Raw genomic sequence first — 54,883 nt, forward strand, 5'->3', positions numbered from 1 at the left:
GCCCTGATCGCTGCAAGGCGGCACCCACAGGTATCTCACGATCCTGTAGGTGCCGTCGGGTGGTAACCACTTTATGCCTCTCGCAATTGATCATTCTCAGGTTCTCTACTCATGGAGAACACGAGAACATGACTATTGGTTCAACACACAACCATCCTGCCGATCTGGCCATCGACCCATTACTGCCCACGCAGCCGTGGGCCGCGCGTTTCCCTAACCCCCCGGATCTCGACTACCGCCGTCTTATCGAACAAGAGGCCGGTTGCCGCACGTGCCACACACTCCATTCACCGCACTTGCATGTCGGCGCCTGAGTTACTGGGTTGCTTCAGCCCAGTTCAATGGCGGCTTTACCCTCGAGTACTACCCCCACTATCAGGTTGGGAAATAACGGCGTACGGGCCATTTTGTAGGGGGAGTCCTACTGCCATTATGTGACTTTCCTCTGGTCCCATAGGACTCTCCTGACTGTCGCTCCCTGACCCAACATCGCTTTACTGGCGTCCTTCCAAAACAACCACAAAAAGGAAGCCGCCATGTCTGAATCCTGTTCCCCCGTCAGCCCCGTACGTATCGCTGTCATCCAGTACGACCCTCAGGTCGGTCTTGAGCACTGTGAGAGTAACGTGAGCAGAGGCCTGGCATTGGCCCGGCGCGCAGCACGCGAAGGTGCGAACCTGATCGTACTGCCTGAACTGGCCAACACGGGCTACACCTTCAACTCCCGTGCCGAAGCCTATTCCCATGCGCAGGTGCTGCAGGACGGCCCTTGCCTGAAAACCTGGGCGGACTTCGCCAGGCAATACCAGGTATACCTGGCTGCGGGGTTTGCCGAACGCGACGGGCTGAAGCTCTACGACAGTGCTGTCCTGTTTGGCCCCGAAGGCCTGCTTGGGCATTACCGCAAAGCGCACCTGTGGAACCAGGAAAAGCTCTGGTTCACCCCCGGTGACCTGGGGTTCCCGGTATTCGAGACGCCTATCGGCCGTATCGGCCTGCTGATCTGCTGGGACATCTGGTTCCCGGAAGTACCACGGGTGATGGCCGCGCAAGGTGCCGACATCATCTGCAGCCTCAACAACTGGGTATGGACCCCGCCGCCGTTGTTCGATGATGCAGGGCGCTGCATGGCCTCGTACCTGACCATGACGGCAGCGCATGTCAACAACGTTTATATCGCCGCCGCGAACCGTGTCGGCAGCGAGCGGGGCGGGCGCTTCCTGGGCTGCTCGCTGATCGCCGGTACCAATGGCTGGCCGATCGGCGAGGTGGGCAGTGCAGAAGCCGAGGAGATCATCTATGCCGATGTCGATTTGAGCAGTGCACGCTCGGCACCGATCTGGAACAGCCTCAACGACCTGCCAAGAGACCGGCGCACCGACCTCTACGATGCCACCCTTGGCTATCGCTTGCATGCACCTATGCCACGTTGAGGAGTTGCGAATGAACACGCTCTTCTTCTCACGACAGCAGTATTGGCTTGCGTTGATTTTCGGCTGCCTGCTGGTGTTTCTCGCTGCAAGCCTTGGCCATGGCCAATGGCTGGATTATGCACAGAGGGTGGCGACGCTCGATGAGCCGCTCAGCCGCTTGCGCTGGATTGTTGGTGATATCAGTGAAGTGGCTTTCTACAAGCACGAACTGCCCGCGCTGGGCTTGCTGCTGGGGGCGTGCCTGGCGCACTGGGCGCAGCTGCGAGGGTACCGGTGGCAGGGCTTTGCCATCTGCTATGGCAGCGGATTATGGCCATGGGTGTTTACCAGCTCGTTTTTGGGTTTGCTGCTTAGCCATGTGTTGTGGGGATGGACCTTGGCCAGTGGCACCTGGCAACCCACCTTCGTTGCCTTCGTGTCATTGCCGGCAGCCATGGTCTTGCTTTTTGGTGCGGGCTGGCGGGTGACGATCACAGGGGCGCTACTGGGGGCACTACTGGTAACACCGGCCAGCCTGCTGATGGTCAATTACCTGTGTTATCCCCTGCAGTTACCAGTGGTAGTGGGCAATGTGAGTGGCATGGCAGCGGCAAGCGTGGTGGCCTTCATCCTGTGCAAGCGCTTTCCTTCATGGGTACGCCAATGCGGTGAACCCACCGTCGTGGCGCCGGTTGTCAATCAGCCTGACTACGGTGTGGTCTGGACTTTGCGACGCGTTCTGGCCGACTTCAGCGAAGCCCCATTCTTTGGTAATGAGCTGGCCAGCCTCGGGCTATTGCTGGGTGTGTTGCTGGCATACCTGTTGAGCCCGGCTGCACTGTCCTACGGTTCTATGCTGGTGATGCAGATAGTGGCCGGGCAGGCCCTGGCATCCCTGGTCGGGGTTGTACTCTGGCGTGGACAGTGGAAAGTCCGTGGGTGGTACCCTACCTACATTCCGATTGTGTCGATCGTCCCGGCCGCGGTGTTGACACATGGCGGCAGTTGGCAAGTGGTGGTGGCCAGTGCAGTGCTGGGTGCCCTGGTGGCTCCGCCGCTGGCAGTGGCGATCACTCAGCGGTTGCCGGCCTATGTGCATGGCTACATCGGCAATGTGGTGTCGATGGCCATCTGCACGCTTGGCATCGTGCCGGTAGTCGGGTTGATTGTGGGGGGAGAAGCATGAGTGAACATTCGAGCCTGCCCAGGCTGTCGATCGCTACTCTGGGCGGCACGGTCAGTATGCAGGCCTGTGCTGTCGGGGATGGTGTAACGCCAAGCCTGGATTGTGAGCGGCAACTGCTTCAGGTTCCACAATTGCGCGAGATGGCGCAGTTGAACGTTGCTTCATTGTGCCTGCTCCCCAGTGCATCGCTGGGCTTCGCGACGTTGCTGCAGGTGCTGGCATGGGCCCGTGGCGAGGTGGAGCGCGGAGCTCAGGCCTTGGTATTGAGCCAAGGGACCGACAGCCTTGAGGAAACGGCCTATTTCCTGGATCTGCTCTGGCCATTCGATGTGCCGTTGGTGATGACCGGTGCCATGCGCTCGGCGAGTCAGCCGGGCAATGATGGGCCGGCCAACTTGTTGGCTGCGGCTCAGGTTGCATTGGCACAAGACAGCCGTGGGCGAGGTGTGCTTGTGGTCATGAATGATCAGGTCCACTGCGCGGCAAGGGTTCGCAAGACGGCCAGCCTGGCGATGGCGGCATTCGAGTCGCCCGGATGTGGCCCGTTGGGCGACGTTGTGGAGGGTGTTGTGTTGTATCGCCATCCGCCCGGGCGACGGAAAGTGTTGCCGTTACCGTATCGCACCGACCAGCGCGTTGCCCTGCTGGAAGCCTGCCTGGACGCGGACACGGCGCTGCTGCGGGCTGTGGCCACATTGGGTTATGAGGGGTTGGTCATCGCCGGTTTCGGTGCTGGGCATGTTTCCGCCAGTTGGTCCGAAGTGCTGGAACACCTGGCGCCCACCTTGCCGGTCATGGTTGCTACGCGCACAGGTAGGGGGCCTACAGCCCGGGCAACCTACGGGTTTGCTGGTGCAGAGATCGACCTGCAGAAAAAAGGCGTCTACATGGCTGGGCAACTCTGCCCGCGCAAATGCCGCATCTTGCTGTGGCTGCTGATAGGCACCGACCGGCAACATGAGCTGCAGGACTGGTTGCAGCCCTGAACCATCTGCCCGCGCGGGTGTTCGCGCGGGCAGCCCTTCCGGCGTTGCTGTGCTAGGGTGCACACACTTTTGCTTCCCAGGATTCTTACCCATGCTCCCCGTACTCAGCGAAAAAGAACTCGACCGCCTCGAAGACCTGCTGATCACCTATGGCAATGACTACTCGGTGCTGAACCTGGCCGAGCTCAATGGCTTTTTCGTCGCGCTGGCCAGTTCGCCGATCACTGTCCTCCCGGAGCAATGGCTGCCCGCGGTGGCGGGTGGCAAGGTACCGAAGTTCAAGAAGCCCGCGCATGAGGAGGCCTACACGGCATTGATGCTGCGTTATGCCAGCCAGGTGGCAGAAGAACTCAGCAATGGTGTCGACCAGTTCGAGCCGCTGTTCGAGGAAAGCGAGGGCGAACAGGGCACTGTGATCGTGATGGAGGAGTGGTGTTTCGGCTACATGCGCGGTACCCAGATTGCCGGTTGGGGCGAGTTGCCACCGGAGCAGGACCTGCTGCTCAAGGCCATTTCGCTACATGGGCTGGAAGATAATTTCGAGCTGCTGGACCAGATGAGCGAAGAGGATATCCAGGCCTGTGTACCGCAGGTGGTCGAGGCTGCGCGTGGGCTGTACCGACATTTCAAAAAGCTGCACTGATCGGATCGTTGGCTAGCGCTCACCTGCAGGCGCCAGCGCAAGTGTTTGGAAACCATTATTCCGCCCTGCGAAATTATGGTTTCCCCTGCGCACTGATTCTGCTGCCAGCCGATCCAGTGCAGCATGTGCTCCATCAGCCCCGTCCCGGCGCTGACCAGGAGCCAAGCCCATGTCGAACCCGATCAAGCTCTACAACTTCCCCAAGTCTGGCCATGCCCATCGCATCGAGTTGATGCTCTCGCTACTGAACCTGCCCACCGAGCTGGTGTTCGTCGACCTGGCCAAAGGTGCGCACAAGCAGCCGGACTTCCTCGCCCTCAACCCGTTCGGCCAGGTTCCAGTCATCGATGACAACGGCACCGTGATTGCCGACTCCAACGCCATCCTCGTCTACCTGGCCAAAAAGTATGACAACGGTGCCTGGCTGCCCGAAGAACCTGCCGCCGCCGCCCGGGTGCAACGCTGGCTATCAGTCGCTGCCGGCCCGCTGGCCTTTGGCCCGGCCGCCGCCCGCCTGGTCACGGTGTTCGGGGCTTCGTTCAATACCGACGAAGTGATTTCCCGCGCCCACACCTTGCTCAAGGTGATCGATGCCGAGTTGGCCAACACGCCATTCCTGACGGGTAGCACACCCACCATCGCGGACATTGCCAACTACTCGTACATCGCTCACGCCCCCGAAGGCAATGTGTCGCTGGAGCCCTATGCCAATGTGCGCAACTGGCTGGCGCGGATCGAGGCTCTGCCGCGTTTCGTCCCCATGCCGCGCACCGTGATCGGGCTGCAAACCCACGCCTGAAACCCCGCCATCGCGAGGAACGCCGCCATGCAACAATCTCCTGATCACCGCCCCTCGCCCTGGCATGCGGGTGAAAAGACCCTGCAGGAAAAGGTCGGTGTAGCAGAACGCATGGAGGCGTTCGGGCAAAAGGTCATTCGTGACCACATGCCCGACCAGCACCGGACGTTCTATCACCAGTTACCGTTCATGGTCGCCGCCAGTGTGGATGCCCAGGGTCGGCCTTGGGCCACGCTGCTGGAAGGGCCGGAAGGGTTCGTAAGCTCGCCTGACCCTCGTATGCTGACGATCCACACCACGTTGCCAGCAGATGACCCCGCCACCCCCGGGTTGGCAGCCGGGCAGGCGGTCGGCCTGCTGGGGATCGAACTGCACACCCGTCGGCGCAATCGCATCAACGGGCAGATCCGCCACGCTGCCCAAGGGCAACTGCAAGTGGCCGTAGAGCAGGCGTTTGGCAACTGCCCGCAGTACATCCAGTTGCGTGACTACACCCGCGTCACCGAACCCGCCCTCGGGCGCATCGATGCGACAACACTGGATACCTCGACCGTCAGCATGATCCAGGCGGCCGATACCTTCTTCGTCGCCAGCTATGTCGAGCATGCTGACGGCCAGCGCTCGGTAGATGTCTCTCACCGTGGTGGCCGGCCAGGGTTCATCAAGGTCGAAGGCAATCGGCTGACGATTCCCGACTATGCTGGCAATCTGCATTTCAACACCTTGGGTAATCTGGTGGTCAACCCGCGGGCCGGCTTGCTGTTCATCGACTTCAAAAATGGCAATGTGTTGCAACTGTACGGGCGTGCCGAGGTGCTGCTGGACAGCCCGGCCATCCAGGCCTTTGAAGGCGCTGAGCGGTTATGGACACTGCAGGTCGAGCAGGTGGTGTGGCGTCCGGCAGCCGTTGCCCTGCGCTGGGCTTTCAAGGAGTACGCGCCGACCAGTCTGATGACCAGTACCTGGGCCGAGGCCGATGCGCGCCTGGAGCAGCGGCAACAACAGCGCCAATGGCTGGCCTGGCGGGTGCTGCGGGTGGAGCAGGAAAGCCGCGACATCCGCTCGTTCTATCTCGAACCACCGGCAGGCTGCCGTGTGGCCTTTGCCCCTGGCCAGCATCTGCCTGTGCAAGTGCCGCGTGATGGCGAGCCGGCGCTGATCCGCACCTACAGCCTTTCAAGTGCCCCCGACGATGGATTCTTGCGCATCAGCGTCAAAGCCCAGGGCCCGGCTTCGCGGTATCTGCATGAGCGCGTTGTGGCCGGCGATGTGTTGAATGTGCGGCCGCCGATGGGCAGCTTCACGCTTGACCAGCAAAGCACGCGCCCGTTGGTGCTGATCGGCGCGGGCGTGGGCATCACGCCGTTGCTGGCCATGCTGCGCCAGCAGTTGAGGACAGGGCAGGCCCGGCGCATTCATCTGTTCCATGGCGCACGCAGCCTGGCCGACTTGCCGTTCCAGCAGGAACTGGCGGCCTTGCGGCAACAGGCTGGCGATCTACTGCAGGTTCACCGCGCCCTGAGCCAGCCTGAAGGGCACGCGCAGGTCGGTCGTGATTACGAGTTTGCCGGCCGGTTGGGTATCGAACAGGTCAAGGCCACGCTGGCGTTGGACGACTACGATTTCTACCTGTGTGGGCCGGGCAGCTTCACCCAGCAGCTTTACGAAGGGCTGCGTGGGGTGCATGTGCCGGATGCGCGGATTCACGCCGAAGCGTTTGGCCCGTCGACGCTGCGGCGGCACACCGACGCAGACCAGCCAATCTTGCAACAGCCGCCTGCCGCCGACGAACCGGTGCCGGTGTATTTTGCTGCGTCGGCCAAGGAGGCTCGCTGGGTTCCCGGTAGCGGCACCTTGCTGGAACTGGCCGAGGCGCGTGGGCTGGCACCGGAGTTCAGTTGCCGGGGTGGTTCGTGTGGTACCTGCAAGACCCGGCTGGTGAGCGGCCAGGTGCATTATCCGAATCCGCCGGCAGAGTTGCCGGAGGCAGGGTCGGTGCTGATCTGTTGTGCTGTGCCAGCGAAGGGGGAGGAGGGGATGCAGGCGTTGGTGCTGGATGTCTGATTGAAGCCAGTCGTAGGAGCGGGCTTGCCCGCGAAGAGGCCGGCACAGCTAACACCACGCATCCAGATGAACGATAATCCGCACGCCCCATTACCCTCAGGAGCCCGCATGGACCAGATCCACCTGATGAAGGTATTCGTCGCCGTCGGCGAGCTGGAAAGCTTCGCCGCGGCTGCCCGCCGTCTGGACATTTCTGCGGCCGCCGTCACCCGCGCCGTCAGCGCCCTGGAAGAGCAGCTCGGGGTCAAACTGTTGCTGCGTACAACCCGCAGCGTGCGTCTGACCGAGGCCGGCGGCCGCTATCTGGAAGACACCCGGCACATTCTCGCCAGTATTCACGAGGCCAATGAAGCCGCTGCCGGCATCAACGCGACGCCCAGGGGCGACCTGGCGGTGACCGCGCCGATTTTGTTCGGCAAGAAGTTCGTCATGCCGTGCATCGTCCGTTACCTGCAGCAGTACCCGGAAGTCGACGTTTCCGCGTTTTTTCTCGACCGCGTGGTGAACATGGTCGAGGAGGGCATGGACGTGGCCGTGCGCATCGGGCCGTTGCCCGACTCCGGGTTGAAGGCGTTGCGGGTGGGCAGGGTGCGGCGCATGTTGTGTGCCTCGCCCGACTACCTGGCGCGCCATGGTGTGCCGAAGCACCCGTCGGACCTGGCCGGGCATGCGATAATCGGCACCACCAACCTGTCGCCGCGTGCGGGTTGGCGCTTCGGAGTGACCGACGAGCCGACCTTGGTGCGCATGAAGCCGCGGCTGACGGTCACCAGCAATGACGGGGCAATCGCAGCTGCCAGCGGCGGGCTGGGGATTGCCCGGCTGCTGTCGTACCAGGTGGCAGACGAACTGGCCAGCGGGCAGTTGCAGGTGCTGCTGGCCGAGTACGAAGAGGCGCCCTGGCCCATTCATGTGCTGCACCGCGAAAGCAAGTACGGGTCGGCCAAGGTCAGGGCCTTTATCGACATGCTGGCGCAAGGATTGCGCGATCAGCAGCTGGATTAACGTCGTACAGCGGGTCGAAAAGGATGCCAGACAATGTTCGCTATCGTGGCGGCCCTTTTTCAGGCAACCTGCTCACAACGCCCGATACTGCATCCTGAACCCCAGGTTCATTGCCTCCCCCTGGTGCAGCAACCGCAATCCTGGTCGCCCTGGCAGGTGGTGCGCATTGATGGGGTGGCTAACCGGCTCAAAGCAGAAAAAGCCTTGCCCTTGCGGGCAAAACAGCAAGAAGTGTTCAGCCCCGCTGGCACTGCACGCCAGTCGATAACCCGCGCTGGGTTGTTCGATCACACATTCCCCTGGCCAGCCACTGAAGGCGTGATCAACCACTGTCTCGGGTAAACGCCCCATGGCATTGAAGCGCCATTGTTCGGGCACCTCGGCCTGGTACGACGGCAACCGCCCATCCTCTGCCAGCCACACTTTGCGTGCCGATGCGTACAACTTGGTATCGGGATACCTCGGAAAGTAAGGGTGCAACCCCAACCCGTACCAGTTGGCCGACTCATCCAGATGGGTTACATGCAGGTCCAGGTTCAGGCACCCCTCATGCAGATGCACATCCAGCGTGGCCCGGTAAGCAAACGGCACAGCACTGTCTAGCGTCAGCCGTGCTCGCTGTTCACTGTGATGCTCCACCTGCCAGGCCTGTTGCCAGGCACTGCCATGGATCGGGTAAGGGTCATGCCCGGTATTCGGTGCCAGTGCCTGCCACCCCTCGGGCCGGGCAAAGCCACCCTCGCCAATGCGGTTGGACCAAGGCGCCAGTGGGTAGCAGGCGAGGCGTCGTGGCGTACCACTTTTCAGTGCGGCCAGGTCGGAATGGCGCAGCAGCGCTTGCCCGGTCGCTTTCACTTCCCAGTTGACCAGGCTGGCGCCCAACTCCGGAGCCAGGCTCAGGCGGGTCAGGCGGTCCTGCAGGTGCAGTTCGGTCGCAGACATTCAAGGCTCCATTTAAATGAACAATCAATTGGCCCGACGGTAGGTGAGCAGCACGATGCCGCACACCACCACCGCGCCGCCGAGTAATTGCAGGGTGCCCAGTTGCTGATCGAGCAAGGCCCAGCCCAGCAGTAGCGTGGCGATGGGTTCGACGTTCATCACGGGTGCGTTCTGCGCCATGTTCAGCCTTGGCACACAAACAAACAGCAAGGTGAAGGCCAAGCCATACAGCACTACAAGGCTGGTCAAGGCCGCCCAGCCACCGCTGCTGCCTGGCAATGACAAACCGGACGGCATCACGCCGCTTGCGCCTGCAACCAGCATGCTGGAGAACACGATCAGCAAAGTCAGCAGGCTGCGCACGGGGCCGCGCACGCTGGCCAGTTTATGGTCGGTGATCCACAAGGCGCAGGCAAAGGCACAGGCGGCGCCGAAGGCCAGGCTGACCCCTGGCACCCAGTGCGGGTTGGCCGCACCGCTGTCGGCCAGGCGTGCCGGCACATCCAGCGCCAGCACCAGGCCGCACAGGATCAGGCCCATGAACAGCACGGTGCGGCCCGTGGGGCGTGCGCCGCCCAGCGCCCAGGTGAGCAGCGCCAGCAGCATCGGGAAGGTGTTGCCCACCAGCAGCGCCAAAGCCACTGGAATACGCGCCACCGCCGAGTACAGGCACAGGCTCTGGGTGGCAATCAGCAGGCCGAGCAGCAGCTGCCACCGGCGCGCACCAGCGGGCAGGGCCAGGGCCTGGCGTTGCCACAGCAGCAGCCCGGCCAGTACCAGGAACGTGATGCCTGAGCGGCAGAGAATCGCCAGCAGCACGCCGGTGCCGTCATCGAAGGCGATGCGCGCGGCGATGTGGTTGCCAGCGAATGAACAGGCCAGCAGGGCGAGCAGGGCGATGGCCAGTTTGCGTGGGAAAAGCGGTACAACCGAGGAGGGAACAGCCATGTGCAGGATCCATTTGCAAGAGCCCAGGGGCCGCCAAGCGGCCCCCGTTCATAATTACAGCACCACGCTAGGCAGCCACAGCGAGATCGCTGGAATGTAAGTCACTGCCATCAGCACCAGGAACAGCGCCAGGTAGAACGGCATCAGCGCCTTCACCGTCGACTCGATACTCACCTTGCCGATGGCCGAGCCGACAAACAACACCGCTCCCACCGGCGGGGTGATCAGCCCGATACCCAGGTTCACCAACATGATCATGCCAAAGTGCACCGGGTCCACGCCGATACCGGTAATCACCGGCAGCAGGATCGGCGTAAGGATCAGGATCAGCGGCGCCATGTCCATCACCGTGCCCAGCAGCAACAACATGAAGTTGATGCACATCAGGATCACGTAGCGGTTGTCCGACAGGGTCAGGAACGCCGTGGTGATCTTCGACGGGATCTGCATCAGCGTCATTACGTAGCCGAAGCTGGCGGCAAAGCCGATCAGGATCATCACGATGGAGATGGTCCGTACTGTGCGGTGCATCAGCTTGGGCAGGTCGCGCCACTTGTAGTCGCGGTAGATGAACATGGTCACGAAGAACGACCACACCACTGCCACGGCTGCCGATTCGGTGGCGGTGAACACCCCCGACAGGATACCGCCGAGGATGATGACCATGGCCATCAGGCCCCACAGCGCCTCACCGGCAATTTTCAGCGCCTGGCGCAGCGGGATCACTTCGCCCTTGGGGTAGTTGCGCTTCTTGGCGAACAACAGGCACAGGCCCATCATCACCGCGCTCAGCAGCAGGCCGGGCATCACCCCCGCCATGAACAGCGAGGCGATCGACACCGTGCCGCCCGCCGCCAGCGAGTACAGCACCGAGTTGTGGCTGGGCGGGGTCAGCAGCGCCTGCACCGAGCCGCTGACGGTCACGGCGGTGGAAAATTCACGCGGGTAGCCTTTGCGCTCCATCTCCGGGATCAGCACCGAGCCCACCGAGGCGGTATCGGCTACCGACGAGCCGGAAATCGCACCGAAGAAGGTCGAGGCCATGATGTTGACCAGCGACAGCCCGCCACGCACGAAGCCCACCAGCACACCGGCAAAGGCCACCAGCCGGCGTGACATGCCGCCTTCGGCCATGATCGCGCCGGCCAGCACGAAGAATGGAATGGCCAGCAGCGAGAACTTGTTAACCCCACTGGCCACCTGGATCATCATCGCCTGCAGCGGGATGTCGATCCACCAGGCGCCGATCAGTGCCGACAGGCCCAGGGCGTAGGCTACCGGCATGCCGATCAGAATCAGCACGATGAAACTGCCCAACAGAATGAACGCTTCCATTTACGCAGCTCCTTCGTTTTCTTCGACCAGATCAAAGCGCACGACCTTGCGGTTGCTCTGATCGCCCAGCAGGAGTTTTTCCAGCACGAACACCAGCGTCAGCACGCCGCCGACCGGGATCGGCGCGTAAGTCATGCCGACCCGCACACCGGGCAGCGAGGCCAGCGACTGGTTCCAGGTGGTGATGCACAGCCGGGTGCCGTAATAGGTCATGAACACGCACACCACGATCATCAGCAGTTGTACCAGCAGGGCGACCAGCTGGCGCTGCAGCGGCGGCAACCGGTCGGTAATCATCCCCACCGCCATATGCGCCCCGGCGCGATAGCTGGCGGCGGCACCAACGAAGGTGAATACCACCATCAGCAGGATAGAGACTGGCTCTGGCCAGCTGGAGCCGGTGCCCAGCACGTAGCGGGCGAAGATGCCCCACGGGATGATCAGCGTCATGGCCAGGATCGACAGGCCCGCGATCCAGATGCAACTGCGGTACAGCGTGTCGTTCACGCTCAGGAAAAGCGATTTCATAGGCATCACCAAAGCGGCAGGGCGGCGGCGGCCGCACTGCCGAGGTCGTCTTGGAAGGGGCTGGTATTACTGGACGGCGTCGATACGCTTCATCAGGTCGGCGTACGGCGCGCCGTACTTCTCGCGTACCGATGCGGTGGCTTCGAAGAACGGTTTCTTATCGACAGTGATGAACTCGACACCGGCGGCCTTGAGCTTCTCTTCGCTGGCGGCAGACTTGGCGTCCCACAGCGCACGCTCTTCCATCTGTGCTTCGCGCGCGACCTTTTTCACCAGCACCTGCTGCTCCGGAGTGAGCTTGTTCCAGGTGGTCTTGGACATCACCACCGGCTCCGGCAGGATCAGGTGGCCGGTCAGGGTGTAGTACTTGGCGCTCTGGAAATGGTTGTGCTCAAGCAAGGTCGGCGGGTTGTTCTCGGCGCCGTCGATCACCCCGGTTTGCAGGGCACTGAAGATTTCCCCGGTGTCCATGGCGATGCCGTTGCCGCCCATGGCGTTCATCATGTCGATGAACAGTGGGTTGCCCTGTACGCGAATCTTCATGCCCTTGAGGTCTTCCAGGCTGCGCACCGGCTTTTTCGTGTAGATGCTGCGCGAGCCGCCATCCATCCAGGCCAGGGCCACCAGGTTGAAATCGGAATTGGTGATCTTGTCGAGGATTTCCTGGCCGATCTCGCCGTCGATGATCTTGCGCATGTGATCATGGTCGCGGAACACGAACGGCATGTTGAATACGTTCACATCCGGCACCACCGGGCCGACGATCCCCAGGCTGACGCGGGTCATCTGCACGGCGCCGATCTGAGCCTGTTCGATCACTTCCTTTTCCGATCCCAGCACGCCGCCGGCGAACATCTTGAAGGTAATGTCGCCATTGCTGGCCTGTTCCAGCTTTTTACCCATGTTCTGCTCGGCGACCACGGTCGGGTAGCCGGCCGGGTGGATTTCGGCGAACTTGATGTCCAGCGCCGAGGCGGGCATGGCCACGCTGAAGGCGAACGGGAGTACGGCAAGAAGCAGCTTGCGTTTGAACGTCATGATGAAACTCCGTGGTTTTTATTATCTGGTTTCGTGGGTGCAAGTGTGGGTGTGGCACGGCGCGTCAGCCCCGGTAGGCAGGTTCCTCCAGGCCCTTGGTGCCAGGGTCGAGGGCAAATACCCCGCCAGCCAGGGGCTGGTCGCTGAGGTCGATGCCCGTGGGGCGGATCGAGGTGACGTACAGAATGTCCAGGCTGGCGCCGCCAAAGGCGCACATTGCCGGCTTTTTCACCGGCACGCTGAGTGATCGGTCGAGGCGACCTTCGGGGGTAAAACGGTGGATCTGCCCGGCGTCGTTGCCGCAGATCCAGTAGCAGCCGTCCTGGTCGATGGCGGCGCCATCCGGGCGGCCGGGGTAGTTGCGCATGTCGACGAACAGCTGCTTGCCGTGCGGTGTGCCGCTGTCGATGTCGTAGTCGAAAGCCCATACCTTCTGCACGTTCGGGTGCGAGTCGGACAGGTACATGCGCTTGCCGTCGGGGCTGAACGCCAGGCCGTTGGGCACGATCATGCCATCCTGCTGCAGGTGCAGGTGGCCTTCGCCGTCATGCCGGTACAGCGCGCCCACGTGGGCACCTTGCTGCATGTCCAGCAGCATGGTCCCGGCCCAGAAGCGGCCCTGACGGTCGCAGCGGCCATCGTTGAAGCGCATGCCGGCCTGGGCGTGCTGCACGTTGCTGAGCAGCCGGCTGTCCAGGCTGCCGTCCGCCTTGGCCTGGAGCTGGAAGATGCCGCTTTCCATGCCCGCAACCCAGCCCTGACCGCTGCGGGCGATGCAGGCCAGCATCTCGTCGCCTTGCCAGCACTGGTGTTTGCCATCGGCCGCTTGCCAGCGATGCAATTGGCGAGCGGGAATGTCTACCCAGTACAGGGCCTGTTCACCGGGGTGCCACACAGGGCTTTCGCCGGTACCGTTGCGGGCGTCGACGATCAGTTCGCAGTTCATGGCCGTGCCTCCTGGCGAGGGATCAGTTGAACGGGCCGGCCACGGCGAAAGCGCCGCCCTGGTAGACCATGCTCGGGTCATCGGCGGCGGGTGCCGGTTGGGCCTCCACGGCTGCGCGGAAGGTTTCGGAGCTGTCCTTGGGTACATAGCCCAGGTGCGCGGCATGGCGGTTGTCCCACCACACGGTGCGATTGTCGGAGGCGCCGTAGACGATGGTGTGGCCAACCCCGGGGGTGAACAGCCCGCGTTCGATCAACTGCACCAGGTCGTCGTAACTGAGCCAGGTGCAGAGCATGCGCAGGTTTTGTGGCTGCGGGAACGACGAGCCGATGCGAATGCTGACGGTCTCGATGCCGTAGCGGTCAAAGTAGAAGCTGGCCACATCTTCGCCGTAGCACTTGGACAGCCCGTAATAGCTGTCGGGACGGCGCGGCGCGTGAGCGTCGATGCGCTCATCCTGGCGATAGAAACCGATGGTGTGGTTGGAGCTGGCGAAGATGATGCGCTTGACCCCGTGCTTGCGCGCCGCCTCGTACACGTGGAACACGCCGCAGATATTGGGGCCGAGAATCTCTTCGAAGGCGTGTTCGGTAGAAACCCCGCCAAAGTGGATGATGGCGTCCACGCCTTCGACCAGGGCATGCACCGCAGCCTTGTCGGCCAGGTCGCAGGTAATGACTTCTTCATGCGGGCCCGCGGCCGGGGCCATGGGGCTGATGTCAGACAGGCGCAGGACCTCGGCGTAGCCTTGCAGGCGTTCGCGAAGGACCTTGCCCAGGCCGCCTGCGGCTCCGGTGAGCAGCAGGCGATTGAAGGGGGTAGTGGTCATGGCCGGCTCTTGTTGTTAGTTGTTGTAGGTTGTCGTATGACTTGGGTGATTATTGGCGGTGGTTCTGTGTGTTGTCAATGAGGCTTGGGCGGCTTTTGCCGGCCTTTTCGCGGGTAAGAAATGCGAAAGGCCTGCGCGGTCGCCCGTAGGAGCGGGTTTACCCGCGAAGAGGCCGGCCCTGCTGGCCAATCCCCACCCGCCGTCCACCGTCTCCGCCGCCACCGCATTCGCGGGTAAACCCGCTCCTACACACATCGGTGGTTGGCCACGGGCCGCCGTAGGAGCGGGTTTACCCGCGAAAGGGCCGGCCCTGCTGGCCAATCCCCACCCGCCATTCACCGTCGCCGCCGCCACCGTATTCCCGGGTAAACCCGCATTTCTTGATCAGAGCAACGACAGCGGATAGTTGAAGATCAACCGGTTCTCATCGAACTCGTTATTGCTGTAATCCCGGCGAATCGACGAGTTACGCCATTTCACGCTCAAATCCTTGAGCGCCCCGCTCTGGATCACATACGCAAGCTCCGTTTCACGCACCCACTCCTTGCCATCGGTCACGCCCCCGCTGTGCACATCGCGCCCGCTGATGTAGCGGTTCATAAGGGTCAACCCCGGTACCCCGACGGTGACGAAGTTGAAGTCATGGCGTACCTGCCACGAACGCTCGTTGGCATTGTCGAAGCTGGAGTTGTAACTGTCGTTGGCCAAGGTCCCGCCACTGGTGCCGTTCACCCGCATCCAGGTATCACCATCGACTTTCTGCAGCCCCACCCAGAAGGTGCTGCCGCCGTACTTGGCCGAGAACATCCCCGAGTAGGTCTTGTTATCCAGTTCACCAGCGCGCCTGGAGCCGTCGTCATCGCCATGGAAGTAGCCGAGGTTCGCACCCAGGGTCCAGTCACCCACCGGCTGGCTGTGGCTCAGTTGCAGGTATTGCTGCTGGTACACGTCCTTCAGCACCGCATTCCACAGCCCCACCAGCGTGCGGTCCTGGTTGAACTTGTACTCGCCGCCGACGAAGTTGAAACGGTCCGACACGCCGCCGCCGTAGCTCATGTCTTCCATGCTCGCGTCGTTACGCGGGCTGTTGCCGCGGAACTGGCCGCCGTACAGGGTCAGCCCTGCGATTTCGTTGGAGGTAACCTGCCCGCCACGGAATGTTTGCGGCAACGAACGCCCGTCGTCCGAACGCAGAATCGGCAGCACCGGCATCCATTCACCGATCTTCAGTTCGGTCTTGGAAATACGCGCCTTGCCCGCCACCGCCAGGCGCCCGTAATCGTCGGCTGGCCGGCCATCGTCATGGCGAGGCAGCAACGCCGTGCCATAGGTACCGCCACCGCCGTCGAGCTTGACCGACCACAGCCCCAGCACATCCACGCCGAAGCCGATTGGCCCTTCTGTGAACCCCGAGCGGGCATCGAGAATGAAGCTTTGCGTCCACTCCTCGGCCTTGCTTTGCGGGTTGCTGGGGTTGGTGAAGTTGCGGTTGATGTAGAAGTTGCGCAGCCCGAGGGTGGCCTTGCTGTCCTCGACAAATCCCGCGGCCAGGCTGGTGCCCGGCAGGCCGGCGATAACCCCGGCGCCAAGCAGGGCGAAGGGTAGGGTGTGGCAGATTTTCATTATTGTTGTGCTCCCTAAGGGTGTGGCGTGCCCGTCCACCGGGCACGCGCAAGCGGCCTGCGGCAGGGGCGGGTAGATAACGGGCCGGTCAGGGCCAGGGGTGAACGCGCGGTAACCGGGCGCTACGTACTGGCTGGTGTACGCGAGCTGGCCGGGGGAAGAGGGGTGTGCAACAGGTGCGGGTGCAGCGGGATGGGTGTCGACATGGGTTCGTCCACGGATTGTTGTTTTTGTTATGTGTTGTCGTACAACTATGGGCGATTATTAGCAAGGGGAAGGTGGGCTGTCAACGGCTGATAGTTGAGTAATAAGGATCCAAGGACGCGAAATCCGGGCTGCAGAAGCTCTACCGTGGACTCTGTACAGACATACTACGACTGGGGCTCTCGCGCCGTACGCGATCCTCTGTGCGGGCATGCCCCCATTGCCTGCCTCGCACCTCAAACCGGGGACATGGTTTACAAATCAAATCGAATCAGCAGTGGTCCCATCCGCGAGCATGCGCTATCTTCAGATCTGGCCTCGCCCTCGACCACTCAGACTGGCATGTCCAGTCCCGGCATCCTCGTTGGTGCCGTACCCCTCCTGTCGGCGTGGGCGAGGCCTCTTCCTTTTCCGCAACGCTTCCCGGCTAAGATCGAGCGCTCCCTGGCGCCACGGCCGCCAGCTATCTTGGCAAATCTCCCGTGCTACGCGATTCCCTGGGTGGCCTTGTGCCGCGAAAGGGCCGCACAGCGGCCCCGGCAAACAATCCATCATTGCAGAATCACCAAGATCAGTGCGCTGTAATGACAGTCGTCTTTACATGAGGGCCAAGCCATGGCTTCCATCAACATCCGCGTCGACGATGATCTCAAAGCCCGCGCCTACAAAGAGCTCGAGCGCCTCGGTGTAACCCCCTCCGAGCTCATGCGGCAGGCTCTGCAATATGTCGCTGAGCGGGGCAAGCTACCCTTCAGGCCAGTCCTTATGACCGAGGAAGATGAAGACCTCATTGCGACCGTACAAGAGCGTCTTGGTTCTCCGCAGCGCGTGAGGGTCCAGCTGGATGACCTATAGCCTCGACTTCGATGCCCGCGCATTGAAGGAGTGGAAGAAGCTGGGCGATACCGTGCGTCAGCAGTTCAAGAAGAAACTGGCAGAGGTCCTGCTGAAATCTCGAATCGAGGCAAACCGCCTTCACTCGCTGCCAGATTGCTACAAAATAAAGCTTCGCAGCAGTGGGTACAGGCTGGTCTATCAGGTCATTGACCAAGAGATCGTGGTTCTTGTCGTCGCTGTCGATCGTCGTGAGCGGGACCAAGCTCACAAAAAGGCTGCTGAGCGACTTGAGTGGGCCTATAGGGTTTGGCAGCCCCAGGCCAAAATCTCAAGGTAAAACACCGCCTCAAAGCTAGAGCTGTGCTTCGGTGGGAGCGGGCGTGCCCGCGAAGAATCCGACTCGGTGAATGGCACCGGCTTCGCCGGTGTTCGCGACGGTTCAACGCCTCGATGAACCCACACAGGTCCCCCATCAGCCCAGAGGGCTCATTGCCAAGTCAGGCAGACCAGCTTGCTAGGTAACGCCGGCAAACTGCGATCTCTGTAGGAGATCACCCAGCCCTTCCGGGCTGCGCTGTCGCGCAGCAAACATGAGGTGTACGGCTTCAGTTCCGCAGCGACGCTGACATTTTGAAAAAGAAAAGGCGGTTGGCCCGGTAGGGCCAGCCGCCTTTTGCTTTGTTAGGGTTCGTGTGCGCGGGACAGAGATCGTAGCCAGCACTGGTGTGTGTCCGCACACCCGCGTAGGAGAGTGATCCGCACGGTATCGGCGTGAAGTCCCTGTAGGCATCAGCTGATTCAGCTGTGACCACGTATGAGAGAGTGAACCCTTTCGCCACCGTGTGCCCCGCGCGCCCTTTATCCTGCGAGGATTCATCATGGCGCGCAAGCCTTCCAAGCAACGCTTTACCGTCGTCCATCCCGATTGCGCGGCGATCGATGTCGGTGGTCGAGAGCATTTCGTGGCGGTCGATCCCCGGCACGAAAATCCCGTCCAGTCGTTCACGTCCTTTACTGACGACCTGCTCAAGATGGCTAACTGACTTGAAAGCCTGGGGATCAAGGTCGTTGCCATGGAATCCACGGGGGTTTATTGGATTCCAATTTACGAGATTCTCAGCGAGCGCGGTTTTGAGGTTTATCTCGTCAATGCCAGAGCAACTCGGCAAATCACGGGCCGTAAATCAGATGTGTTGGATTGCCAGTGGATTTGGCAGCTGATGACTCATGGACTGCTCAGAGGCGCATTCCGCCCCGATGATCTGACCTGCTGCGTCCGGTCATTGGTCAGGCAGCGTGCTTCCAAAGTGAAAGACCAGGCGCAGACGCTGAACCGGATGCAAAAGGCCATGAGCCAAATGAACATCCAGCTGGCCAATGTCATCAGTGATATTTCCGGTGTAACTGGCATGAAGATTTTGCGAGCCATCTGCGCAGGTGAACGGGACCCATCGCAATTGGCTGAACTAACCGACCGCCGCATCAAGGCAGGCAAGGAGGCTGTCGCTCGGAGTCTTCATGGCAATTGGCGGCGCGAGCATTTGCATGCGCTAACTCAGGAATTGGCTGCCTATGACTTCCTGGAGCAGCAAATTGCTGATTGTGACGACGCCATAAAAGCCGCGTTAGAGCAGTTGCCGGTGCTGCAAAACAAGCCAGAGCCATCCAATAAGCCTTTACGGAGCCCACACCGAAACGGTGCCCAACAGACTGAATTGCATCAGACATTGTGGAAAGTTCTTGGCGTGGACCTAACCGCAATTCCAACCATTGGGGTGGACACTGCATTAGTGCTGGCAGGGGAGATCGGTACAGATCTATCACGCTTCCCGTCCTCACAGCACTTCTGCTCTTGGTTGGGACTGGCTCCCCCTACCCGAATTTCCGGCGGTCATCGACTGGCAGGTGGCGGGCCCAAAATAGTCAATCGAGCAGCTCAAGCACTCAAGCAGGCTGCATCCAATGCCCGTAACGACAAGGGTTTCATTGGCGCATCGCACCGAGCCAGACTGACTCGAATGGATACCAGCTGCGCCATCAAGGCCACTGCGCATCAGTTGGCACGTCTGGTGTACAACCTGTTAACCAAGAAGCAGGCTTATGTTGAACAAGGTCTTGAGGAGTTCGAAACCAGAAGCCAAGACCGGCAGGTCCGGGCTTTGCTTCGCAAAGCCCGGAAACTGGGGTATCAGCTGGTGGCCGCTTGAGTGCTTAGAAAACAGTGGGTTGCATTTTGTTTGATGAGAGCGGGTTCACCCGCGAAGAGGCCGTCCCTGCTGGCCAGTCTCCACCCGTCGTTCACCGTTGCCGCCGCTACCGTATTCGCGGGTAACCCGCTCCTACGCAGATTGGTGGTGGACACACCTCGGGGGGTGGACGCAGGCCGTCGTGTAGGAGCGGGTTTACCCGCGAAAGGGCCGGTGCAAGCAAAGCAGCACCTGAAGGTGTCTATGCTTACTGCAGACCCCTCAGGAATCACACCCATGACCCTGATCAGCCGCGAACCCTGGTGGCTAGTCCCCCCAAAGCCCGGGCAGCAAGAGCAGGACCTGCACTGGGGCTACCTGGAAATCTACGCCGACGGTCGCGCTGTGTTTGTCGACCAGCGCCCCACTGACCGGGAACTGGCCGAGCGCAAGAGCTGCCGCAATTTCCCCGACCCCGAGCCGTGACGGCTCAGCCTTCCAGCTCAGCCAGGCGCGCTTCCAGCGCCGCAATGCGGGCTTCGAGGGCTTCGATGCGGTCTTCTGACACACTGCCGCCAGTGGTGCGCGCGCCGCCTTCCTGCTGCCGTGCAGCGAGAATCGCCTCGATTTCCGCCGGGTCGCCCAAGGCATGGGTGTAGCGGTCTTCACGCTGGCCGGCCTGGCGTGGCAGGTGCAAGGCCAGGTCCCGCGAGATCAGGCGCTCCAGCTGATGCTGGATCTGCTCGGTGTCGTCAAAGTCGTGCAGGCGGTTGCTACGGGTCAGCAGTTCGTTGAGGGTTTGCGGGCCCCGCAGGAACATCAGGCCCATCAGCACCAACTGCGCGGGCACCAGCTCCAGTGCCTTGTCTACCCGATGTTCCCAGCGGTCGGCACGGCTGCCCATCTGCAGGCGGGTCATGCCCTGACCTTCGAGGGCGCGCAATGCCTGGCCGACCTGGCCTTGGGTGAGGTTCATCACCGGCTCGCGGCTGGTCTTCTGGTTGCAGGCCAGGACCAGGGCATTGAGGGTCAGCGGGTAGCTTTCCGGGCTGGTGGCCTGCTTTTCGATCAGCGAGCCGAGAACGCGGATCTCGATGCTGTTGAAGCGGCCTTCACCTGCGGTTTCGTGTTCTGACATGGCCCTGTCTCGTGGCTGGGGAAAGGCCACTAGGGTAGGTAATGCCATCGCGTAAGGCAATTGGGGCCGCAAAGCGGCCCCGGCCCTCTTAGCCGTTGCGCTGCTCTTGAGCCTGGCATGCCGCGGCAGTGAACAGCACATCGGTCGAAGAATTCAGCGCCGTTTCGGCCGAGTCCTGCAGCACGCCGATGATGAAGCCCACCGCAACCACCTGCATGGCAATTTCGCTTGGGATGCCAAACAGGCTGCACGCCAGCGGAATCAGCAGCAGCGAACCCCCGGCCACGCCCGAGGCGCCGCAGGCGCACACTGCTGCCACCACGCTGAGAAGCACGGCAGTCGGCAGGTCCACCTGGATACCCAGGGTATGCACTGCGGCCAGGGTGAGCACGGTAATGGTGATCGCCGCACCGGCCATGTTGATGGTCGCGCCCAGCGGGATCGACACCGAGTAGGTGTCTTCATGCAGGCCAAGGCGTTCCGACAACGCCAGGTTCACCGGGATGTTTGCGGCCGAGCTGCGGGTGAAGAACGCGGTAATACCGCTTTCACGCAGGCACAGCAGCGTCAGCGGGTAGGGGTTGCGGCGGATCTTCCAGAACACGATCAGTGGGTTCATCACCAACGCCACGAACAGCATGCAGCCGATCAGTACCGCCAACAGGTGCAGGTAGCCGAGCAGCGCGTCCAGGCCCGACTGGGCCAGGGTGGAACTGACCAGGCCAAAGATGCCCAGCGGGGCGAAGCGGATGACCACGCGCACGATCAGGGTTACACCCGTGGACAGGTCTTCGACCACGGTACGGGTGGTTTCGCCGGCGTGGCGCAGGGCCACACCCAAGCCGATGGCCCACGTCAGCACGCCGATGAAGTTGGCATTGAGCAGGGCATTGACCGGGTTGTCTACCGCACTCAGCAGCAGGTTCTGCAGCACCTCGGTGATGCCGCCTGGCGCGCTCAGCGTGGCTTCGCTGGTGCTTAGTGCCAGGTGCGACGGGAACAGCATGCTGGCAACCACGGCCACCACTGCTGCGGCAAAGGTGCCCAGCAGGTACAGCCAGAGGATCGGGCGAATGTGGGTTTCCTGGCCGTGACGATGGTTGGCGACCGAAGCCATGACCAGGATGAACACCAGCACGGGCGCAACCGCCTTCAGGGCGCTGACAAACACCTTGCCAAGAAAGGCCAGGTCGCGGGCGATGGCAGGTGCCAGCAGGGCGAGGGCGATGCCGGCGAGCAGGCCGATGACGATCTGAGTCACCAGGCTGGTGCGGTTGAGGAAGCGGAGGAGAGGGGTCATGTGCAGCGGTATCTCGGAATCTGGAAAGGGCGGACTTTACCATAGAGCACCTATGGCGCATGTCGGGCCGTGTTCTTTGTCAATCAGGCTTTTGCGGCTACCAGTGAAACAACTCCCGCCGGGCCCCCTCGGTAATCGCCACGATCCCTGGGTGCTTGACCTTGCGCTCCACCGAAATGGCATAGAACGATTCGTGCACGGCCTCGGTCTGCCCGATCAGTTGCACGCCATACTGACGGCACACCTCCTCGGCGATTACGCTGGGCGCTACGAAAATGCCGCTGCCCGACTGTCCGAACGCTTGCATCAAGGCACTGTCATCGAACTCCCCCACGATCCGTGGCTGCACCTGCTGCTCGCCCAGCCACCGCAGCAAGCGGCTGCTTACCACGGTCTCCTGGCCGGGAACCAGCAGCGGAGCATCCTGCAGGCAAGCTGGAAAAGGACCTTCAAGCCGTTGTGCCAGCGCCGGGGTGGCGAAGAAGCTCAGCCCGCACTCGCCCAGCTTTTGGCTGTAGCACTTGATGTCCAGGTGGTTAGGCATGGGGCTGTCGGATATCACCAGGTCCAGGCGCTGGATAGCCAGGTCTGCCAGTAACCGCTCAAGTTTGTCCTCGCGGCAGTTGATGCGCAGCACCTCCTCCAGGTCCATGGTCGGTGCCAGCAGGCGGTAGACAATGGATTTGGGCACCACGTCAGCCACCCCCACACGGAACAGAATCTGCTCTTGAGGGCCGGCACGCAGCATGGCTTCAAGCTCGCTGCCGATCTGAAACATCTGCTCTGCATACACCAGGGCCTGACGGCCGGTTTCTGTCAGTTCCAGCTGCCGGCCGGCGCGCTGGAACAGTTCCAGGCCGTAGGTTTGCTCGAACAGGGTGATCTGCCCGCTGATGGTTTGCGGTGTGAGGTTCAGCTGTTGGCTGGCGCGGGTGATGCTGCCCGTCTTGGCCACGGCCCAGAAGTAATGCAACTGGCGATAGTTAAGCACCGTCGGTCGTTCCGATTCGTAAAAACCGAAGTATATGCCATGAAAATACGAATTTTCCTGAACTATTGCCGTCTCTAGAATGCACGGCTATCAGGCGCCATGCGCCGCCGGGTTATTTCAAGCGAGGACACCATGCTGCAACTCAAATCCATAGGCACCCCGTTGGTGCTGGCTTTGGCCCTGTTCACCCTGGCAGGCTGCGACCAGGCCGAGAAATCCGCGCAGCAGATGCTCGATCAGGCCGCGCAGTCGGCCAAGCAAGCCATCGACGACACCAACAAGGCTGCCCAGCAGGCGCTGAGCGAAGCCATCGGCAGCGAAGGGCAGAAGCCCAAGGATGCCGAGAAGAAAGAAGAAACCCAGGAAATCTGACCCCAACCGCTGCTGCAGGATTTGAACAATGGAATATTTGCTGGAACTCGCCGCTAGCCCTACCGCCTGGGTTGCCCTGGCTACGCTGGTGGCCATGGAAGTTGTACTGGGCATCGACAACCTGATCTTCATCTCGATCCTGACCAACAAATTGCCGGTGGAGTACCGCTCCAAGGCGCGGCGTATCGGTATCAGCATGGCCTTGGTCATGCGACTGGCCTTGCTCAGCACCGTGGCCTGGATCGTCCAGTTGACCGACCCGGTGTTCGAAGTGTTCGGCAACGCCTTCTCGTGGAAAGATGTGATCCTGATTGCCGGTGGTCTGTTCCTGCTGTGGAAGGCGACCAAGGAAATTCACGAAAACGTCGACCCGCATGGCGCCAAGGAGGAAGCCAAGGTCTCCTCCACGGTTACCCTGGGCTTTGCTGCGGCGATTTTCCAGATCCTGCTGCTGGACATCGTCTTCTCGGTCGACAGCATCATCACCGCCGTGGGCATGACCGAGCACCTGCCGATCATGATTATCGCCGTTATCACGGCTGTGATCGTGATGATGGTGGCCGCCGACCCGCTGGCCAACTTCATCAACGACAACCCGACCGTGGTCATGCTTGCGCTGGGCTTCCTCATCATGATCGGCATGACGCTGATCGCCGAAGGCTTTGGCGCCCATGTACCCAAGGGCTATGTGTATGCGGCCATGGCGTTCTCGACGGCTATCGAGGTCCTCAACATCCTGGCCCGCCGAGCGCGTCTGAAGCGTGAGGCGGCTGAAGGTTGATGTAAAAAAGGGGCGCTTCGCGTCCCTTTCGCGGACAAGCCCGCTTCCACAGGTACCTCGCGTGGCACTGACATTGCGAATACCTGTGCAGCGGGCTTGTCAGTCAGTGGGCTTCGGGAAATCCTGAGGTTAGCTCACCCCGGCATGCCGCCGCGCCCGCCTTACTGGCTGTGGCTTGGCGGGTGCCTGCGGTGGCAGGTGGTGTACATGACGCCGCACGATACGCAGTACACCCCACAGCATGGCGGCTGCGACGCTCAGCCACATGCCTACCAGCATGAGAATTGCCATGGTCAGGCTCATCTGTGCCTCCATCTTTGCGGCAAGCGCTTGATTGGGCCGCGTTTACCTTCCAGACACTGCTTTAGTCTAGCCCTTCGTCTGTGACGTTCCATCGAACAATGGTCTATCTCTAGGGCCGATTCGCTCCAAGGCGCTGTCGGACTATACCCGCGCCGCTGTCGGACCTATGATCGGTGGCCAGAGCCGGGCGCTGCCTGCCTGGCGTTGGAACAAGCGAGTGTCCATGGAGCAACATTCCTTCAAGGCTGCCCCCCGGCGGCTACTGGCTGCCTGCCTGCTGGCTGCCACCCTGGCCGGCTGCGCCAGCGCACCGCCCGGCAACCTCAAGGGCCTGCCGCAGCGAGTCGAGATCAGCAGCGTGCCGTTCTACCGTGGCAACGCCAACCACAGCGGGGCCATGGCGCTGGCGGCAGTGCTGTCGCAGCAGGGGGCGCCTATTACGCCGGGCTTGCTGGATAAGCCGCTCAACCTGCCTCAGGGCGCCGAAACGCTGGATACCGCTATTCCCCGTGTGGCGCGGGACTACGGTAGGGTGGTGTACCCGCTGGACAAGCAACTGGACGCGCTGCTGACCCAGGTGGCAGCGGGCAACCCGGTGCTGCTGCGTTACGAGGACGGTTCGGCCTGGTGGAGCGAGCCGCGCTATGCGGTGTTGATGGGCTATGACCGTTACAAGCAGCGGGTGCTGCTGCGCTCGGGCATGCACCGGCGGCAGGTGATGGCATTCGATGAATTTGCATCGGCATGGGAGAAGCAGGGGAGTTGGGCGGTGCTGGTGCAGCCACCTCGGCAACTGCCGGCCCAGGTTGATCGCCAGCGGTGGTTGCATGCTGCGGATGAATTGGCCAAGGCCGGGCAAGAGATTGCGGCGAAGCAGGCGGTCAATAGCCTGAACGAATAGCGTTGCCTGTGCCGGCTTCTTCGCCGGCAAGCCCGCGCCCACAGGATTTGTGCTTATTGCACAGTCCGTGTGGGCGCAGGTTTGCCGGCGAAGAGGCCAGGCCTGCCTGAATCAGAAGCCCAGGCGATCGCGCAGGCTGTAGTACCAGGCACCGATGGCGCTGAAGGGTACGCGCAGCATCTGGCCACCCGGGAACGGGTAGTGCGGCAGGCCGGCAAAGGCGTCGAAACGCTCTGCCTGGCCACGCAGGGCCTCGGCCAGCACCTTGCCCGCCAGGTGGGTATAGGTCACGCCGTGGCCCGAGCAACCCTGCGAGTAGTAGATGTTGTCGCCGATCCGGCCAACCTGAGGCAGGCGCGACAGGGTCAGCAGGAAGTTACCGGTCCAGGCGTAGTCGATCTTCACGTTCTTCAGCTGCGGGAAGGCCTTGAGCATTTTCGGGCGGATGATCGCCTCGATGTTGGCCGGGTCACGCGCGCCGTACACCACGCCGCCACCGAAAATCAGGCGCTTGTCGCTGGTCAGGCGGTAGTAGTCGAGCAGGTAGTTGCAGTCCTCGACGCAGTAGTCCTGCGGCAGCAGAGTGCGTGCCAGTTCTTCGCCCAGTGGCTCGGTGGTGATCACCTGCGTGCCACATGGCATGGACTTGGCGGCCAGCTCGGGTACCAGGTTGCCCAGGTAGGCGTTGCCGGCAACGATGATGAACTTGGCGCGGACCTTGCCCTGCGGGGTATGCACGACCGGGTTGGCACCGCGTTCGATGCGCACGGCCGGGGTTTGCTCATAGATGATGCCACCCAGCGACTCGACCGCGGCAGCTTCACCCAAGGCCAGGTTCAGCGGGTGGATGTGGCCGCCGCTCATGTCGAGCATGCCGCCGATGTAGCTGTCGCAGGCAACCACTTCGCGGATGCGCTTCTGGTCCATCAGCTCCAGCTGATTATGGCCAAAGCGTTCCCACAGGCGCTTTTGCGATTCCAGGTGGCCCATCTGCTTGCTGGTAAGGGCGGCGAATACGCCACCATCTTTCAGGTCGCACTGAATGTTGTACTTGGCCACGCGTTCACGAATGATGCGCCCGCCCTCGAAGGCCATGTGGCCCAGCAGTTGCGCCTGCTTGGGGCCGACGGTGCGTTCGATGACATCAATGTCGCGGCTGTAGCTGTTGACGATCTGGCCGCCGTTGCGGCCCGATGCGCCGAAGCCGACCTTGGCCGCTTCGACGATGCTCACCTTGAAGCCGTTCTCCAGAAGGAACAGGGCGCTGGACAGGCCGGTGTAGCCGGCACCGATGATGCACACATCGGTTTCCACCTCACCCTGCAGCGCCGGACGTGGCGGCACCGGGTTGGCCGAGGCGGCGTAGTAGGACTGGGGGTAGGGGGTGTTAGCCATGCTGCAGGAACCTCGTGTTTTATATTTTTAACGAATGTACCGATGCTATCAATAATAATAAACACCCGCTAGTCGTCTGGTGAAAATCCTTTACGGGTCCCCCCTTAGCCAGCCTCTCTATAAAGAGTTTAAGATTCAGTAGGTTAGCGCGAAAAAAAGTGTTGACAGGGTTTTTGTAATGCGTAGAATGCGCACCACACGACAGGCACATAGCTCAGTTGGTTAGAGCACCACCTTGACATGGTGGGGGTCGTTGGTTCGAGTCCAATTGTGCCTACCAAATCGAAAAAGGGGTGATCCGAAAGGGTCACCCCTTTTTTCATTGTCCATTGCGCGTGTGCCGGAAAACCGCGGTCTGGACGCGAAGCGCCTGCATTCGAAAGTTTTTGATTTTTCTCAAAAAAAAGCTTTACAGGTACGCATCGGGCCACTAATATGCGCACCACACGACAGGCACATAGCTCAGTTGGTTAGAGCACCACCTTGACATGGTGGGGGTCGTTGGTTCGAGTCCAATTGTGCCTACCAAATCGAAAAAGGGCGATCAGAAATGATCGCCCTTTTTGCATTTGCGCCCGAAGCAGCGTGTAACGTTTGGTCGCGGTTCGGGCATACCCCGGCGTGCTAGAATCCGCCCCTTCGAATCTGGAGGTACACGCGTGCGCAAACTGGCTGTGGTAATGGCAGTGCTCGCCCTGGCGGGCTGTGAGAACGAGGTCGAAGGCGTGCACAAGCAGGTGGCCGAACACCTGCACAACCCCAAGACCGCCAAGTTCGGCAACGTGCGGATCGACACCCAGGGCACCATCTGCGGTCAGGTCCGCGGCAAGGACGATGCCGGGCAGTACGAAGCCTACCGCAGCTACGTGGCGATCAAGCGCGATGGCCAATACGACATCATCGTCGACGATACCGGCAACAACCTGCGTATCCGTGAGCTCTGCGGTGGAGCCGACCTGCAGCGCCGTGCCGAGGCGCTGGCAGACCAGCCGGCGCCACAGGGTTGGGACGTGGAAGTGGTGCAGGGCGCCAACATGGGCGCGCTCAGTGACATGACGGCGCGCCTGATCGAAAAGGGTATCCCGTCTTCGGTGGAGTACCGTGACGGCAAGCCGGTGGTGCTGCTGGGGCCGTTCCCCACCCGCGAAGAAGCGCAGGCGCGCAGGGATGAAGTGATGGCCAAGCTAGGTACCGATTCGGTGGTCATCCAGCACGGCGCAGCACGCTAAGCCAGTAAAAGTGGCGCCGCAGTCAAGGCTTGTGTCAGGCGCTGTTCACACAAGTTTGGCTATGCTTGGGGTGGTAGCTGCCAAACGGGGAGGGCCTCATGTCTACACTGGAGCGGGCCATTGCCGTGGCCGCCAGGGCGCATGAAGGGCAATACGATAAGGGTGGGGCGGCTTATATCCTCCACCCGTTGCGCGTGATGATGCGGGTTTCCACACCTGAACAGCGGATTGTGGCGGTGCTTCACGATGTGATCGAGGACACCTCGCTGACCCTGTCCGACCTGGCGCGTGAGGGCTTCGCGCTGAAAATCCTGGCTGCGTTGCTGGCGCTTAGCCGCCGCGAGGGCGAGCCTTACCAGGATTTCGTGATGCGCCTGGGCGACGACCCGCTGGCGCGCACCGTCAAGCTGGCCGATCTGGCCGACAACAGTGATCTCTCGCGCATCCCCTGTCCGGGCCCCGCCGACCTGGCGCGGCTGGCCCGTTACCGGGAAGCCAGCGCCTACTTACAAACGCTGGCCTGAGGATCAACCGCACGCCTTGAGGTTGACCGGCCCCACGAACGCGTTTCCCCGCCCCATCACGCAGGCGACCTGTTGGTTGCGTTGCCGCTCCCAGGCTTGCGGCGGGTAGGTCTTGTTCCAGGCCTCGAAAAGCTGGCGGTCCTGTTTGGACAGGCGCAGGTTGTACTGCTTGCTCATGTAGAAGTAGGTGCGGGCGATCATGCCGCGGATCGACGGGCGCGGCATCACCTTCCTCGCCTTGAAGTCGACCTGGGTCAGGCAGCGGCCATACTGGCCGCGTTGTTCTGGTAGCCAGCCGAAACTGAAGTTGCTGCGGTCGCCGTTGACCTCACCGATGCTTGGCACCAGGTTGTGCAGGTCGGCTTCGGCGCGTTGGTACACTTCGTCATGCTGCGAGCACTGCTTGCGCCCGCCACTCTGCCAGCATTGGCGCTGATGGCCGATCTGCCAGGCGGGTACGATGTGCTCCCACTCGATGCGTGACGCGCGCTGGGCATTCTTGCGCGGGGCATAGCCGCAGGAGGCCAGGTCGACCTTGTTGCCCTTGTATTTACAGCCGCAATAGAACTCGGTCGATTGTGGCGCGTAGAGCTTCCAGGCGACCTTCTTGGCCTCCTGGAAGGTACGCGGAGCGTCGGCTTGAACAAACGGAGCGGTCAGTAACAGGCAGGCTGCTGCGAAAAGCGAAACTCTCATGCGCAGTCAATCTTCCTTCGGTACCGTCCAGAAAATCTGCACACCGCCATCGTCGCGATGGGCGAGGGTGACGTTGTCGTTTTCTGCGATCTCCTGAAGCAGGGTCTCCCAGTCATCCGGGCTTTCCTGTTCCAGGCGGAAGATCAGCGCCGCACGGCTGCGCTGGGCGGTGGGGCTGTTGATGATCTTCTGGATGCGTACACCCAGCTGTTCATAGCTGCTCGGAGTGGCGGAGGCGGTGCTGGACACAGGAGTTTCCTTGTTTTGCTGTATGTGCATACAGTATTTCACTGTAATTAAATTCGCAACAGCTTGTCAGGGGAAATCCAGCGTTGGTCTGTAAGCCATGACACTGTTCTGAAATGTAAACGATGTTCGGGTTAGAGGCAGTGCAAAGCAAAACCTGAAGTGAGACAGGCGGCGACTGAGGCTGCCTGCCTTCTTTATAGCTTCAGCAGGCTGTTGCGCTGGTAACTTTCTTCGCGGCCGTACGGATGTGGGTGCCGTACAGCGTCAGGCCTGTGAAGGCCAGGCCGCCCACCAGGTTGCCCAGTACGGTGGGGATTTCGTTCCACACCAGGTAGTCCATGAGCGAGAAGTCGCCGCCCATGATCATTGCGGATGGGAACAGGAACATGTTCACGACCGAGTGCTCGAAACCCATGAAGAAAAACAGCATGATCGGCATCCACATGGCGATCACCTTGCCGCTCACAGAGGTGGAGATCATCGCGCCGACCACGCCCATCGACACCATCCAGTTGCACAGCACGCCACGCAGGAAGATCGTCAACCAGCCTGCCAGCCCGTATTGCTCGTAACCCAGGGTGCGGGCCTCACCGATGCTGGCAATTTTCTCTCCCACGGCACCGGGGGAAGCATGGAAACCATAGGTAAAGACGAAGGCCATCATGCAGGCGACCGTAAGGGCGCCGGCGAAGTTGCCGACGAACACCAGGCCCCAGTTGCGCAGAATTCCCCTAACGGTGACCCCGGGGCGTTTGTCCAGTAATGCCAGCGGGGTGAGCATGAAGACCCCGGTGAGCAGGTCGAAGCCCATAAGGTAGAGCATTGAAAAACCAACCGGAAACAGTACTGCGCCTATCAGGGCTGAGCCTGTCTGCACTGCGATGGTCACTGCGAATACGGCCGCCAGGGCCAGAATTGCCCCGGCCATATAGCTGCGGATCAGCGTGTCGCGAGTGGACATGTGGACCTTTGATGCGCCGGCATCGAGCATCTTGGTGACAAAATCGGTGGGTAGCAGATAAGACATGGCGGTTCCCTCAACTGCGGGTAATAGGCGGCACCCCCGGAGGGATGCCGAGGGTTGGATGGGTTTACCAGGAACGGTATGGCAAGAACTTGCCATTGAGAGTCAACAAAACCCGGTCGCCTTTGGGATCTTCGATTCGCTCGACATGCATGGAAAAGTCGATGGCACTCATGATGCCGTCGCCAAATTTTTCCTGGATAACGTCTTTCAGGGTTGGGCCATAGACGCCCACGACTTCGTACAGTCGATAGATCAGCGGGTCTTGAGGGATGGACTTGTCCCAACCCTTGACCGGGAAAGCGGTTAAGGTAGCGGCGACTTGATCATCCAGCTCCAATACCTCGCAAAGATGCGTTGCCACTTCCAGCGGCGCGCTGTTCATGCCGTAGCAAACCGATGCAAGCCATACCGGGGCCTTGCCCACTGCGTTGGCAAGATCATCCCAGCTCAGGCCCTTGCGTGCTTTCGCGGCCATGATCAGGTGATGCATTTCAAGTTTGTCCATTATTTCTGCTCCCGCAGTTTTGTTTAAGGTGAGAACACCCATAGCGAGAGATGTGCCAACTTCCAACATTTTGTAACTACCTGATTTTATTGGTTTATTTTTTGGTTTCTGGCGGGGTGTATTTACGAAATTTCGTAAATTACGAACTGTCGTAATATTGTTCACGAAATTTCTTGAAAATCGGTTCGAGGATATCCATCAGTGACAGACACCGTCGCCCTCGGAGTCGCGGCCGACTCCGCCGTTGCCATGCTGTTAATCCACCCGGTAGCTGATCGAGTACTGCAAGCCAACAACGCCGCGCTTGATTTACTTGGCTGCGCCGCAAATGAGCTGCCCGGTCATGCCTTTAGCCATTTTCTGCGAGGGGGAATCGCACTGTGGGTGAGCTTTACGGATGAGGTGCTGACTCAAGGCGAAGCGTGGTCGGACGACCTGCTGCTGGTGGATCTGCAACTGCGGCAAATAGCGGTGGAGGTTTCGGCTAGCGCGGTTGAGGGCGGGAAAATTGTGCTGGCGGTGCAGCGCCGCGACCTTCTGGAGCAGCGCCGTAACCGTGCTGAGGCGCGCCGGCAACACCGTTTGGGCCACGTGGGGTGGGAACGAATCAGCCAGGTGTTCGAGCGCATCCAGCAGCAAAACCGGCTGATTCTTGGTGCAGTTGGCGAGGGCATCTATGGGCTCGATACCCGGGGCCAGACCACGTTCATCAACCCCGCCGCCGAGCGTATTTTGGGGTGGAGTGCCGTCGACATGATTGGCCAGGATGCCCACCATTTGTTCCACCACAGCCATAGCGACGGACGTGCGTTCGAGGTCAATCAGTGCCCCATCCATGCTTCGTTCAGCGATGGACAAGTTCATCGCGTGGACCACGAGGTGTTCTGGCACAAGAGCGGCGAACCAATCGCCGTCGAGTACACCAGCACTCCAATCTTCGAGATGGGAAGGCTGGTAGGGGCGGTGGTGTTGTTTCGGGACATCCGCGAACGACAACGCACTGAAGCGCGCCTGCGCGATGCGCTAAGTGAAGTAGAGCAGTTGAAGACTCGGCTGGAAATGGAAAACCAATACCTGCAGGAGGAAATCAACGCCCACGGCAATCACCACGAGATCGTCGGCGAAAGCCCTGCGGTCAAGCATCTGTTACAGCAGATCGACCTGGTCGCAGCTACCGACGCCAACGTGTTGGTCACCGGCGAGTCAGGCACGGGTAAAGAGCTTGTTGCTCGCGCTATTCATGCCAGCAGCCCCCGGCGCGACCGCCCTCTGATTCGGGTCAATTGCGCCGCGGTGCCCCGTGAATTGTTCGAGAGCGAGTTCTTCGGCCACCTCAAAGGGGCCTTCACCGGAGCGGTCAGCAACCGAGTGGGTCGCTTTGAGTTGGCAGACGGCGGTACCTTGTTTCTCGATGAGGTGGGAGAGATTCCGCTGGAGCTACAAAGCAAGTTGCTCCGCGTTCTACAGGACCGCCAGTTTGAGCCTGTAGGCGACAATCGCACCAGGGCCGTTGATGTGCGAGTTATCGCCGCAACGAACCGTGACCTACGCGATATGGTCGCCCGAGGTGCGTTCCGAGAAGATTTGTACTTCCGCTTGAATGTGTTCCCTATACGCTCGGTGCCCTTGCGGGAGCGACTTGAGGACATTCCTTTGCTCGCCAGCCATTTTCTTGAAAGGGCTAGCCTGGCGTTCAACAAACCGGGCATTCGCATGTCGCTGACCCAAGTCGCGGTGCTTCAGCAGTACGCTTGGCCGGGCAACATTCGCGAGCTTCAAAATGTGATTGAGCGACAGACCATTGTCTCCCGAGATGGTCGCGTGAGCTTTCATGAGGTTCTGGCGCCAAGCGCCCCGTCCAGTGGCCCTGTATCTTCAACTTCACAATGCCCGCCCGAGCCGACTGCCGACAAAGACTGGGAGCGGCAGATGAAGCTGAATGCGATCTCTGTGCTCAAACGAACAGCAGGGAAAGTCTCCGGCGAGGGTGGTGCTGCGCAATTGCTGGGGTTGAAGCCCACAACCCTGGCGTCTCGACTCAAAAAGTGGGGCGTTGATCCGAGAGATTACAAATAGAGCTACTCGCGCAACCCTGAGAAGAAACCCACTGATGCGAGCCCCAGTTGAGTGGCGGCGGGGCGGGGTTGATCTGGAAAAGGAAGAATGGCCGGTGATGTGGGGCACCGGCCATGGGTGGTTGATCAGTACTCCCAGAAGATGCGCTGCAGCTCTTTGCTGTCCTGGGTCTTGGTCATTGCCACCATCGCCAGGATCCGCGCTTTTTGCGGGTTCAGGTCGTGAGCCACGACCCAGTCGTTCTTGTCATCCGGCTGTTCGGCGTTACGCAGTACGAAACCACCCTGGTTGACATGCGACGAGCGGATGATCTGCACGCCGTTCTTGCGCAGTTCTTGCAGCGCCGGGACTACCCGCGACGATACCGAACCGTTGCCGGTACCGGCATGGATCAGCGCCTTGGCGCCGTTCTGTGCCAGCGCCTTGTAGGCGGTGTCGGTGACGTTGCCATAGCCATAGGCAATGTCCACCTGCGGCAGGCTGCTGATCTGCTTGATATCGAACTCGGAATTGACCGTATGGCGCTTGGCCGGCAGGCGGAACCAGTACGATTTGCCTTCCACCACCATGCCCATCGGGCCCCAGGCGCTCTTGAAGGCTTCGGTCTTGATGTTGACCGCTTTGCTCACATCGCGGCCGGACTGGATCTCGTCGTTCATGGTCACCAGCACGCCCTTGCCACGCGACTGTTTGTCGCTGGCTACGGCCACGGCGTTGTACAGGTTGAGCATGCCGTCGGCGGACATGGCGGTACCCGGACGCATCGAGCCGACCACCACGATTGGCTTGTCGGTCTTCTCTACCAGGTTGAGGAAGTAGGCGGTTTCTTCGAGGGTGTCGGTGCCGTGGGTGATGACGATGCCGTCGACGTCCTTGCTTTCAGCCAGCTCGGCGACGCGCTTGCCCAGCTTCAGCAGGTCGTCATTACTGATGCTCTCGGAGGCGATCTGCATCACTTGCTCGCCACGTACATTGGCGATGTCGGCCAGTTCCGGCACGCCGGCGATGAGCTTGTCGACGCCCAGCTTGGCAGCCTGGTAAGTGGCGCTGTTGGCAGCGCTGGCACCGGCGCCGGCAATGGTGCCGCCGGTGGCGAGGATGACCACGTTGGCCAGCTTCTGTTGGGTTTCGGCTTCTTTGGCCGAGGCGCTGGATGGCAGGATCAGCAGCAGGGCGAGTGCGCTTGGGGCGAAGGTTTTCAGTGCGGCATTCATCGTTATTGTTCTCGCTTCCTAGTGAGTTAGTTATTGAGTCGCGCAGGGCTATAGGCATTTTTCGTACCAAGGCGCCACGCGTTGCCTGGGTTGGAGCGGCCTTGCGTTGCAATGGGCTGTGTAGCAGCCCCGACAATGTGTGGTGTTGCACCGAGCCGCGCCTGCCAAGGCGGCATTGCATTCGTAATTCCGAACAGATAAAGGAAAAGGTGTTCGGTTTTTCGGAAAAGGCTGCATAATCGGCCCCAGCAGCACTTTGGCCTCCGAAAGCCAAACGGATTTGACAAACAACGGTCCTGTTACCATAGTTGGTCAACGCAAACGTTTGCGATCCGACAAAAAACACAAGATTCGGAGTCATCGTTCATGAAGCTGCCGTTCCCCGGTCGTCTGCTGGCCCTCGCTGTCATTTCCTCGCTTAGCCTCGCCTTGCCATTGTCTGCCGCCCACGCTGAAGACAAGCCCAAGGTCGCCCTAGTCATGAAGTCGCTGGCCAACGAGTTCTTCCGCACCATGGAAGACGGCGCCAAGGACTACCAGAAAACCCACGCCGACGAGTTCGAGCTGATCGCCAACGGCATCAAGAACGAGACCGACACTGGCGAGCAGATCCGCATCGTCGAGCAGATGGTCAATGCCGGCGCCAAGGCGCTGGTGATTGCCCCGGCTGACTCGAAAGCACTTGTGTCGGCGGTGAAGAAGGCCATGGACCAGGGCGTGGTGGTGATCAACATCGACAACCGTCTGGACCCTGATCTGCTCAAGAGCAAAGGCATCAGCGTTCCCTTCGTCGGCCCCGACAACCGCAAGGGCGCGCGCCTGGTTGGCGATTACCTGGCCAGCCAGAAGCTCAAGGCCGGCGACCAGGTGGGCATTATCGAAGGCGTGCCGACCACCACCAATGCCCAGCAGCGTACCGCCGGCTTCAAGGACGCCATGGACGCCGCGCAGATGAACATCGTCTCGGTACAAAGCGGCAATTGGGAGATCGACAAAGGCAATGCCGTCGCCGCCTCCATGCTCAACGAATACCCCGACCTGAAGGCCTTGCTGGCCGGAAACGACAGCATGGCACTGGGCGCTGTGTCCGCCGTGCGTGCCGCTGGCAAGGCCGGCCAGGTGCAAGTGGTGGGCTATGACAACATCAATGCCATCAAGCCAATGCTTGAAGACGGTCGCGTGCTTGCCACCCTCGACCAGGCCGCCAGCCAGCAGGCGGTGTATGGCATTCAGGCGGCGCTGAAAATGGTCAAGGGCGAAAAGCCTGATGTGGATGCCGACAACGTCATTCAGACCCCGGTCGAACTCATCACCAAGAAGCCCTGATGCTGCCAGGAGAATCGGCCATGCCTGCATCGGCCAATGAAGTGGTGCTTGCCGCCAGCGGCCTGGGCAAGACCTACGCCCAGCCCGTGCTCGGCGAGGTCAGCCTGAGCCTGCGCGCCGGTGAAGTGCTGGCCCTGACCGGCGAGAACGGCGCGGGCAAGAGTACGTTGTCCAAGCTCATCAGCGGCCTGGAGGTGCCCACCACCGGGCACATGACCTACCGTGGCCAGGCCTACGCGCCCGGCAGCCGCAGCGAGGCCGAACGCCTTGGTGTGCGCATGGTCATGCAGGAGCTGAACCTGCTGCCGACGCTGACCGTGGCGGAAAACCTGTTTCTCGACAACCTGCCCAGCCGTTTCGGCTGGATCAGCCACAAGCGCCTGCGCCAGCTGGCAACGGCCGCCATGGCTCGGGTCGGGCTCGACGCCATCGACCCGGACACCCCTGTCGGCGAGCTGGGCATCGGCCATCAGCAAATGGTCGAGATTGCCCGCAACCTGATCGGTGACTGCCATGTGCTGATCCTGGATGAACCCACTGCCATGCTCACTGCGCGCGAGGTGGCGTTGCTGTTCACCCAGATCGAGCGCCTGCGCGCGCGCGGCGTGGCCATCGTCTATATCTCGCATCGCCTGGAAGAGTTGCAGCGGGTGGCCCAACGCATCGTTGTGCTGCGCGATGGCAAGCTGGTGTGCGACGAGCCGATCCAGCGCTACAGCAGCGCCGAGCTGGTCAACCTGATGGTCGGCCGCGAGCTGGGCGAGCATATCGACCTGGGCCGACGGCAGATGGGTGCACCGCTGCTCAAGGTCGACAAGTTGTGCCGCGGCGACAAGGTGCGCGAGGTGTCGTTCGAAGTCAGGGCAGGGGAGATTTTTGGCATTTCCGGCCTGATCGGCGCCGGCCGTACCGAGCTGTTGCGCCTGATCTACGGTGCCGATCGCGCCGACAGCGGCGGTATCGCGCTCGGCCAACCGCCGCAGGCGGTAAACATCGACTCGCCCAAGGCTGCAGTGCGGGCCGGTATCGCGCTGATAACCGAAGACCGCAAAGGCGAGGGCCTGCTGTTGACGCAGTCGATCAGCGCCAACATTGCATTGGGCAACCTGGGCGCGGTATCGCGGGCCGGCGTGCTCGATGGCGAAGCGGAAAAAGCCTTGGCCGAACGCCAGATCCAGGCCATGCGCATTCGCAGTGCCGGCGCGCAGCAGGTGGTGGGTGAGCTGTCTGGCGGTAACCAGCAAAAAGTGGTGATCGGCCGCTGGCTGGAGCGCGATTGCCAGGTGCTGCTGTTCGACGAACCCACGCGTGGCATCGATGTGGGCGCCAAGTTCGACATTTATGGCCTGCTGGCCGAGCTGGCGCGCCAAGGCAAGGCCTTGGTGGTGGTGTCCAGTGACCTGCGAGAACTGATGCTGATATGCGACCGCATCGCCGTGCTGTCCGCCGGCCGCCTGATCGACACTTTCGCGCGTGATCATTGGAGCCAGGACCAGTTGCTTGCCGCCGCCTTCGCCGGTTATCAGAAACGTGACGCGCTGCTGCATGACGCAGCCCCCAGGATGGATGCATGAAAACCACCCCGCTCAACAACCAGGAAGCCGCCCCCGTGCGCCGCAGCGGTACCTACTTTGGCCTGGGCACCTACCTGGGCCTGGCTGGCGCCTTGCTGGCGATGATCGTGCTGTTCTCGTTCCTCAGCAGCCACTTCTGGTCGTATGGCACCTTCAGCACGCTGGCCAACCAGATCCCGGACCTGATGGTGCTGGCGGTGGGCATGACCTTCGTGTTGATCATCGGCGGCATCGACCTGTCGGTGGGCTCGGTGCTGGCGCTGGCCGCCTCCACGGTGAGCGTGGCGATACTCGGCTGGGGCTGGGGCGTGCTGCCCTCGGCGCTGCTGGGCATGGCTGTGGCCGCATTGGCCGGCAGCATTACCGGTGGCGTCACCGTGGCCTGGCGCATCCCGTCGTTCATCGTCTCGCTTGGTGTGCTGGAGATGGCCCGTGGCCTGGCCTACCAGTTCACCGACTCGCGCACCGCCTATATCGGCGACGCCTATGCCTGGTTCTCCAACCCGGTCGCCTTTGGTGTTTCGCCAGCGTTTATCATCGCCTTGTTGGTGATCGTGCTCGCCCAGTTGGTACTGACGCGCACGGTGTTCGGCCGTTACCTGATCGGTATCGGCACCAACGAAGAGGCCGTGCGCCTGGCCGGTATCGATCCGCGCCCTTACAAAGTGCTGGTGTTCGCCCTGATGGGCCTGCTCGCCGGCCTGGCCGCGCTGTTCCAGATCTCGCGGCTGGAAGCGGCCGACCCCAATGCCGGCTCTGGCCTGGAGCTGCAGGTCATTGCCGCCGTCGTGATCGGCGGCACCAGCCTGATGGGTGGGCGTGGCTCGGTCATCAGCACCTTCTTTGGCGTACTGATCATTTCCGTATTGGCCGCCGGGCTGGCGCAGATCGGTGCCAGCGAGCCGACCAAACGCATCATCACCGGGGCGGTGATCGTCATCGCCGTGGTGCTCGACACTTACCGTAGCCGGCGCGCAGGCCGGCGGAACTGACACCATGGCAACTATCAAAGACGTCGCGGCACTGGCGGGTATTTCCTACACCACCGTGTCCCATGTACTCAACAAGACCCGTCCGGTCAGCGAACAGGTGCGGCTGAAAGTGGAAGCCGCCATCATCGAACTGGATTACGTGCCCAGTGCGGTGGCGCGCTCGCTGAAGGCGCGCAGCACGGCCACCATCGGCCTGTTGGTGCCCAACAGCGTCAACCCGTACTTCGCCGAACTGGCGCGGGGTATCGAAGACGCCTGCGAGCGCAACGGCTATTGCGTGATCCTGTGCAACTCCGACGACAACCCGCAGAAGCAGCGCAGCTACCTGCGCGTGCTGCTGGAAAAACGCATCGATGGCCTGGTAGTGGCCTCGGTGGGCCAGGACGACGACCTGCTGCAGAGCCTGGCCAGTGTGCGCACGCCAATGGTCATCGTCGACCGTGAGCTGGAAGGCGTCGATGCCGACCTGGTGCGCATTGACCACGAGCAGGGGGCGTACCTGGCCACCCGGCATCTGCTGGAGCTTGGTCATCGCGACGTCGCCTATATCGGCGGCCCCGCCGAAACCGGGGTTACCCAGCTGCGCCTGAGCGGCTTCCGCCGTGCCATGGCCGAAGCCGGTGCGCCCGTGCCGGGCAGCCGTGTACTGCACTGCGACTTCACCAGCCCGGGTGGCCATGCAGCGGCGGCGCAGATGCTGGAAGGCAAGCGGCCCTCGGCGATTTTTGCCGGCAACGACATGATCGGCTTTGGTGTGCTGCGCGCTGCAGCCGAACGCAATATCAGCGTACCCGGCGAGCTGTCGGTGATCGGTTTCGACGACATCGAGCTCAGCCGCTACGTGTACCCACCACTGACCACGGTGGGCCAGTCGATCCGCGAGCTGGGCGAGAGCGCTGCCTCGTTGCTGCTGACGCGTATCGCTACGCCCCGGCAAGGCGCGGCGGAGCAGCGCATTGTCGCCCCGCGTATCGTCTTGCGTGAGTCCACCGGGCCGCGTCCGGACCTGTTCAATGATTACCGCTAACGCTAAGGAAACGTCATGAATGCCAAGGTTGTGGTGGTTGGCAGCCTCAACATGGACCTGGTGGTCCGCGCCCAGCGCCTGCCACGGGCTGGCGAAACACTCCCCGGCGATAGCTTTTTCACGGTGCCGGGCGGCAAGGGTGCCAACCAGGCTGTGGCAGTGGCGCGGCTGGGCGGCAGCGTGGCGATGATCGGCAATGTAGGGGATGACGACTACGGTCGGAAGCTGCACCGGGCCTTGTATGTCGAGGGGATCGACTGTCAGGGCGTCAGCACCTGTCCAGCCATGTCCAGCGGTGTGGCGCTGATCACGGTGGATGCTGCCAGCCAGAACTGTATTGTCATCATTCCCGGCGCAAACGGCTTGCTGACGCCGCAGTCGGTGCGGCGCTTCGATGCGTTGCTGCAGGCTGCCGAGGTAATCATCTGCCAGTTGGAAGTGCCAGCCAGCACCGTGGCCTGGACACTGGCCAGAGGGCACGAGCTGGGCAAGCAGGTGATCCTGAACCCAGCACCCGCTACCGGCCCCTTGCCAGCGGACTGGTTTGCGCATATCGATTACCTTACCCCTAACGAAAGTGAGGCCGAAGCCTTGACCGGTGTGGCGGTGACCGACCAGGACAGTGCCCGGCGCGCAGGCGAGCGCTTGCTGCAGCTGGGGGCAGGCAAAGTGATCATCACCTTGGGTGCGCAAGGTGCCTTGCTGGTTACTGCCCAAGGCCATCAGCACTATCCGGCGCCGCACGTGCAACCGCTGGACACCACCGCTGCCGGCGATACCTTCATCGGTGGCTTTGCTGCCGGCCTGGTGCGTGGGCTGGAGGAGGGGGAGGCGATCGCCTTTGGCCAGCGTGCTGCAGCATTGTCGGTTACCCGTGCCGGTGCCCAACCGTCGATTCCCTATCTGGCGGAGCTGACGCCATGAAGAAAACCCCGCTGTTGAACGTTGCCCTGTCGCGGGTCATTGCCGGTATGGGGCATGGCGATATCCTGGTGATTGGCGATGCCGGGCTGCCGGTGCCGCCGGGTGTGGAACTGATCGACCTGGCCATTACGCCTGGCCTGCCGGATTTCGCCAGCGTGCTGCGGGTGGTGCTGAGCGAACTGCAGGTTGAGCGGCATGTGCTGGCTGAAGAAATGCAAAAAGTGGTGCCGCCCGCGCTGGTCGAAATCGAGCGACTGAAGGGCAAGCTGGGCAAGCGCGAATGGCTGACCCATGAGGATTTCAAAGTGGTGTCGCGCAGTGCTCGTGCGGTGGTGCGTACAGGCGAGTGCCAGCCCTACAGCAACATTGCCCTCATCTCCGGCGTCACCTTCTAGCCGCTTCCACAAAGGACGTCGGGCTGTGTAACCGCATGATTCATAGGCAACAGGAGTGCCACCCATGCTCAAGTCCCTGCTACAAGGAGTCGTCTTCATGGCCACAGCCTCCACCCTCCAGGCCGCACCCATCGATCTGATCATCGACACCGATCCCGGCGCCGACGATGTGGTGGCGCTGTTTCTGGCCATGGCTTCGCCCAACGAACTCAGTATCCGCGCCATCACCACCGTGGCCGGCAACGTTCGCCTGGACAAGACCTCGCGCAATGCCCGCCTGGCCCGCGAATGGGCGGGGCGTGAAGACATCCCGGTTTACGCCGGTGCCGGCCGCCCATTGGTGCGCACGCCGATCTACGCCGCCGACGTTCATGGCGAAGAAGGCCTCACCGGCGTACAGGTGCACGAGCCGAAAGCGCCCCTGGCCCAAGGCAATGCCGTGCAATACCTGGTCGATACCCTCGGCGCAGCCAAACCGCACAGCATCACCGTCGCCATGCTCGGCCCGCAGACCAACCTGGCCCTGGCGCTGATCCAGCGCCCGAGCATCGCCAAAGGCATCAAGGAGGTGGTGGTCATGGGGGGAGCGCATTTCAACGGCGGCAACATCACCCCGGTGGCGGAGTTCAACCTCTACGCCGACCCGCACGCCGCCGAAGTGGTGCTGGCCAGCGGCGTGCAGCTGACCTACCTGCCGTTGGATGTCACGCACAAGCTGCTGACCAGTAACGCCCGCCTCAAGCAACTGGCAGCCGTGAACAACCAGGCCAGCAAGCGCGTGGTGGATATCCTCAATGCCTACATCACCCACGACATGGACGTGTATGGCATACCTGGCGGCCCTGTGCACGACGCCAGCGTCATCGCTTACCTGTTAAAGCCCGAGCTGTTCAGCGGCCGGCGTATCCACATGAGCATCGACAGCCGCGAAGGGCCCACTTTCGGCCAGACAATTGCAGACTGGTACGGTGTGCTCAAGCGGCCGGCGAATGTGCTGTGGGTGGAGCAGGGTGATGCCCAGGGGCTGTTCGACCTGCTCAGTGCCCGTCTGGCGCGATTGGAATAGCCGCGTGCGGCGCGTAGCGCTCGAACACCTGGTCGATGAAGCTGCGTGCCGCCTCGGCACCGTTGTCGCGCACCAACAGGTCGATGGCGATCAGCAGCAACTCTTCCGGTGTGCCAGGGCTGTACGCGCTCTGGCCCTCGGCCCATTTGACCTTGATATCGGCATCGATGCTGTGGGTGCTCATGAAAAGCTCTCGCTAGGGGCCCGGAACGAAGGAGGAACACCTGACCCTGGTGTTCGATGGAGGCGGGATGCGCTCCACTTCTTGCAGCAAATCATGGCTTTGCGCCGGTGACCGTGCGGGCTAAGCATATGGCAAACACAGCACGTTGTGCAAAATCCGGTCACGATTGCTTTTCGCCTCGCTGCTGCAGTTCAGGCAGACTTGACCGGTTTTGCAACAAATGATGAGCGGAGCTGTCGGATCAGGCAGTTCCCGGACCGATTTAGGAGGCTTCATGTTTCGTACCCGTGCTTACCTGGCAACTCTGGCTGTGGCTGCTGTCCTGGCGGGTTGCAGCACTGGTGGCAATGCTGATGGCGGTGGTGCGCCGGCCGCGTCAGCGGGCAACGATGGCCGCTGCGAAGCCAGTGGTGCCGACTTTGCCATGGGCAAGCAGGCCAGCGCCGAATTGCTGGAGCAGGCACGCAAGGCCAGCGGCTCGCAGATGGCGCGCATTCTCAAGCCGCACGACGTGGTCACCCTGGAGTACCGCTCCGAGCGCCTGAACCTGAACGTGGACGAGCAGGGCAGGGTAACCCGCGTCAACTGCGGTTGATGCACGCGGGGGCAACTGCCTTGCGCAAAATGTGAAAAGCCTGCGCGGTCGCCTGTAGGAGCGGGTTCACCCGCGAACACGGGCGAAGCCCGTGCCATTCACCCTAAAGTCTGTTTCGCAGGCAATCCCGCCCCTTCAGATGATGCATCACCCATAAAAAAACCCGCCACAAGGGCGGGTTTTTTTACAGCTATCCGAATTACTCCGGACGAACCTGTGCAGCCTGCATGCCCTTCTGGCCGCGCTCGGCGACGAAGGAAACAGTCTGGCCTTCTTTCAGGCTCTTGAAGCCGTCAGATTCGATGGCTTTGAAGTGTACGAACAGGTCGTCGCCGCCGCCTGCTGGGGTGATGAAGCCGTAGCCTTTCTCATCATTGAACCATTTGACGGTGCCTTGTTGGCGATTGGACATGGGTGAATCTCCAGAACATTTAGTTTTTTCAGTGGTGCAATGCGGCCGAGGCTACGGAGCACGGGATACATCATAGTCTAATTCTGCGCATCTAGCGCCTTTTACCTTCGCAGGATATTGATCCAGCTCAAAGAATGGCTGGCCATCACCGGCTTTAAGGTTTCAGCTCTTCGGTGCGCAGGCCTGTTTCACCACCGACTGCGCCTTCTGCATCAGCTTGGCGTCAACGCCGTCCTTGCTGTCGAGGTCGGCAATCTCGGCGTCGGTGAAATTCTTTTTGATGGCTTGCGCGCCGCAGTCGCAGTGTTTTTTCGCGGTGGCAGCGTCAACGCCCTGGCCGCTGGCCACTTGCGTGCACTGGGTCATGTAGGCGGCCTCCTTCCCGGCTGGGAAGTTGCCGGCGTTCGCAGCCACGGGCAGCAGCAGGGCGCCAGCGGCCGCCAGGGCCAGAAGAGACGGAACTCGCATCACCAGTTACTCCTTGGGTTAAGGTCTCATCAAGAGTAGGTTGCTTCCCAAAGTCTGAGCGGTATTTTTCCGCGTTAGTTCACCGCTGCGGTGCAATTTCCAAATATTTCTGCCTGGGGTGCAACCCGCGTGCTAGCATGCTCGGCTTGCAGTCGCGCTGTTGCCGGCTGCAGCTATCTTTTTTCTTTCCAGTCACTCTGGTTCGTCCCTGACAAGCCGAAAGGCTTCTGCCACTGTGGGGCAGGCTTCCTTTTACCGGAAGGCAGGTCGGATCTTGTACTGGCTCATCCCAACCCACGTGACCTTTGGTAGGGGTCACCACTAGGAGAGGAGGCGCCATGCCCGTTATTACTCTTCCCGATGGCAGTCAACGTTCGTTCGATCACGCCGTATCCGTAGCCGAAGTAGCCGCTTCCATCGGCGCTGGCCTGGCCAAGGCCACCGTTGCCGGCAAGGTCGACGGCAAGCTGGTCGATGCGTGTGACCTGATCAGCAACGACGCCACCCTGCAGATCATCACCCCTAAAGATGAAGAGGGACTGGAGATCATCCGTCACTCGTGCGCCCACTTGGTTGGCCACGCCGTGAAGCAGCTGTACCCGACCGCCAAGATGGTGATCGGCCCGGTCATTGACGAAGGCTTCTATTACGACATCGCCTACGAGCGCCCCTTCACCCCAGAAGACATGGCCGCCATCGAAAAGCGCATGATGGAGCTGATCGAAAAAGACTACGACGTGGTCAAGAAAATGACCCCGCGCGCCGAAGTCATCGATGTGTTCAAGGCCCGTGGCGAAGACTACAAGCTGCGTCTGGTCGAAGACATGCCGGATGAACAGGCCATGGGCCTGTACTACCACGAAGAATACGTCGACATGTGCCGTGGCCCGCACGTGCCGAACACCCGCTTCCTCAAGGCATTCAAGCTGACCAAGCTGTCCGGCGCCTACTGGCGTGGCGATGCCAAGAACGAGCAGCTGCAGCGCGTGTACGGCACGGCCTGGGCTGACAAGAAGCAGCTGGCTGCGTACATCCAGCGCATCGAAGAAGCCGAAAAACGCGACCACCGCAAGATCGGCAAGCAGCTCGACCTGTTCCACCTGCAGGAAGAAGCCCCGGGCATGGTGTTCTGGCACGCCAACGGCTGGACCGTCTACCAGGTACTCGAGCAGTACATGCGTGGCGTGCAGCGCGAAAACGGCTACCAGGAAATCAAGACCCCGCAGGTTGTCGACCGCATCCTGTGGGAGCGTTCCGGCCACTGGTCCAACTATGCCGAAAACATGTTCACCACTTCGTCGGAAAGCCGTGACTACGCGGTAAAACCGATGAACTGCCCGTGCCACGTGCAGGTGTTCAACCAAGGCCTGAAAAGCTACCGCGACCTACCGCTGCGTCTGGCCGAGTTCGGTGCCTGCCACCGTAACGAGCCGTCCGGCGCACTGCACGGCATCATGCGCGTGCGTGGCTTCGTACAGGACGATGCGCACATTTTCTGCACCGAAGATCAGGTGAAGAAAGAGGCCGCCGACTTCATCAAGCTGACCCTGGACGTGTACAAGGACTTCGGTTTCAGCGACATCGCCATGAAACTGTCCACTCGTCCGGCCAAGCGTGTCGGTTCCGAAGAGTTGTGGGACCGTGCTGAAACAGCACTGGCCGACGCCCTGAACGAATCCGGCCTTGAGTGGGAATACCAGCCGGGCGAGGGTGCCTTCTACGGCCCGAAAATCGAGTTTACCCTGCGCGACTGCCTCGGCCGTAACTGGCAGTGCGGTACCCTGCAGTACGACCCGAACCTGCCAGAGCGTCTGGATGCCAGCTATATCGCCGAAGATAACAGCCGAGTTCGCCCGGTCATGCTGCACCGCGCCATCCTCGGTTCGTTCGAGCGCTTCATCGGCATGCTGATCGAGCACTACGCGGGCGTGTTCCCGGCGTGGCTGGCCCCAACCCAGGCGGTGATCATGAATATCACCGACAAGCAGGCCGATTTCGCCCTCGAGGTTGAGAAATCTCTGAACGGAAGCGGTTTCCGTGCCAAGTCGGACTTGAGAAATGAGAAGATCGGCTTTAAAATCCGCGAGCATACTTTGCTCAAGGTCCCGTACCTTTTGGTTATAGGGGACCGCGAAGTCGAAACGCAAACCGTCGCTGTGCGTACTCGCGAAGGCGCAGACCTGGGCTCCATGCCCGTCGCCCAATTCGTTGAGCTGCTGACACAAGCGGTTTCCCGGCGTGGTCGCCAAGAATCGGAGTAATGACTATTAAGCGTGAAATGAGAAACGATAAGCGTGCTGTACCGAAGGCCCCGATCAACGAGAATATCTCGGCCCGCGAGGTTCGGTTAATTGGCGCAGACGGCGAGCAGGTTGGCATCGTCTCGATTGATGAAGCGCTGCGTATCGCTGATGAAGCGAAGCTGGACCTGGTAGAAATCTCTGCAGACGCGGTACCACCCGTCTGCAAGGTCATGGACTACGGCAAGCACCTCTTCGAGAAGAAGAAGCAGGCTAACGAAGCCAAGAAAAACCAGAAGCAGATCCAGATCAAAGAAATCAAGTTTCGTCCAGGGACGGAGGATGGGGATTACCAGGTAAAACTACGCAACCTGGTACGTTTCCTTACCGATGGGGACAAGGCCAAGATCTCTCTGAGATTCCGTGGTCGTGAGATGGCCCACCAGGAGCTGGGCATGGAGCTGTTGAAGCGGGTCGAAGCCGACCTCGCCGAATACGGCACCGTTGAGCAGCATCCGAAGATGGAAGGACGCCAGCTTATGATGGTCATCGCCCCCAAGAAAAAGAAGTAATCTCCCGGGCACGGCAGGCCTGATGATTATGTGTAATTTTATCGAATGCGGAGTTCCAACATGCCAAAAATGAAAACCAAGAGCGGTGCTGCGAAGCGCTTCCTGAAGACAGCTTCGGGCTTCAAGCACAAGCACGCTTTCAAGAGCCACATCCTGACCAAAATGTCGACCAAGCGTAAGCGTCAACTGCGCGGTGCCAGCTTGCTGCACCCGTCCGACGTCGCAAAAGTCGAGCGCATGCTGCGCGTTCGTTAATTCTGGTTAAGATAGAGGAAGTTACTCATGGCTCGTGTTAAGCGCGGCGTTATCGCTCGTAAGCGTCACAAAAAAATTCTGAAACTGGCTAAAGGTTACTACGGTGCACGTTCGCGCGTATTCCGTGTAGCCAAGCAAGCGGTCATCAAGGCAGGCCAATACGCCTACCGCGACCGTCGCCAGAAGAAGCGTCAGTTCCGCGCACTGTGGATCGCTCGTATCAACGCCGGTGCCCGCACCAACGGTCTGTCCTACAGCCGTCTGATTGCTGGCCTGAAAAAGGCTTCGATCGAAATCGACCGTAAGGTTCTGGCTGATCTGGCAGTGAACGAAAAAGCGGCGTTTGCTGCGATTGTCGAGAAAGCTAAAGCCGTTCTGGCTTAAGTACCCGCGACAATCACCCGGCGGTGCTAGCGCTGCCGGGCATTGAACGTCATCGATAGGGGAAGAGCCTTCAAAGCTCTTCCCCTATTTTCGTATCTGGAGTCTGTACATGGAAAACCTGGATGCGCTGGTCTCCCAAGCCCTAGAGGCCGTGGAGCGCGCTGAAGACATCAACGCCCTGGAACAGATCCGGGTTAATTATCTCGGCAAGAAGGGCGAGCTGACCCAGGTGATGAAGACCCTGGGCAACCTGCCAGCCGAAGAGCGGCCGAAAGTCGGCGCGCTGATCAACGACGCCAAAGAGCGCGTCACCGTTGTGCTCAATGCCCGCAAGGCTGCCTTTGAAGAAGCCGAGCTCAGCGCTCGCCTGGCTGCCGAATGCATTGACGTCACCCTGCCAGGCCGCGGCCAGGCCACCGGTGGCCTGCACCCGATCACCCGTACACTCGAGCGCATCGAGCAGTTCTTCACCCACATTGGCTACGGCATTGCCGAAGGCCCAGAAGTGGAAGACGACTACCACAACTTCGAAGCGCTCAACATCCCCGGCCACCACCCGGCGCGGGCGATGCACGATACCTTCTACTTCAATGCCAACATGCTGCTGCGTACCCACACCTCGCCGGTGCAGGTGCGGACCATGGAGTCCACCCAGCCGCCCATCCGCATTGTGTGCCCGGGCCGCGTATACCGCTGCGACTCGGATATCACCCACTCGCCGATGTTCCACCAGGTCGAAGGCCTGCTGATCGATCGCGATATCAACTTCGCCGACCTCAAGGGCACCATCGAAGAATTCCTGCGCGTATTCTTCGAGAAAGAACTGGCGGTCCGTTTCCGCCCATCGTTCTTCCCCTTCACCGAGCCGTCTGCAGAAGTCGACATCCAGTGCGTGATGTGTTCCGGCAACGGCTGCCGCGTGTGCAAGCAAACCGGCTGGCTGGAAGTGATGGGCTGCGGCATGGTGCACCCGAATGTGTTGCGCATGTCCGGCATCGACCCAGAAGAGTTCCAGGGCTTCGCCTTCGGCATGGGTGCCGAGCGCCTGGCCATGCTGCGCTATGGCGTCAACGATTTGCGTCTGTTCTTCGACAACGACCTGCGGTTCCTAGCCCAATTCCGCTAGGCCCAATCGACGCAACTTTCAGGAGAACAGCATGAAATTCAGTGAACAGTGGCTGCGCGGTTGGGTCAACCCGCAAGTCTCCCGTGACGAACTGGTCGCCCGCCTGTCCATGGCCGGCCTCGAAGTTGACAGCGTTACCCCCGCTGCCGGCCAGTTCAGCGGCATCGTCGTGGGCGAAATTCTCGCCACCGAACAACACCCGGACGCCGACAAGCTGCGCGTGTGCCAGGTAAGCAGCGGTCAGGAAACCTTCCAGGTTGTGTGCGGCGCCCCTAACGCCCGCCCAGGCATCAAGATCCCGTTCGCCATGATCGGTGCCGAACTGCCAGGCGACTTCAAGATCAAGAAGGCCAAGCTGCGCGGTGTCGAGTCCTTCGGCATGCTGTGCTCGGCTGCCGAACTGCAGATCAGCGAAGAAAACGACGGCCTGCTGGAACTGGCTGCCGACGCTCCGGTTGGCGAAGACATTCGCACGTACCTGAGCCTGGATGATGCCAGCATCGAAATCGGCCTGACCCCGAACCGCGGCGACTGCCTGTCCATCGCCGGCCTGGCCCGCGACGTCAGCGCCCTGTACGACACCCCGGTCACCCGCCCGGTGGTGCCAGCCGTAGCGGCCACCCATGACGAAGTGCGCCCGGTCGAAGTCAGCGCCCCGGCTGCCTGCCCGCGCTACCTTGGCCGCGTTATCCGTAACGTCGACCTGAGCAAGCCAACCCCACTGTGGATGGTGGAGCGCCTGCGCCGCAGCGACGTTCGCAGCATCGACGCCGCCGTCGACATCACCAACTACGTGATGCTCGAACTCGGCCAGCCGATGCACGCCTTCGACCTGGCAGAAATCAACGGCGGCATCCGCGTGCGCATGGCCGAAGAGGGCGAAAAGCTCGTCCTGCTCGACGGCCAGGAAGTTGCCCTGCGTGCCGACACCCTGGTCATCGCCGACCACACCCGCGCCTTGGCCATCGCCGGCGTCATGGGGGGCGAGCACAGCGGTGTGAACACCGAAAAAACCCGCGACCTGTTCCTGGAAAGCGCCTTCTTCGAGCCGATTTCCGTCGCCGGTAAAGCCCGTTCCTACGGCCTGCACACCGATGCATCGCACCGCTACGAGCGCGGCGTCGACTCGCAACTGGCCCGCGAAGCCATGGAGCGCGCCACCCAGTTGCTGCTGGACATCGTTGGCGGCGAAGCCGGCCCGGTGGTCGAAGCGGTCAGCGAACAGCACCTGCCACAAGTAGCCCCGGTCACCCTGCGCGCCGAACGCATCACCCAGATGCTTGGCATGGAAATGGACCCAGCCCAGGTCGAGCAGTTGCTCAACGCCCTCGAGCTGACCACGACCAAGAGCGGGGAAGGGCAGTGGACCGTCAGCGTACCAAGCCACCGCTTCGACATCAGCCTGGAAGTGGACCTGATCGAAGAGCTGGCCCGCCTGTACGGCTACAACAACCTGCCGGTACGCTACCCGCAAGCCCGCCTGGCCCCACAGGGCAAGCCGGAAACCCGCGGTGACCTGCCGACCCTGCGCCGCCTGCTGGTTGCCCGCGGCTACCAGGAAGCCATCACCTACAGCTTCATCGACCCGAAACTGTTCGAACTGTTCAGCCCGGGCGTAGAGCCGCTGCTGCTGGCCAACCCCATCTCCAGCGACATGGCCGCCATGCGCGCCTCGCTGTGGCCGGGCCTGGTCAAGGCACTGCAGCACAACCTGAACCGCCAGCAAGACCGCGTGCGCCTGTTCGAAAGCGGCCTGCGCTTTGTCGGCCAACTGGGTGACCTGCAGCAGCAGCCAATGATTGCCGGCGTCATCACCGGCAGCCGCCTGCCAGAAGGCTGGGCCAACGGCCGCGACGGCGTCGACTTCTTCGACGTCAAAGCCGACGTGGAAGCCCTGCTGGGTTACTCCGGCGCCCTGAGCGACTTCACCTTCAGCGCCGGCAAACACCCAGCCCTGCACCCAGGCCAGACCGCTGCCATCGAGCGTGACGGCAAGCTGGTCGGCTACCTCGGCGCCATCCACCCGGAGCTGGCCAAAGCCCTGGGCCTGGACCGCCCGGTGTTCCTGTTCGAGCTGGTGCTGGGCGACGTGGTCGAAGGCCGCCTGCCGAAATTCAGCGAACTGTCCAAGTTCCCGGAAACCCGTCGTGACCTGGCTTTGATCGCAGGACGTGATGTAGCTTCTAGCGCGGTGCTTGAATTAATTCGTGACAATGCAGGCGAATGGCTCACAGACCTCAGGCTGTTTGATGTGTACCAAGGTAAAGGCATTGATCCTGATAGAAAAAGCCTTGCCGTCGGCTTGACCTGGCAGCATCCATCGCGCACTCTTAACGACGATGAGGTGAACACTACCCTGCAAAACATCCTCACCTCGCTCGAACAAAGGTTGAACACCACGTTAAGGAAATAACGGCATGGGTGCTCTGACGAAAGCTGAGATGGCCGAAAGGCTGTACGAGGAGCTGGGGCTTAACAAGCGTGAGGCCAAGGAGCTGGTCGAGCTGTTTTTCGAAGAAATTCGGCACGCACTTGAAGAGAACGAGCAGGTCAAGCTGTCCGGTTTCGGCAACTTCGACCTTCGCGACAAACGCCAGCGGCCGGGCCGTAACCCCAAGACAGGGGAAGAGATCCCGATCACCGCACGGCGCGTCGTCACCTTTCGTCCAGGGCAGAAGTTGAAGGCCCGGGTTGAGGCCTATGCTGGAACCAAGCCATAACGACGAACTGCCCCCCATACCGGGCAAACGCTACTTCACCATTGGTGAAGTGAGCGAGTTGTGTGCCGTAAAGCCACACGTGCTGCGGTATTGGGAGCAGGAGTTCGACCAGCTAAACCCTGTGAAGCGGCGAGGGAACCGGCGGTATTACCAGCGGCAGGACGTGCTGATGATCCGCCAGATTCGAGCGCTGCTGTATGACCAGGGGTTCACCATTGGCGGGGCGCGGTTGAGGCTCTCCAGTGATGAGGCTAAAGATGAATCCAGCCAGTACAAGCAGCTGATTCGGCAGATGATTGTTGAGTTGGAGGATGTGTTGGTGGTTTTGAAGAAGTAAGCTGGGTTTCTGATGAGTGGAAAATTTTTTGAGAAAAAGCTTTCATTTATCAGAGGGTTAGGGTAAATTCTTCAACGTTCTCGGCAAGATTGAGAACATGCTTCAAAGCCCAGTCGGGGCGTAGCGCAGCCCGGTAGCGCACTTGCATGGGGTGCAAGGGGTCGAGTGTTCGAATCACTCCGTCCCGACCATATATTCAATGACTTAGGCCATTTCCGAAAGGAGTGGCCTTTTTCATGTGCGTGACTTTTGCGTCACTTCTCAGGGTTTTACGCCTGCCGGCACTGTGCTTGCAACAGCTCGACCCGTACCTGGGCGACCTAGCCCTTGCGCGTAGCAGCGTGAGGCCATCCATGCCACCGGCTCGGCCCGGTGCTGGGCCGACATGTGCTAAACCGCACATCGGCCCAAGGCCAACTACAGGCTGGCCCATCGGCGCGGCATCCACCATGGCACTGATACAGAGTGATACGTCCCCTCAGCTGCCAGCGGCCCAGTGGCGCTGCTTGTCCATGATGAAGTCGACGAAGGCTCGCAGGCGCAACGGCATGTGTCGGCCTTGGGGATACAGCAGGGTAAACGGCCGCGAGCGGCCCGCGAAGGGTCGCAGCACCTCGACCAGCGAGCCCTCGGCAAGCTCGCGCTCGACGATGAAGCGGTAGGTCTGGAACAGTCCCGCGCCGTGCTTGGCCAAGGTCACGCCACCGAGCACGTCGTCCGAGCAGACGTAGCCGCCCTCGGTGAGGACTTCCCGCTCGCGGCCCTCCTCGTCGAACAGCCAGGCGATGCGCCGACCGCTGCTGGGCAGTTCGAACTGGATGCAGTCATGCCGCGCCAGTTCTTCAAGGCTCTGCGGCTCGCCCGCGTGTTCCAAGTAATCTGGAGTGGCCACCACCACCAGCCGGGCGTCTTCCAGCGGCCGGGCGATCAGGGTCGAATCTGGCTGTGCACGCACGCGGATGGCCAGGTCGTAGCCCTCGCCGACAAAGTCGATGTTGCGGTTGCCCAGGTGGATGTCGACCTGCACCTTCGGGTAGCGCCGTCGAAACTCGGGCAGCAGCGGCAGGATGCGGTGGTGCCCGTAGGTCGTGGGCAGGCTGATGCGCAGTGTGCCCGAAGGCTCCTGCTGCTGCCCTGTCACCACCCGTTCGGCCTCCATCAGCTGGGTCAGCGCCTGACGACACTGTTCGTAGTAGCCTCGCCCGCCCTCGGTCAGGCGGATGCTGCGGGTGGTACGGACGAACAGTCTGGAGCCCAAGCGCTCTTCCAGGCGGCTGATCGAGCGACTGACCGCTGCCGGCGTCACGCCCGCAGCGAGAGCGGCCGCGGTGAAGCTGCCCAGCTCCGCCGCCAGACAGAACAACTCGATGCTGCCGAGTAGGACGTCGTCGAAATGCCGCTGCATTGATTACACCATGTATCAACTTAAGTTCTCGCTGCCATATTTATCCTTATCTGAAGCAAAAATATAGTCCTCCCAACGGCGCACTTCGGCGCCACCTGATTGGGAGAAACGACATGAGCAACAGCAAAACGGTAGTGATCACCGGCGCCTCCAGCGGCATCGGCTTCGGCCTGGCCAAGGCTTTCCTCGCCAGTGGCTTCAATGTGGTCGGCAATGCCCGCTCCGCCGGACGCCTCGCCGAGGCCAAGGCACAACTGGACAGCCCCGCCTTCATCGGCGTGGCCGGCGACATCGCCAAGCCTGAGACCGCCCGCCGCCTGATTCAGGCCAGCATCGATGCCTTCGGCCAGGTCGACGTGTTGGTCAACAACGCTGGCTTCTTCCTGCCCAAACCCTTCATCGAATACAGCCCGGAAGACATCCAAGGCATGCTGGAGACCAACCTCAAGGGCGTGGTCTACGCCTCCCAGGCCGCCGCCGCGCACATGATCGAGCGGCGCCAGGGTCACATCATCAACATCACCGCTGCCGTGGCGCTGCAACCCAACATCGCCGTGCCCGCCGCCCTGCCGGTGCTGATCAAGGGGGGCCTCAACCAGGTCACCCGCGCCCTGGCGCTGGAGCTGTCGTCGCACAACATCCAGGTTAACGCGGTGGCTCCCGGCATCATCGAGACGCCGATGCACGATCCGGCCAGCTTCGACTTCCTAAACGGCCTGCAACCGGCCGGACACATCGGCCGCGTCAGCGACATTGCCGACGCCGTGCTTTACCTGGCCAACGCCGGGTTCACCACGGGCGTGGTGTTGCCGGTCGACGGCGGTATGAGTGTCGGCAAATGGTAATAGGCTGAACGTAACGGGGAGGCATCCCGCCTCCTTGCCCTGAATTCCCCACCCCATAGGAGTAATACCATGCCCTTCGTCAGCGTCCGCATCACTCGCGACGGCGTCACTCGTGATCAGAAAGCCCAGGTCATCAAGGAAATCACAGAGACCTTGCAGCGAGTGCTCGGAAAGAAACCTGAGCTCACCCATATCGTGATCGAGGAGGTCGACACCGATAACTGGGGCTACGCCGGCATGACCACCACCGAGTACCGCAGCAAAAAAACTCAGGGATGAGCTCCGAACTGCCCCGGCGGCGCGAATCAGCGCCTCCAGGGCGGCCTTGGCTCGACACGCTTGCGAAGGAGAACCCACTTGGAGACCGGGGTGGCCAATACGCTAGCGCATCTCGTATAGGGAGAGTCTCGCCCCATGTTACCGAGACTCAACTTCCTCAGGATAACGCTGGCACATAGACAACCTGGTCACGCCCCCCATGTTTGGCCGCATAGAGACCGCCGTCAGCGCGCTTTATTGCATCATCAATCTGCTCACCCTGGGTGAGCAGGGCGCATCCGATGCTCATGGTCATCTTCCGAGGGCCGCCGGGTAACAGAAACGGCGCGCTGCCGATTGACTGACGCAAGCGCTCCGCAATCTGCGTTAATTCTTGGCTATCTTTAACCCGTAGCAAGGCCACGAATTCCTCTCCTCCTTGGCGTACCAGCAGGTCATCTGGCCGAAGCGTAGCCCGCAGTCGGCGGGCGCACTCGCAGAGCACTTTATCGCCGGCATCGTGGCCATGCTCGTCATTGACCGATTTGAAACGGTCGAGGTCTGCGTATACGGCACCTAGCTGTAAACCTCGCTCCTCAGCCAAACGAAGCTCTCGGTTCTGAAATGCTGCCAATGCCCCGCGGTTCCATAGTTGTGTCAAAGGATCAAGCAAAGCCCTGCGCTGCCCGCGATCCATTTCAACACGCAGAGCGCGATTGACCTGAGCTAGGCTCCGCAGTTGCAAATAACCCTCGGTGAGCGTGGCTAAGTCCCGAAAATTAGCCTGTTGCGCTTCGCTGAGCTTCCGCGGCCGAGGATCGAACATGCACAGGGTGCCAATGGCTTTGCCATTTGAGGCACGTAACGGGTGGCCCGCATAGAACCGGATATAGGGTGGGTTCAGCACGAGGGGATTGTCCTCGAAGCGTGTATCGCACCTGGCGTCGGAAACCATCAAGGTATCTTCACCGAGAATCGCGTAGCCGCAAAAAGACACATTGCGCTTCGTCTCGCTTACCTCGATACCGATTCGAGCCTTGAACCACTGCCGATCCTGATCGATTAGGCTGATCAGAACGGTCTCCACCTGGGCTAGTTCTTGGGTGAGTCGTACCAAGGTATCAAGATAATGCTCGGCCGGCGTATCGACCAAGTCCATGTCATCAAGTGTGCGCTGACGAAGTGCTTCATCAGAGGGTAGGGGACAAGCTGGCATGTCTGTTACTCCACTCCTTGGTTCGTTTTTTCACAAATGCGGATAGAAAACTCTCAAGCATCTTGACCAATGCCGCACACGCTCGGCGCCTTCAGGCCAGGTCAGCCGGAATAGAGAGCATAGCAAACCGGTTGGCTCTATCCCGGATCCTCCAGTGGGTATACCTGCGGCGTTGATCGGCGCGGCTCGGTCGGTCGCCCAAGACCTCGACAAACTTCTCAGACCTACAGACGGCTTGAACGAACGGTTGAGGTTGTCGCCCCAGGCAGCCTTATTGGAAATCCGGTATTGACCTCGAGTTAAGTCAAGGTTTTAGAGTGGCGTCCGGACGCTCTCGCTGCTTTCGGAAA

At 61.2% G+C, this 54,883-nt stretch carries 57 protein-coding genes, 3 tRNA genes and 1 pseudogene; 38 read left to right on the plus strand and 23 right to left on the minus strand.

Going from position 1 to position 54,883, the window contains the following annotated elements:
- Positions 1-536 precede the first annotated feature (536 nt).
- The 7 genes from V7787_RS09785 (at position 537) to V7787_RS09815 (ending at position 8,095) form a co-directional block, all read left to right on the plus strand.
- Entirely contained in the window at positions 537-1,433 is an 897-nt protein-coding gene (locus V7787_RS09785; RefSeq protein WP_020193031.1) for a nitrilase family protein, read from the plus strand.
- Between the two features lie 10 nt (positions 1,434-1,443).
- Positions 1,444-2,598 carry a hypothetical protein gene (locus tag V7787_RS09790; RefSeq protein WP_198748095.1) on the plus strand — a complete coding sequence of 385 codons (1,155 nt, stop codon included), beginning with the start codon at positions 1,444-1,446 and terminating at the stop codon, positions 2,596-2,598.
- Entirely contained in the window at positions 2,595-3,584 is a 990-nt protein-coding gene (locus tag V7787_RS09795) for an asparaginase domain-containing protein (RefSeq protein ID WP_198748094.1), read from the plus strand. The genes V7787_RS09790 and V7787_RS09795 overlap by 4 nt, the downstream gene beginning before the upstream one ends.
- A 91-nt stretch (positions 3,585-3,675) precedes the next feature.
- Complete coding sequence (locus V7787_RS09800) at positions 3,676-4,227, plus strand: UPF0149 family protein (protein ID WP_198748093.1); 552 nt, start codon at positions 3,676-3,678, stop codon at positions 4,225-4,227.
- A 169-nt stretch (positions 4,228-4,396) separates the two neighbouring features.
- The gene (locus V7787_RS09805) at positions 4,397-5,026 is read left to right on the plus strand and encodes a glutathione S-transferase family protein (protein ID WP_064492310.1); all 630 of its coding nucleotides are present in this window, start codon (positions 4,397-4,399) and stop codon (positions 5,024-5,026) included.
- A gap of 27 nt (positions 5,027-5,053) precedes the next feature.
- Positions 5,054-7,090 carry a pyridoxamine 5'-phosphate oxidase family protein gene (locus V7787_RS09810; RefSeq protein ID WP_198748092.1) on the plus strand — a complete coding sequence of 679 codons (2,037 nt, stop codon included), beginning with the start codon at positions 5,054-5,056 and terminating at the stop codon, positions 7,088-7,090.
- Between the two features lie 108 nt (positions 7,091-7,198).
- Positions 7,199-8,095 carry a LysR family transcriptional regulator gene (locus V7787_RS09815; RefSeq protein ID WP_014589967.1) on the plus strand — a complete coding sequence of 299 codons (897 nt, stop codon included), beginning with the start codon at positions 7,199-7,201 and terminating at the stop codon, positions 8,093-8,095.
- A 72-nt stretch (positions 8,096-8,167) separates the two neighbouring features.
- Here V7787_RS09815 and V7787_RS09820 read toward each other — a convergent pair whose 3' ends face one another.
- The 8 genes from V7787_RS09820 to V7787_RS09855 form a co-directional block, all read right to left on the minus strand.
- Positions 8,168-9,037: an aldose epimerase family protein gene (locus tag V7787_RS09820; protein WP_198748091.1), complete on the minus strand. Its 870-nt coding sequence runs from the start codon at positions 9,035-9,037 to the stop codon at positions 8,168-8,170.
- A gap of 24 nt (positions 9,038-9,061) precedes the next feature.
- Complete coding sequence (locus V7787_RS09825) at positions 9,062-9,985, minus strand: EamA family transporter (protein WP_198748090.1); 924 nt, start codon at positions 9,983-9,985, stop codon at positions 9,062-9,064.
- A gap of 54 nt (positions 9,986-10,039) precedes the next feature.
- Positions 10,040-11,320: a TRAP transporter large permease gene (locus tag V7787_RS09830; RefSeq protein WP_003254833.1), complete on the minus strand. Its 1,281-nt coding sequence runs from the start codon at positions 11,318-11,320 to the stop codon at positions 10,040-10,042.
- Positions 11,321-11,848, minus strand: coding sequence for a TRAP transporter small permease (locus V7787_RS09835; protein WP_003254832.1), 528 nt, complete (start codon positions 11,846-11,848; stop codon positions 11,321-11,323). It abuts the gene before it with no gap.
- A gap of 66 nt (positions 11,849-11,914) precedes the next feature.
- The gene (locus V7787_RS09840; RefSeq protein WP_064492306.1) at positions 11,915-12,886 is read right to left on the minus strand and encodes a TRAP transporter substrate-binding protein; all 972 of its coding nucleotides are present in this window, start codon (positions 12,884-12,886) and stop codon (positions 11,915-11,917) included.
- Positions 12,887-12,950: 64 nt separating this feature from the next.
- A complete protein-coding gene (locus V7787_RS09845) occupies positions 12,951-13,832 on the minus strand; it encodes a glucurono-1,5-lactonase (RefSeq protein ID WP_336087700.1) in 882 nt (293 codons plus the stop codon).
- 22 nt (positions 13,833-13,854) lie between these two features.
- On the minus strand, positions 13,855-14,661 hold the full coding sequence (locus V7787_RS09850; protein WP_064492304.1) for an NAD-dependent epimerase/dehydratase family protein: 807 nt from the start codon (positions 14,659-14,661) through the stop codon (positions 13,855-13,857).
- Positions 14,662-15,045: 384 nt separating this feature from the next.
- Entirely contained in the window at positions 15,046-16,284 is a 1,239-nt protein-coding gene (locus tag V7787_RS09855; RefSeq protein ID WP_336087702.1) for an OprD family porin, read from the minus strand.
- 819 nt (positions 16,285-17,103) lie between these two features.
- On the opposite strand from V7787_RS09855, the gene V7787_RS09860 reads away from it, so the two are divergent.
- From V7787_RS09860 to V7787_RS09875, 4 genes and pseudogenes are all read left to right on the plus strand, one after another.
- Positions 17,104-17,343, plus strand: a complete 240-nt coding sequence (locus tag V7787_RS09860; protein ID WP_064492302.1) for a type II toxin-antitoxin system RelB/DinJ family antitoxin — start codon at positions 17,104-17,106, stop codon at positions 17,341-17,343.
- Positions 17,333-17,662 (plus strand): type II toxin-antitoxin system RelE family toxin, encoded by a 330-nt coding sequence (locus V7787_RS09865; protein ID WP_064492301.1) that lies wholly within the window; start codon positions 17,333-17,335, stop codon positions 17,660-17,662. The genes V7787_RS09860 and V7787_RS09865 overlap by 11 nt, the downstream gene beginning before the upstream one ends.
- Before the next feature lie 541 nt (positions 17,663-18,203).
- Positions 18,204-19,532 (plus strand): annotated as a pseudogene (locus V7787_RS09870) (IS110-like element ISPpu9 family transposase).
- Positions 19,533-19,808: 276 nt separating this feature from the next.
- The gene (locus tag V7787_RS09875) at positions 19,809-19,997 is read left to right on the plus strand and encodes a hypothetical protein (protein WP_003250541.1); all 189 of its coding nucleotides are present in this window, start codon (positions 19,809-19,811) and stop codon (positions 19,995-19,997) included.
- A 4-nt stretch (positions 19,998-20,001) separates the two neighbouring features.
- Here the strand turns inward: V7787_RS09875 and V7787_RS09880 are convergent, their stop codons facing one another.
- From V7787_RS09880 to nhaR, 3 genes are all read right to left on the minus strand, one after another.
- Positions 20,002-20,649, minus strand: coding sequence for a YceH family protein (locus tag V7787_RS09880; RefSeq protein ID WP_104887383.1), 648 nt, complete (start codon positions 20,647-20,649; stop codon positions 20,002-20,004).
- Positions 20,650-20,737: 88 nt separating this feature from the next.
- On the minus strand, positions 20,738-21,949 hold the full coding sequence (gene sstT / locus V7787_RS09885; RefSeq protein WP_180689635.1) for a serine/threonine transporter SstT: 1,212 nt from the start codon (positions 21,947-21,949) through the stop codon (positions 20,738-20,740).
- A 97-nt stretch (positions 21,950-22,046) separates the two neighbouring features.
- Complete coding sequence (gene nhaR / locus V7787_RS09890; RefSeq protein ID WP_004573709.1) at positions 22,047-22,940, minus strand: transcriptional activator NhaR; 894 nt, start codon at positions 22,938-22,940, stop codon at positions 22,047-22,049.
- 132 nt (positions 22,941-23,072) lie between these two features.
- Here nhaR and V7787_RS09895 point away from each other — a divergent pair, with 132 nt between their 5' ends.
- Positions 23,073-23,312: a hypothetical protein gene (locus tag V7787_RS09895; protein ID WP_020191237.1), complete on the plus strand. Its 240-nt coding sequence runs from the start codon at positions 23,073-23,075 to the stop codon at positions 23,310-23,312.
- Between the two features lie 28 nt (positions 23,313-23,340).
- Positions 23,341-24,093, plus strand: a complete 753-nt coding sequence (locus V7787_RS09900) for a TerC family protein (RefSeq protein ID WP_003250551.1) — start codon at positions 23,341-23,343, stop codon at positions 24,091-24,093.
- A gap of 129 nt (positions 24,094-24,222) precedes the next feature.
- On the opposite strand, the gene V7787_RS09905 is transcribed toward V7787_RS09900, so the two are convergent.
- On the minus strand, positions 24,223-24,396 hold the full coding sequence (locus tag V7787_RS09905) for a hypothetical protein (protein ID WP_196766183.1): 174 nt from the start codon (positions 24,394-24,396) through the stop codon (positions 24,223-24,225).
- Positions 24,397-24,562: 166 nt separating this feature from the next.
- On the opposite strand from V7787_RS09905, the gene V7787_RS09910 reads away from it, so the two are divergent.
- Positions 24,563-25,297, plus strand: a complete 735-nt coding sequence (locus V7787_RS09910) for a peptidase C39 family protein (protein WP_003250555.1) — start codon at positions 24,563-24,565, stop codon at positions 25,295-25,297.
- A gap of 111 nt (positions 25,298-25,408) precedes the next feature.
- Here the strand turns inward: V7787_RS09910 and V7787_RS09915 are convergent, their stop codons facing one another.
- The gene (locus tag V7787_RS09915; RefSeq protein ID WP_003250557.1) at positions 25,409-26,692 is read right to left on the minus strand and encodes an NAD(P)/FAD-dependent oxidoreductase; all 1,284 of its coding nucleotides are present in this window, start codon (positions 26,690-26,692) and stop codon (positions 25,409-25,411) included.
- 203 nt (positions 26,693-26,895) lie between these two features.
- Here V7787_RS09915 and V7787_RS09920 point away from each other — a divergent pair.
- The 4 genes from V7787_RS09920 to V7787_RS09935 all read left to right on the plus strand — a co-directional run bounded on the left by V7787_RS09920 (position 26,896) and on the right by V7787_RS09935 (position 28,445).
- Positions 26,896-26,972, plus strand: a tRNA-Val gene (locus V7787_RS09920).
- Between the two features lie 171 nt (positions 26,973-27,143).
- Positions 27,144-27,220 (plus strand) — tRNA-Val (locus V7787_RS09925).
- A 131-nt stretch (positions 27,221-27,351) separates the two neighbouring features.
- Positions 27,352-27,921 (plus strand): SPOR domain-containing protein, encoded by a 570-nt coding sequence (locus tag V7787_RS09930; protein ID WP_014591568.1) that lies wholly within the window; start codon positions 27,352-27,354, stop codon positions 27,919-27,921.
- Between the two features lie 98 nt (positions 27,922-28,019).
- Positions 28,020-28,445, plus strand: a complete 426-nt coding sequence (locus V7787_RS09935; RefSeq protein ID WP_064491377.1) for a hypothetical protein — start codon at positions 28,020-28,022, stop codon at positions 28,443-28,445.
- A 3-nt stretch (positions 28,446-28,448) separates the two neighbouring features.
- Here V7787_RS09935 and V7787_RS09940 read toward each other — a convergent pair whose 3' ends face one another.
- From V7787_RS09940 to cynS, 4 genes are all read right to left on the minus strand, one after another.
- Entirely contained in the window at positions 28,449-29,141 is a 693-nt protein-coding gene (locus tag V7787_RS09940; RefSeq protein ID WP_064491378.1) for an endonuclease, read from the minus strand.
- Positions 29,142-29,147: 6 nt separating this feature from the next.
- Positions 29,148-29,390, minus strand: a complete 243-nt coding sequence (locus tag V7787_RS09945; RefSeq protein ID WP_004574330.1) for a DUF1654 domain-containing protein — start codon at positions 29,388-29,390, stop codon at positions 29,148-29,150.
- 202 nt (positions 29,391-29,592) lie between these two features.
- On the minus strand, positions 29,593-30,417 hold the full coding sequence (locus tag V7787_RS09950; RefSeq protein WP_064491379.1) for a formate/nitrite transporter family protein: 825 nt from the start codon (positions 30,415-30,417) through the stop codon (positions 29,593-29,595).
- Positions 30,418-30,481: 64 nt separating this feature from the next.
- Positions 30,482-30,922, minus strand: coding sequence for a cyanase (cynS, locus tag V7787_RS09955; RefSeq protein WP_003250631.1), 441 nt, complete (start codon positions 30,920-30,922; stop codon positions 30,482-30,484).
- Positions 30,923-31,123: 201 nt separating this feature from the next.
- Here cynS and V7787_RS09960 point away from each other — a divergent pair, with 201 nt between their 5' ends.
- The gene (locus V7787_RS09960; RefSeq protein WP_064491380.1) at positions 31,124-32,998 is read left to right on the plus strand and encodes a sigma 54-interacting transcriptional regulator; all 1,875 of its coding nucleotides are present in this window, start codon (positions 31,124-31,126) and stop codon (positions 32,996-32,998) included.
- A 125-nt stretch (positions 32,999-33,123) separates the two neighbouring features.
- On the opposite strand, the gene V7787_RS09965 is transcribed toward V7787_RS09960, so the two are convergent.
- On the minus strand, positions 33,124-34,212 hold the full coding sequence (locus V7787_RS09965; protein WP_003250634.1) for an asparaginase: 1,089 nt from the start codon (positions 34,210-34,212) through the stop codon (positions 33,124-33,126).
- Positions 34,213-34,578: 366 nt separating this feature from the next.
- On the opposite strand from V7787_RS09965, the gene V7787_RS09970 reads away from it, so the two are divergent.
- The 7 genes from V7787_RS09970 (at position 34,579) to V7787_RS10000 (ending at position 41,516) form a co-directional block, all read left to right on the plus strand.
- Positions 34,579-35,538, plus strand: coding sequence for a sugar ABC transporter substrate-binding protein (locus V7787_RS09970; protein WP_064491381.1), 960 nt, complete (start codon positions 34,579-34,581; stop codon positions 35,536-35,538).
- Positions 35,539-35,558: 20 nt separating this feature from the next.
- Positions 35,559-37,112, plus strand: a complete 1,554-nt coding sequence (locus tag V7787_RS09975) for a sugar ABC transporter ATP-binding protein (RefSeq protein WP_064491415.1) — start codon at positions 35,559-35,561, stop codon at positions 37,110-37,112.
- Positions 37,109-38,104 carry an ABC transporter permease gene (locus V7787_RS09980; protein ID WP_003250639.1) on the plus strand — a complete coding sequence of 332 codons (996 nt, stop codon included), beginning with the start codon at positions 37,109-37,111 and terminating at the stop codon, positions 38,102-38,104. The genes V7787_RS09975 and V7787_RS09980 overlap by 4 nt, the downstream gene beginning before the upstream one ends.
- Positions 38,105-38,108: 4 nt before the next feature.
- Positions 38,109-39,131, plus strand: a complete 1,023-nt coding sequence (locus tag V7787_RS09985) for a LacI family DNA-binding transcriptional regulator (RefSeq protein WP_064491382.1) — start codon at positions 38,109-38,111, stop codon at positions 39,129-39,131.
- Between the two features lie 15 nt (positions 39,132-39,146).
- Positions 39,147-40,055, plus strand: a complete 909-nt coding sequence (gene rbsK, locus V7787_RS09990; RefSeq protein ID WP_064491383.1) for a ribokinase — start codon at positions 39,147-39,149, stop codon at positions 40,053-40,055.
- Positions 40,052-40,450 (plus strand): D-ribose pyranase, encoded by a 399-nt coding sequence (gene rbsD, locus V7787_RS09995; RefSeq protein ID WP_064491384.1) that lies wholly within the window; start codon positions 40,052-40,054, stop codon positions 40,448-40,450. Before rbsK ends, rbsD begins: the two co-directional genes overlap by 4 nt.
- 64 nt (positions 40,451-40,514) lie before the next feature.
- The gene (locus V7787_RS10000; RefSeq protein ID WP_064491385.1) at positions 40,515-41,516 is read left to right on the plus strand and encodes a nucleoside hydrolase; all 1,002 of its coding nucleotides are present in this window, start codon (positions 40,515-40,517) and stop codon (positions 41,514-41,516) included.
- Here the strand turns inward: V7787_RS10000 and V7787_RS10005 are convergent.
- Positions 41,488-41,700 (minus strand): hypothetical protein, encoded by a 213-nt coding sequence (locus V7787_RS10005; RefSeq protein WP_003250649.1) that lies wholly within the window; start codon positions 41,698-41,700, stop codon positions 41,488-41,490. The two genes, V7787_RS10000 and V7787_RS10005, sit on opposite strands and share 29 nt — an antisense overlap.
- Positions 41,701-41,974: 274 nt before the next feature.
- Here V7787_RS10005 and V7787_RS10010 point away from each other — a divergent pair, with 274 nt between their 5' ends.
- Positions 41,975-42,295: an I78 family peptidase inhibitor gene (locus V7787_RS10010; RefSeq protein WP_049587634.1), complete on the plus strand. Its 321-nt coding sequence runs from the start codon at positions 41,975-41,977 to the stop codon at positions 42,293-42,295.
- Between the two features lie 199 nt (positions 42,296-42,494).
- On the opposite strand, the gene V7787_RS10015 is transcribed toward V7787_RS10010, so the two are convergent.
- The gene (locus V7787_RS10015; RefSeq protein WP_003250656.1) at positions 42,495-42,707 is read right to left on the minus strand and encodes a cold-shock protein; all 213 of its coding nucleotides are present in this window, start codon (positions 42,705-42,707) and stop codon (positions 42,495-42,497) included.
- Positions 42,708-42,869: 162 nt separating this feature from the next.
- Positions 42,870-43,175: a hypothetical protein gene (locus tag V7787_RS10020; protein ID WP_012052881.1), complete on the minus strand. Its 306-nt coding sequence runs from the start codon at positions 43,173-43,175 to the stop codon at positions 42,870-42,872.
- Between the two features lie 338 nt (positions 43,176-43,513).
- On the opposite strand from V7787_RS10020, the gene thrS reads away from it, so the two are divergent.
- The 9 genes from thrS (at position 43,514) to V7787_RS10065 (ending at position 51,000) form a co-directional block, all read left to right on the plus strand.
- The gene (gene thrS / locus V7787_RS10025; protein WP_010953409.1) at positions 43,514-45,436 is read left to right on the plus strand and encodes a threonine--tRNA ligase; all 1,923 of its coding nucleotides are present in this window, start codon (positions 43,514-43,516) and stop codon (positions 45,434-45,436) included.
- Positions 45,436-45,987 carry a translation initiation factor IF-3 gene (gene infC, locus V7787_RS10030; RefSeq protein WP_012052879.1) on the plus strand — a complete coding sequence of 184 codons (552 nt, stop codon included), beginning with the start codon at positions 45,436-45,438 and terminating at the stop codon, positions 45,985-45,987. The genes thrS and infC overlap by 1 nt, the downstream gene beginning before the upstream one ends.
- 60 nt (positions 45,988-46,047) lie before the next feature.
- Positions 46,048-46,242: a 50S ribosomal protein L35 gene (rpmI, locus tag V7787_RS10035; RefSeq protein ID WP_003250667.1), complete on the plus strand. Its 195-nt coding sequence runs from the start codon at positions 46,048-46,050 to the stop codon at positions 46,240-46,242.
- Positions 46,243-46,269: 27 nt separating this feature from the next.
- The gene (gene rplT, locus V7787_RS10040; RefSeq protein WP_003250671.1) at positions 46,270-46,626 is read left to right on the plus strand and encodes a 50S ribosomal protein L20; all 357 of its coding nucleotides are present in this window, start codon (positions 46,270-46,272) and stop codon (positions 46,624-46,626) included.
- A 109-nt stretch (positions 46,627-46,735) separates the two neighbouring features.
- A complete protein-coding gene (pheS, locus tag V7787_RS10045; RefSeq protein WP_003250674.1) occupies positions 46,736-47,752 on the plus strand; it encodes a phenylalanine--tRNA ligase subunit alpha in 1,017 nt (338 codons plus the stop codon).
- 31 nt (positions 47,753-47,783) lie between these two features.
- A complete protein-coding gene (gene pheT / locus V7787_RS10050) occupies positions 47,784-50,165 on the plus strand; it encodes a phenylalanine--tRNA ligase subunit beta (RefSeq protein WP_064491386.1) in 2,382 nt (793 codons plus the stop codon).
- 4 nt (positions 50,166-50,169) lie between these two features.
- Positions 50,170-50,472, plus strand: coding sequence for an integration host factor subunit alpha (ihfA, locus tag V7787_RS10055; RefSeq protein ID WP_003250679.1), 303 nt, complete (start codon positions 50,170-50,172; stop codon positions 50,470-50,472).
- A complete protein-coding gene (locus V7787_RS10060) occupies positions 50,453-50,809 on the plus strand; it encodes a MerR family transcriptional regulator (protein WP_003250681.1) in 357 nt (118 codons plus the stop codon). Before ihfA ends, V7787_RS10060 begins: the two co-directional genes overlap by 20 nt.
- A gap of 114 nt (positions 50,810-50,923) precedes the next feature.
- Positions 50,924-51,000: transfer RNA gene (locus V7787_RS10065), tRNA-Pro, on the plus strand.
- A gap of 287 nt (positions 51,001-51,287) precedes the next feature.
- Here V7787_RS10065 and V7787_RS10070 read toward each other — a convergent pair.
- Positions 51,288-52,214, minus strand: coding sequence for a LysR family transcriptional regulator (locus V7787_RS10070; protein ID WP_064490815.1), 927 nt, complete (start codon positions 52,212-52,214; stop codon positions 51,288-51,290).
- Positions 52,215-52,327: 113 nt separating this feature from the next.
- On the opposite strand from V7787_RS10070, the gene V7787_RS10075 reads away from it, so the two are divergent.
- Both V7787_RS10075 and V7787_RS10080 read left to right on the plus strand, forming a co-directional pair.
- Positions 52,328-53,059 (plus strand): SDR family NAD(P)-dependent oxidoreductase, encoded by a 732-nt coding sequence (locus tag V7787_RS10075; protein WP_014591532.1) that lies wholly within the window; start codon positions 52,328-52,330, stop codon positions 53,057-53,059.
- A gap of 69 nt (positions 53,060-53,128) precedes the next feature.
- Positions 53,129-53,338: a tautomerase family protein gene (locus tag V7787_RS10080; RefSeq protein WP_014753565.1), complete on the plus strand. Its 210-nt coding sequence runs from the start codon at positions 53,129-53,131 to the stop codon at positions 53,336-53,338.
- A gap of 157 nt (positions 53,339-53,495) precedes the next feature.
- Here V7787_RS10080 and V7787_RS10085 read toward each other — a convergent pair whose 3' ends face one another.
- On the minus strand, positions 53,496-54,533 hold the full coding sequence (locus tag V7787_RS10085; RefSeq protein WP_064490814.1) for a sensor domain-containing diguanylate cyclase: 1,038 nt from the start codon (positions 54,531-54,533) through the stop codon (positions 53,496-53,498).
- Between the last annotated feature and the right edge of the window lie 350 nt (positions 54,534-54,883).

The organism is Pseudomonas sp. CGJS7 (assembly GCF_036961695.1).

Coding starts and splice junctions, on each gene's coding strand:
- V7787_RS09785 (WP_020193031.1), top strand. CDS start 537: ATGTCTGAATCCTGTTCCCCCGTCAGCCCCGTACGTATCGCTGTCATC.
- V7787_RS09790 (WP_198748095.1), top strand. CDS start 1,444: ATGAACACGCTCTTCTTCTCACGACAGCAGTATTGGCTTGCGTTGATT.
- V7787_RS09795 (WP_198748094.1), top strand. CDS start 2,595: ATGAGTGAACATTCGAGCCTGCCCAGGCTGTCGATCGCTACTCTGGGC.
- V7787_RS09800 (WP_198748093.1), top strand. CDS start 3,676: ATGCTCCCCGTACTCAGCGAAAAAGAACTCGACCGCCTCGAAGACCTG.
- V7787_RS09805 (WP_064492310.1), top strand. CDS start 4,397: ATGTCGAACCCGATCAAGCTCTACAACTTCCCCAAGTCTGGCCATGCC.
- V7787_RS09810 (WP_198748092.1), top strand. CDS start 5,054: ATGCAACAATCTCCTGATCACCGCCCCTCGCCCTGGCATGCGGGTGAA.
- V7787_RS09815 (WP_014589967.1), top strand. CDS start 7,199: ATGGACCAGATCCACCTGATGAAGGTATTCGTCGCCGTCGGCGAGCTG.
- V7787_RS09820 (WP_198748091.1), bottom strand. CDS start 9,037: ATGTCTGCGACCGAACTGCACCTGCAGGACCGCCTGACCCGCCTGAGC.
- V7787_RS09825 (WP_198748090.1), bottom strand. CDS start 9,985: ATGGCTGTTCCCTCCTCGGTTGTACCGCTTTTCCCACGCAAACTGGCC.
- V7787_RS09830 (WP_003254833.1), bottom strand. CDS start 11,320: ATGGAAGCGTTCATTCTGTTGGGCAGTTTCATCGTGCTGATTCTGATC.
- V7787_RS09835 (WP_003254832.1), bottom strand. CDS start 11,848: ATGAAATCGCTTTTCCTGAGCGTGAACGACACGCTGTACCGCAGTTGC.
- V7787_RS09840 (WP_064492306.1), bottom strand. CDS start 12,886: ATGACGTTCAAACGCAAGCTGCTTCTTGCCGTACTCCCGTTCGCCTTC.
- V7787_RS09845 (WP_336087700.1), bottom strand. CDS start 13,832: ATGAACTGCGAACTGATCGTCGACGCCCGCAACGGTACCGGCGAAAGC.
- V7787_RS09850 (WP_064492304.1), bottom strand. CDS start 14,661: ATGACCACTACCCCCTTCAATCGCCTGCTGCTCACCGGAGCCGCAGGC.
- V7787_RS09855 (WP_336087702.1), bottom strand. CDS start 16,284: ATGAAAATCTGCCACACCCTACCCTTCGCCCTGCTTGGCGCCGGGGTT.
- V7787_RS09860 (WP_064492302.1), top strand. CDS start 17,104: ATGGCTTCCATCAACATCCGCGTCGACGATGATCTCAAAGCCCGCGCC.
- V7787_RS09865 (WP_064492301.1), top strand. CDS start 17,333: ATGACCTATAGCCTCGACTTCGATGCCCGCGCATTGAAGGAGTGGAAG.
- V7787_RS09875 (WP_003250541.1), top strand. CDS start 19,809: ATGACCCTGATCAGCCGCGAACCCTGGTGGCTAGTCCCCCCAAAGCCC.
- V7787_RS09880 (WP_104887383.1), bottom strand. CDS start 20,649: ATGTCAGAACACGAAACCGCAGGTGAAGGCCGCTTCAACAGCATCGAG.
- sstT (WP_180689635.1), bottom strand. CDS start 21,949: ATGACCCCTCTCCTCCGCTTCCTCAACCGCACCAGCCTGGTGACTCAG.
- V7787_RS09895 (WP_020191237.1), top strand. CDS start 23,073: ATGCTGCAACTCAAATCCATAGGCACCCCGTTGGTGCTGGCTTTGGCC.
- V7787_RS09900 (WP_003250551.1), top strand. CDS start 23,341: ATGGAATATTTGCTGGAACTCGCCGCTAGCCCTACCGCCTGGGTTGCC.
- V7787_RS09905 (WP_196766183.1), bottom strand. CDS start 24,396: ATGAGCCTGACCATGGCAATTCTCATGCTGGTAGGCATGTGGCTGAGC.
- V7787_RS09910 (WP_003250555.1), top strand. CDS start 24,563: ATGATCGGTGGCCAGAGCCGGGCGCTGCCTGCCTGGCGTTGGAACAAG.
- V7787_RS09915 (WP_003250557.1), bottom strand. CDS start 26,692: ATGGCTAACACCCCCTACCCCCAGTCCTACTACGCCGCCTCGGCCAAC.
- V7787_RS09935 (WP_064491377.1), top strand. CDS start 28,020: ATGTCTACACTGGAGCGGGCCATTGCCGTGGCCGCCAGGGCGCATGAA.
- V7787_RS09940 (WP_064491378.1), bottom strand. CDS start 29,141: ATGAGAGTTTCGCTTTTCGCAGCAGCCTGCCTGTTACTGACCGCTCCG.
- V7787_RS09950 (WP_064491379.1), bottom strand. CDS start 30,417: ATGTCTTATCTGCTACCCACCGATTTTGTCACCAAGATGCTCGATGCC.
- cynS (WP_003250631.1), bottom strand. CDS start 30,922: ATGGACAAACTTGAAATGCATCACCTGATCATGGCCGCGAAAGCACGC.
- V7787_RS09965 (WP_003250634.1), bottom strand. CDS start 34,212: ATGAATGCCGCACTGAAAACCTTCGCCCCAAGCGCACTCGCCCTGCTG.
- V7787_RS09970 (WP_064491381.1), top strand. CDS start 34,579: ATGAAGCTGCCGTTCCCCGGTCGTCTGCTGGCCCTCGCTGTCATTTCC.
- V7787_RS09975 (WP_064491415.1), top strand. CDS start 35,559: ATGCCTGCATCGGCCAATGAAGTGGTGCTTGCCGCCAGCGGCCTGGGC.
- V7787_RS09980 (WP_003250639.1), top strand. CDS start 37,109: ATGAAAACCACCCCGCTCAACAACCAGGAAGCCGCCCCCGTGCGCCGC.
- V7787_RS09985 (WP_064491382.1), top strand. CDS start 38,109: ATGGCAACTATCAAAGACGTCGCGGCACTGGCGGGTATTTCCTACACC.
- rbsK (WP_064491383.1), top strand. CDS start 39,147: ATGAATGCCAAGGTTGTGGTGGTTGGCAGCCTCAACATGGACCTGGTG.
- rbsD (WP_064491384.1), top strand. CDS start 40,052: ATGAAGAAAACCCCGCTGTTGAACGTTGCCCTGTCGCGGGTCATTGCC.
- V7787_RS10000 (WP_064491385.1), top strand. CDS start 40,515: ATGCTCAAGTCCCTGCTACAAGGAGTCGTCTTCATGGCCACAGCCTCC.
- V7787_RS10005 (WP_003250649.1), bottom strand. CDS start 41,700: ATGAGCACCCACAGCATCGATGCCGATATCAAGGTCAAATGGGCCGAG.
- V7787_RS10010 (WP_049587634.1), top strand. CDS start 41,975: ATGTTTCGTACCCGTGCTTACCTGGCAACTCTGGCTGTGGCTGCTGTC.
- V7787_RS10015 (WP_003250656.1), bottom strand. CDS start 42,707: ATGTCCAATCGCCAACAAGGCACCGTCAAATGGTTCAATGATGAGAAA.
- V7787_RS10020 (WP_012052881.1), bottom strand. CDS start 43,175: ATGCGAGTTCCGTCTCTTCTGGCCCTGGCGGCCGCTGGCGCCCTGCTG.
- thrS (WP_010953409.1), top strand. CDS start 43,514: ATGCCCGTTATTACTCTTCCCGATGGCAGTCAACGTTCGTTCGATCAC.
- infC (WP_012052879.1), top strand. CDS start 45,436: ATGACTATTAAGCGTGAAATGAGAAACGATAAGCGTGCTGTACCGAAG.
- rpmI (WP_003250667.1), top strand. CDS start 46,048: ATGCCAAAAATGAAAACCAAGAGCGGTGCTGCGAAGCGCTTCCTGAAG.
- rplT (WP_003250671.1), top strand. CDS start 46,270: ATGGCTCGTGTTAAGCGCGGCGTTATCGCTCGTAAGCGTCACAAAAAA.
- pheS (WP_003250674.1), top strand. CDS start 46,736: ATGGAAAACCTGGATGCGCTGGTCTCCCAAGCCCTAGAGGCCGTGGAG.
- pheT (WP_064491386.1), top strand. CDS start 47,784: ATGAAATTCAGTGAACAGTGGCTGCGCGGTTGGGTCAACCCGCAAGTC.
- ihfA (WP_003250679.1), top strand. CDS start 50,170: ATGGGTGCTCTGACGAAAGCTGAGATGGCCGAAAGGCTGTACGAGGAG.
- V7787_RS10060 (WP_003250681.1), top strand. CDS start 50,453: ATGCTGGAACCAAGCCATAACGACGAACTGCCCCCCATACCGGGCAAA.
- V7787_RS10070 (WP_064490815.1), bottom strand. CDS start 52,214: ATGCAGCGGCATTTCGACGACGTCCTACTCGGCAGCATCGAGTTGTTC.
- V7787_RS10075 (WP_014591532.1), top strand. CDS start 52,328: ATGAGCAACAGCAAAACGGTAGTGATCACCGGCGCCTCCAGCGGCATC.
- V7787_RS10080 (WP_014753565.1), top strand. CDS start 53,129: ATGCCCTTCGTCAGCGTCCGCATCACTCGCGACGGCGTCACTCGTGAT.
- V7787_RS10085 (WP_064490814.1), bottom strand. CDS start 54,533: ATGCCAGCTTGTCCCCTACCCTCTGATGAAGCACTTCGTCAGCGCACA.